Source organism: Streptomyces sp. NPDC045778 (genome assembly GCF_056431945.1).
In genome coordinates this window covers 1-55,996 of sequence record NZ_JBWKJZ010000041.1, presented here as the reverse complement: position 1 = coordinate 55,996, position 55,996 = coordinate 1, and the positions used below count along the sequence as shown (strand labels likewise).

General features: G+C 73.5%; 52 protein-coding genes and 1 rRNA gene (1 of these 53 cut by a window edge). 17 read left to right on the top strand and 36 right to left on the bottom strand.

Features of this window, described 5'->3' with window-relative positions; genetic code table 11:
- A protein-coding gene (locus AC07GB_RS35015; RefSeq protein WP_478852712.1) for a phosphatase PAP2 family protein crosses the window boundary here: on the top strand, positions 1 to 824 show its 3' portion. It extends 211 nt beyond the left edge of the window; 824 of the gene's 1,035 nt are visible here — the last part of the coding sequence; its start codon lies off the left edge, out of view; its stop codon occupies positions 822 to 824.
- Between the two features lie 129 nt (positions 825 to 953).
- Here the strand turns inward: AC07GB_RS35015 and AC07GB_RS35010 are convergent, their stop codons facing one another.
- Complete coding sequence (locus AC07GB_RS35010; protein ID WP_478852710.1) at positions 954 to 1,169, bottom strand: I78 family peptidase inhibitor; 216 nt, start codon at positions 1,167 to 1,169, stop codon at positions 954 to 956.
- A 526-nt stretch (positions 1,170 to 1,695) separates the two neighbouring features.
- On the opposite strand from AC07GB_RS35010, the gene ctaD reads away from it, so the two are divergent.
- Positions 1,696 to 3,387 carry an aa3-type cytochrome oxidase subunit I gene (gene ctaD, locus AC07GB_RS35005; protein ID WP_478852708.1) on the top strand — a complete coding sequence of 564 codons (1,692 nt, stop codon included), beginning with the start codon at positions 1,696 to 1,698 and terminating at the stop codon, positions 3,385 to 3,387.
- Here the strand turns inward: ctaD and AC07GB_RS35000 are convergent.
- The 5 genes from AC07GB_RS35000 to AC07GB_RS34980 form a co-directional block, all read right to left on the bottom strand.
- Positions 3,272 to 4,327: a helix-turn-helix transcriptional regulator gene (locus AC07GB_RS35000; protein ID WP_478852706.1), complete on the bottom strand. Its 1,056-nt coding sequence runs from the start codon at positions 4,325 to 4,327 to the stop codon at positions 3,272 to 3,274. The genes ctaD and AC07GB_RS35000 overlap by 116 nt on opposite strands.
- Before the next feature lie 53 nt (positions 4,328 to 4,380).
- Complete coding sequence (locus AC07GB_RS34995) at positions 4,381 to 5,250, bottom strand: hypothetical protein (protein ID WP_478852704.1); 870 nt, start codon at positions 5,248 to 5,250, stop codon at positions 4,381 to 4,383.
- Positions 5,247 to 6,512, bottom strand: a complete 1,266-nt coding sequence (locus tag AC07GB_RS34990) for a glycosyltransferase family 4 protein (protein ID WP_478852702.1) — start codon at positions 6,510 to 6,512, stop codon at positions 5,247 to 5,249. Before AC07GB_RS34990 ends, AC07GB_RS34995 begins: the two co-directional genes overlap by 4 nt.
- Before the next feature lie 163 nt (positions 6,513 to 6,675).
- Positions 6,676 to 7,974 (bottom strand): ABC transporter substrate-binding protein, encoded by a 1,299-nt coding sequence (locus tag AC07GB_RS34985; RefSeq protein WP_478852700.1) that lies wholly within the window; start codon positions 7,972 to 7,974, stop codon positions 6,676 to 6,678.
- Between the two features lie 3 nt (positions 7,975 to 7,977).
- The gene (locus AC07GB_RS34980; protein ID WP_478852698.1) at positions 7,978 to 8,538 is read right to left on the bottom strand and encodes an MTB12 C-terminal domain-containing protein; all 561 of its coding nucleotides are present in this window, start codon (positions 8,536 to 8,538) and stop codon (positions 7,978 to 7,980) included.
- Positions 8,539 to 8,697: 159 nt separating this feature from the next.
- On the opposite strand from AC07GB_RS34980, the gene AC07GB_RS34975 reads away from it, so the two are divergent.
- The 3 genes from AC07GB_RS34975 to AC07GB_RS34965 are packed head-to-tail and all read left to right on the top strand — an operon-like array spanning position 8,698 to position 12,558.
- The gene (locus AC07GB_RS34975) at positions 8,698 to 9,213 is read left to right on the top strand and encodes a hypothetical protein (RefSeq protein ID WP_478852696.1); all 516 of its coding nucleotides are present in this window, start codon (positions 8,698 to 8,700) and stop codon (positions 9,211 to 9,213) included.
- A 4-nt stretch (positions 9,214 to 9,217) separates the two neighbouring features.
- Complete coding sequence (locus AC07GB_RS34970; protein WP_478852694.1) at positions 9,218 to 11,848, top strand: ABC transporter permease subunit; 2,631 nt, start codon at positions 9,218 to 9,220, stop codon at positions 11,846 to 11,848.
- Complete coding sequence (locus AC07GB_RS34965) at positions 11,845 to 12,558, top strand: ABC transporter ATP-binding protein (RefSeq protein ID WP_478852692.1); 714 nt, start codon at positions 11,845 to 11,847, stop codon at positions 12,556 to 12,558. The genes AC07GB_RS34970 and AC07GB_RS34965 overlap by 4 nt, the downstream gene beginning before the upstream one ends.
- Here AC07GB_RS34965 and AC07GB_RS34960 read toward each other — a convergent pair.
- Positions 12,533 to 13,162 (bottom strand): transglycosylase family protein, encoded by a 630-nt coding sequence (locus tag AC07GB_RS34960; RefSeq protein ID WP_478852690.1) that lies wholly within the window; start codon positions 13,160 to 13,162, stop codon positions 12,533 to 12,535. The two genes, AC07GB_RS34965 and AC07GB_RS34960, sit on opposite strands and share 26 nt — an antisense overlap.
- Before the next feature lie 131 nt (positions 13,163 to 13,293).
- Complete coding sequence (locus AC07GB_RS34955) at positions 13,294 to 13,959, bottom strand: LysM peptidoglycan-binding domain-containing protein (RefSeq protein ID WP_478852688.1); 666 nt, start codon at positions 13,957 to 13,959, stop codon at positions 13,294 to 13,296.
- Between the two features lie 537 nt (positions 13,960 to 14,496).
- On the opposite strand from AC07GB_RS34955, the gene AC07GB_RS34950 reads away from it, so the two are divergent.
- Complete coding sequence (locus AC07GB_RS34950; RefSeq protein ID WP_478852686.1) at positions 14,497 to 15,288, top strand: hypothetical protein; 792 nt, start codon at positions 14,497 to 14,499, stop codon at positions 15,286 to 15,288.
- Positions 15,289 to 15,400: 112 nt separating this feature from the next.
- Positions 15,401 to 15,751 (top strand): hypothetical protein, encoded by a 351-nt coding sequence (locus AC07GB_RS34945; protein WP_478852684.1) that lies wholly within the window; start codon positions 15,401 to 15,403, stop codon positions 15,749 to 15,751.
- A gap of 82 nt (positions 15,752 to 15,833) precedes the next feature.
- On the opposite strand, the gene der is transcribed toward AC07GB_RS34945, so the two are convergent.
- From der to AC07GB_RS34920, 5 genes are all read right to left on the bottom strand, one after another.
- Positions 15,834 to 17,330, bottom strand: a complete 1,497-nt coding sequence (gene der, locus AC07GB_RS34940) for a ribosome biogenesis GTPase Der (RefSeq protein ID WP_478852682.1) — start codon at positions 17,328 to 17,330, stop codon at positions 15,834 to 15,836.
- Positions 17,331 to 17,404: 74 nt separating this feature from the next.
- Positions 17,405 to 18,037: a lysophospholipid acyltransferase family protein gene (locus AC07GB_RS34935; protein ID WP_478852748.1), complete on the bottom strand. Its 633-nt coding sequence runs from the start codon at positions 18,035 to 18,037 to the stop codon at positions 17,405 to 17,407.
- Positions 18,038 to 18,093: 56 nt separating this feature from the next.
- The gene (gene cmk, locus AC07GB_RS34930) at positions 18,094 to 18,783 is read right to left on the bottom strand and encodes a (d)CMP kinase (RefSeq protein WP_478852746.1); all 690 of its coding nucleotides are present in this window, start codon (positions 18,781 to 18,783) and stop codon (positions 18,094 to 18,096) included.
- Positions 18,784 to 18,917: 134 nt separating this feature from the next.
- Entirely contained in the window at positions 18,918 to 20,003 is a 1,086-nt protein-coding gene (locus tag AC07GB_RS34925; RefSeq protein ID WP_478852680.1) for a prephenate dehydrogenase, read from the bottom strand.
- Between the two features lie 162 nt (positions 20,004 to 20,165).
- The gene (locus tag AC07GB_RS34920; RefSeq protein WP_478852744.1) at positions 20,166 to 20,648 is read right to left on the bottom strand and encodes a YidB family protein; all 483 of its coding nucleotides are present in this window, start codon (positions 20,646 to 20,648) and stop codon (positions 20,166 to 20,168) included.
- A gap of 147 nt (positions 20,649 to 20,795) precedes the next feature.
- Between AC07GB_RS34920 and AC07GB_RS34915 the strand changes: the two genes are divergently transcribed.
- From AC07GB_RS34915 to AC07GB_RS34900, 4 genes are read left to right on the top strand one after another with little or no spacing between them, the layout of a single operon-like run.
- Positions 20,796 to 21,464, top strand: a complete 669-nt coding sequence (locus AC07GB_RS34915) for a hypothetical protein (RefSeq protein ID WP_478852678.1) — start codon at positions 20,796 to 20,798, stop codon at positions 21,462 to 21,464.
- A 50-nt stretch (positions 21,465 to 21,514) separates the two neighbouring features.
- Positions 21,515 to 22,096, top strand: a complete 582-nt coding sequence (locus AC07GB_RS34910) for a DUF6529 family protein (protein ID WP_478852676.1) — start codon at positions 21,515 to 21,517, stop codon at positions 22,094 to 22,096.
- Positions 22,093 to 22,575, top strand: coding sequence for a Rieske (2Fe-2S) protein (locus AC07GB_RS34905; protein WP_478852674.1), 483 nt, complete (start codon positions 22,093 to 22,095; stop codon positions 22,573 to 22,575). Before AC07GB_RS34910 ends, AC07GB_RS34905 begins: the two co-directional genes overlap by 4 nt.
- A 21-nt stretch (positions 22,576 to 22,596) precedes the next feature.
- Complete coding sequence (locus AC07GB_RS34900; RefSeq protein ID WP_478852672.1) at positions 22,597 to 23,343, top strand: nucleotidyltransferase domain-containing protein; 747 nt, start codon at positions 22,597 to 22,599, stop codon at positions 23,341 to 23,343.
- Here AC07GB_RS34900 and AC07GB_RS34895 read toward each other — a convergent pair.
- From AC07GB_RS34895 to AC07GB_RS34850, 10 genes are all read right to left on the bottom strand, one after another.
- Positions 23,269 to 24,015 carry a nucleotidyltransferase domain-containing protein gene (locus tag AC07GB_RS34895; RefSeq protein ID WP_478852742.1) on the bottom strand — a complete coding sequence of 249 codons (747 nt, stop codon included), beginning with the start codon at positions 24,013 to 24,015 and terminating at the stop codon, positions 23,269 to 23,271. The genes AC07GB_RS34900 and AC07GB_RS34895 overlap by 75 nt on opposite strands.
- Before the next feature lie 14 nt (positions 24,016 to 24,029).
- On the bottom strand, positions 24,030 to 25,220 hold the full coding sequence (locus tag AC07GB_RS34890) for a pseudouridine synthase (RefSeq protein ID WP_478852670.1): 1,191 nt from the start codon (positions 25,218 to 25,220) through the stop codon (positions 24,030 to 24,032).
- A 12-nt stretch (positions 25,221 to 25,232) separates the two neighbouring features.
- Positions 25,233 to 25,874, bottom strand: a complete 642-nt coding sequence (gene scpB, locus AC07GB_RS34885; RefSeq protein WP_478852740.1) for an SMC-Scp complex subunit ScpB — start codon at positions 25,872 to 25,874, stop codon at positions 25,233 to 25,235.
- A gap of 2 nt (positions 25,875 to 25,876) precedes the next feature.
- A complete protein-coding gene (locus AC07GB_RS34880) occupies positions 25,877 to 26,848 on the bottom strand; it encodes a segregation and condensation protein A (protein WP_478852668.1) in 972 nt (323 codons plus the stop codon).
- Between the two features lie 17 nt (positions 26,849 to 26,865).
- The gene (locus tag AC07GB_RS34875; protein ID WP_478852666.1) at positions 26,866 to 27,456 is read right to left on the bottom strand and encodes a hypothetical protein; all 591 of its coding nucleotides are present in this window, start codon (positions 27,454 to 27,456) and stop codon (positions 26,866 to 26,868) included.
- The gene (locus tag AC07GB_RS34870) at positions 27,441 to 28,568 is read right to left on the bottom strand and encodes a ParA family protein (protein ID WP_478852664.1); all 1,128 of its coding nucleotides are present in this window, start codon (positions 28,566 to 28,568) and stop codon (positions 27,441 to 27,443) included. Before AC07GB_RS34870 ends, AC07GB_RS34875 begins: the two co-directional genes overlap by 16 nt.
- A gap of 363 nt (positions 28,569 to 28,931) precedes the next feature.
- Complete coding sequence (gene ald, locus AC07GB_RS34865; protein WP_478852662.1) at positions 28,932 to 30,056, bottom strand: alanine dehydrogenase; 1,125 nt, start codon at positions 30,054 to 30,056, stop codon at positions 28,932 to 28,934.
- 134 nt (positions 30,057 to 30,190) lie between these two features.
- Positions 30,191 to 32,377, bottom strand: coding sequence for a tetratricopeptide repeat protein (locus tag AC07GB_RS34860; protein WP_478852660.1), 2,187 nt, complete (start codon positions 32,375 to 32,377; stop codon positions 30,191 to 30,193).
- A 175-nt stretch (positions 32,378 to 32,552) separates the two neighbouring features.
- Entirely contained in the window at positions 32,553 to 33,179 is a 627-nt protein-coding gene (locus AC07GB_RS34855) for an NUDIX domain-containing protein (RefSeq protein ID WP_478852658.1), read from the bottom strand.
- Positions 33,180 to 33,266: 87 nt separating this feature from the next.
- Entirely contained in the window at positions 33,267 to 34,916 is a 1,650-nt protein-coding gene (locus AC07GB_RS34850; RefSeq protein ID WP_478852656.1) for a CTP synthase, read from the bottom strand.
- Positions 34,917 to 35,379: 463 nt separating this feature from the next.
- On the opposite strand from AC07GB_RS34850, the gene AC07GB_RS34845 reads away from it, so the two are divergent.
- Positions 35,380 to 37,191, top strand: coding sequence for a glycoside hydrolase family 15 protein (locus tag AC07GB_RS34845; protein WP_478852738.1), 1,812 nt, complete (start codon positions 35,380 to 35,382; stop codon positions 37,189 to 37,191).
- Between the two features lie 119 nt (positions 37,192 to 37,310).
- Positions 37,311 to 38,969: a PucR family transcriptional regulator gene (locus AC07GB_RS34840; RefSeq protein ID WP_478852654.1), complete on the top strand. Its 1,659-nt coding sequence runs from the start codon at positions 37,311 to 37,313 to the stop codon at positions 38,967 to 38,969.
- A gap of 31 nt (positions 38,970 to 39,000) precedes the next feature.
- On the opposite strand, the gene AC07GB_RS34835 is transcribed toward AC07GB_RS34840, so the two are convergent.
- The 3 genes from AC07GB_RS34835 to recN all read right to left on the bottom strand — a co-directional run bounded on the left by AC07GB_RS34835 (position 39,001) and on the right by recN (position 43,106).
- Positions 39,001 to 40,140 (bottom strand): glycosyltransferase family 4 protein, encoded by a 1,140-nt coding sequence (locus tag AC07GB_RS34835; RefSeq protein ID WP_478852652.1) that lies wholly within the window; start codon positions 40,138 to 40,140, stop codon positions 39,001 to 39,003.
- A gap of 394 nt (positions 40,141 to 40,534) precedes the next feature.
- Positions 40,535 to 41,314, bottom strand: coding sequence for a hypothetical protein (locus tag AC07GB_RS34830; protein ID WP_478852650.1), 780 nt, complete (start codon positions 41,312 to 41,314; stop codon positions 40,535 to 40,537).
- Between the two features lie 49 nt (positions 41,315 to 41,363).
- Positions 41,364 to 43,106 carry a DNA repair protein RecN gene (recN, locus tag AC07GB_RS34825; protein WP_478852648.1) on the bottom strand — a complete coding sequence of 581 codons (1,743 nt, stop codon included), beginning with the start codon at positions 43,104 to 43,106 and terminating at the stop codon, positions 41,364 to 41,366.
- Positions 43,107 to 43,299: 193 nt separating this feature from the next.
- On the opposite strand from recN, the gene AC07GB_RS34820 reads away from it, so the two are divergent.
- Positions 43,300 to 44,652 (top strand): FtsX-like permease family protein, encoded by a 1,353-nt coding sequence (locus AC07GB_RS34820; protein WP_478852646.1) that lies wholly within the window; start codon positions 43,300 to 43,302, stop codon positions 44,650 to 44,652.
- A gap of 128 nt (positions 44,653 to 44,780) precedes the next feature.
- Here AC07GB_RS34820 and AC07GB_RS34815 read toward each other — a convergent pair whose 3' ends face one another.
- The 3 genes from AC07GB_RS34815 to AC07GB_RS34805 are packed head-to-tail and all read right to left on the bottom strand — an operon-like array spanning position 44,781 to position 46,841.
- Positions 44,781 to 45,686, bottom strand: a complete 906-nt coding sequence (locus AC07GB_RS34815; RefSeq protein WP_478852644.1) for an NAD kinase — start codon at positions 45,684 to 45,686, stop codon at positions 44,781 to 44,783.
- Positions 45,683 to 46,498 carry a TlyA family RNA methyltransferase gene (locus tag AC07GB_RS34810; RefSeq protein WP_478852642.1) on the bottom strand — a complete coding sequence of 272 codons (816 nt, stop codon included), beginning with the start codon at positions 46,496 to 46,498 and terminating at the stop codon, positions 45,683 to 45,685. Before AC07GB_RS34810 ends, AC07GB_RS34815 begins: the two co-directional genes overlap by 4 nt.
- Before the next feature lie 7 nt (positions 46,499 to 46,505).
- Positions 46,506 to 46,841, bottom strand: coding sequence for a hypothetical protein (locus AC07GB_RS34805; protein ID WP_478852640.1), 336 nt, complete (start codon positions 46,839 to 46,841; stop codon positions 46,506 to 46,508).
- Positions 46,842 to 46,883: 42 nt separating this feature from the next.
- Between AC07GB_RS34805 and AC07GB_RS34800 the strand changes: the two genes are divergently transcribed.
- Positions 46,884 to 47,231 (top strand): SCP2 sterol-binding domain-containing protein, encoded by a 348-nt coding sequence (locus AC07GB_RS34800; RefSeq protein ID WP_478852638.1) that lies wholly within the window; start codon positions 46,884 to 46,886, stop codon positions 47,229 to 47,231.
- Here AC07GB_RS34800 and AC07GB_RS34795 read toward each other — a convergent pair.
- From AC07GB_RS34795 to AC07GB_RS34780, 4 genes are read right to left on the bottom strand one after another with little or no spacing between them, the layout of a single operon-like run.
- Positions 47,215 to 48,030 (bottom strand): ABC transporter ATP-binding protein, encoded by an 816-nt coding sequence (locus AC07GB_RS34795; RefSeq protein ID WP_478852636.1) that lies wholly within the window; start codon positions 48,028 to 48,030, stop codon positions 47,215 to 47,217. The two genes, AC07GB_RS34800 and AC07GB_RS34795, sit on opposite strands and share 17 nt — an antisense overlap.
- On the bottom strand, positions 48,027 to 48,155 hold the full coding sequence (locus AC07GB_RS34790; RefSeq protein ID WP_478852634.1) for a hypothetical protein: 129 nt from the start codon (positions 48,153 to 48,155) through the stop codon (positions 48,027 to 48,029). Before AC07GB_RS34790 ends, AC07GB_RS34795 begins: the two co-directional genes overlap by 4 nt.
- Positions 48,152 to 49,180: a FecCD family ABC transporter permease gene (locus AC07GB_RS34785; protein ID WP_478852632.1), complete on the bottom strand. Its 1,029-nt coding sequence runs from the start codon at positions 49,178 to 49,180 to the stop codon at positions 48,152 to 48,154. The genes AC07GB_RS34790 and AC07GB_RS34785 overlap by 4 nt, the downstream gene beginning before the upstream one ends.
- A complete protein-coding gene (locus AC07GB_RS34780) occupies positions 49,177 to 50,220 on the bottom strand; it encodes a FecCD family ABC transporter permease (RefSeq protein WP_478852630.1) in 1,044 nt (347 codons plus the stop codon). Before AC07GB_RS34780 ends, AC07GB_RS34785 begins: the two co-directional genes overlap by 4 nt.
- A gap of 78 nt (positions 50,221 to 50,298) precedes the next feature.
- Here AC07GB_RS34780 and AC07GB_RS34775 point away from each other — a divergent pair, with 78 nt between their 5' ends.
- A complete protein-coding gene (locus AC07GB_RS34775; RefSeq protein ID WP_478852628.1) occupies positions 50,299 to 51,336 on the top strand; it encodes an ABC transporter substrate-binding protein in 1,038 nt (345 codons plus the stop codon).
- Positions 51,337 to 51,451: 115 nt separating this feature from the next.
- On the opposite strand, the gene AC07GB_RS34770 is transcribed toward AC07GB_RS34775, so the two are convergent.
- On the bottom strand, positions 51,452 to 52,492 hold the full coding sequence (locus AC07GB_RS34770) for an HAD hydrolase-like protein (RefSeq protein ID WP_478852626.1): 1,041 nt from the start codon (positions 52,490 to 52,492) through the stop codon (positions 51,452 to 51,454).
- A 71-nt stretch (positions 52,493 to 52,563) separates the two neighbouring features.
- Between AC07GB_RS34770 and AC07GB_RS34765 the strand changes: the two genes are divergently transcribed.
- Positions 52,564 to 53,841, top strand: coding sequence for a DUF1015 family protein (locus tag AC07GB_RS34765; protein WP_478852624.1), 1,278 nt, complete (start codon positions 52,564 to 52,566; stop codon positions 53,839 to 53,841).
- A 77-nt stretch (positions 53,842 to 53,918) separates the two neighbouring features.
- Here AC07GB_RS34765 and AC07GB_RS34760 read toward each other — a convergent pair whose 3' ends face one another.
- Both AC07GB_RS34760 and rrf read right to left on the bottom strand, forming a co-directional pair.
- A complete protein-coding gene (locus AC07GB_RS34760) occupies positions 53,919 to 54,683 on the bottom strand; it encodes a tetratricopeptide repeat protein (protein ID WP_478852736.1) in 765 nt (254 codons plus the stop codon).
- A 1,226-nt stretch (positions 54,684 to 55,909) separates the two neighbouring features.
- Positions 55,910 to 55,996: ribosomal RNA gene (gene rrf, locus AC07GB_RS34755) — 5S ribosomal RNA — on the bottom strand; the annotation flags it as partial.

The following is a 55,996-nucleotide window of genomic DNA, read 5'->3' as shown; positions in this document are numbered from 1 at the left end:
GGCCGTACCAGCAGTGGCCCGAGATCCACGGCTTCCTCGACTACTGGGTCGTGCTCGGCCAGCGCGGCCCCACCGCCGTGATGGTCGCCGCCTGGCTGGGCTGGCGCTCCTGGCGGCAGCACACGCTCCGCCCGCTCCTGATGTTCGGCACGGCACTGCTGCTCCTGAACGCCACGGTGGGCGCGGCCAAGATCGGCATGGGCCGCCTCGGCCCGCACTACGCCACCGTGATCGGCTCGAACGAGATGGGTCAGGGCGGCGATATATTCCCTTCGGGCCACACCGCCAACGCCGTCGTGACCTGGGGAATCCTCGCCTATCTGGCCTCGACCCCGGTGACCCGCCGCTATCTGTCGGCGCTGTCCGCCGTGGTCTCCCTGAGCGTCGGCCTCACCACCGTCTACCTGGGTACGCACTGGCTGAGCGACGTCTTCCTCGGCTGGGCCGCGGGCCTGCTCATCCTGCTCGCGCTGCCCTGGTTCGAGCCGCTCATCGCCCGGGTCGAGCCGTTCGCGCTCGGCCTCTGGCACCGGTTCCGGGCCCGGACCCCGGTCGCCGTCGTCCCCGCGCCCGCGCTCGTGCCGCAGCGGACGTCTGCCGGCGCCGTCTCCGGCTCGGGCTCCCCCTCGGGCTCCGGCTCCGGCGAGCAGCCGCCGGTGCGTGAGCCCGTCGCGGCGGGCCGCGGCCGCACCCCGGCCTACCTCGCACCCGGCCCGCACACGGCCCGCTGCGAGCGCGCCCCGGTCACCCCTGCGGGCCCCCGCCGCCCGCCGCACCCGGAGCGGGTGCGGGGCGCGTCGGCCCGGCCCGTCCCAGGCGCCTGACCCACCCCACAGACCGCGGGAACGGTACGCACAGCTGACTCCCGCGCCACGAAGGCCCCGGCTCCGCGAAGGAGCCGGGGCCTTCGTACGCGACGACGTACGGGACGGCCCGCGTGCGGGACGCCGGGCTCAGCCCTTCCAGCAGCGCTTCACCCGGCCGTCCTCGACCTCGAAGTTCAGCCGCCCCGCGAGGTACTCCATGGTGATGAACGTGCCCGGCGGCAGCGACCTGACGGTGGACCACCCGCGGGCGCGCGCCCGGCTCTCGGCTTCGGCGGCGTCGAGGCCGACGTAGGAGTCCGGGGCGTCCTGGGGCTCGGCGGGCGGGGTCGGGTTGGGTGCCATGTCCGCCACGTTAGGCGGCCGATTCCCGCGGGGGAAGGCCGGAGCGCCGCACCATGCGTCACGGGTCCCCCTCCGGTCACGCTTTTGTCACAGGATCACCACGCGCGTTTCGCCCTGAGCGCGTCACACGTACGAGCGGTTCCGCCCTCGCGACGGCGGAATTCCGGCCGAACTCCGAAGCTCTCGCAGCCCTCTTGAGACCCCGTCGGAAAACCCCCGCGGGCCCCGGCCGAGTAGCGTCCGAAACCTTCGGCGAATACCTCCGGAAACCCTCTACGGATCCTCCGCATTCCGGATTCCCGGGCGCCGCGCGGAAGGTGTAGGAGCGCGGGGAATTCATGGTTCCTCTCCCGCTCGCGACCGTCCGCCCCCCTTTCCCGCGTCCGCCGCCGCGCCCGCGCGCCGGAGCGCGCCCCGGCGTCGGAGTGCCGTACGCCCCCTGTCGCCCCCTGTTGAAGTTCGGGACACGCGAGCATCATGGCCTGTGCTTCGGGCAGCCCAGGACGCGACGGCGAAGGGGCAGGCGATGGGGACGGAGACGGTGCGGGCGGCGGCGGAGCGCCCTGCGCGACGGCGGGCACGGGGCGGGATCGTCGTCGACTGGCTGACCACCACCGACCACAAGAAGATCGGCCACCTCTATCTGATCACGTCGTTCGTCTTCTTCCTGATCGCCGGCGTGATGGCGCTCATGATGCGGGCCGAGCTGGCCCGTCCCGGGCTCCAGATGATGACCAACGAGGAGTTCAACCAGCTCTTCACGATGCACGGCACGATCATGCTGCTGCTGTTCGCGACGCCGACGTTCGCGGGCTTCGCCAACGAGATCATGCCGCTCCAGATCGGCTCGCCCGACGTGGCGTTCCCGCGCCTGAACATGCTCTCGTACTGGCTGTTCCTCTTCGGCGGTCTGATGGTGCTCGGCTCGCTGCTCGTGCCGAGCGGCCCCGCGGCCTTCGGCTGGTTCGCCTACGCGCCCCTGAACAGCCTGGAGCGGTCGCCCGGCATCGGCGCCGACCTGTGGATCATGGGGCTCGCGCTCTCCGGCTTCGGCACGATCCTCGGCTCGGTGAACTTCCTGACCACCATCATCGGGATGCGGGCCCCGGGGATGACGATGTTCCGGCTGCCCATCTTCACCTGGAACGTGCTGTTCACGTCCGTCCTGGTGCTGATCGCGTTCCCGGTCCTCGCGGCCGCCCTGCTCGTCCTGGAGGCGGACCGGCGCTTCCACTCCGTGGTCTTCGACGCCCAGTTCGGAGGTGCGCTGCTGTGGCAGCACCTCTTCTGGTTCTTCGGGCATCCGGAGGTCTACATCATCGCGCTGCCGTTCTTCGGCATCATCACGGAGATCATCCCGGTGTTCAGCCGGAAGCCGATCTTCGGCTATCTGCCGCTCGTCGGCGCGACGATGGCGATCACCGGTCTGTCGGTGGTCGTGTGGGCGCACCACATGTTCGCCACGGGCGCGGTGCTCCTGCCCTTCTTCTCGTTCGTGTCGTTCCTGATCGCGGTGCCCACCGGGGTGAAGTTCTTCAACTGGACCGGCACGATGCTCAAGGGCTCGCTGTCCTTCGAGACGCCCATGCTGTGGTCGGTGGGCTTCCTGGTGTCGTTCCTGTTCGGCGGCCTGACGGGGGTCCTGCTCGCCTCGCCGCCGCTGGACTTCCACGTCACCGACTCGTACTTCGTCGTGGCGCACTTCCACTACGTGGTGTTCGGCACGGTCGTCTTCGCGACCTTCGGCGGCTTCTACTTCTGGTGGCCGAAGCTCACCGGCAAGATGCTCGACGAACGCCTGGGCAAGATGCACTTCTGGACGCTCTTCGTGGGCTTCCACACCACCTTCCTCGTGCAGCACTGGCTGGGCGCGGAGGGCATGCCCCGGCGGTACGCGGACTACCTGGACGCGGACGGCTTCACGGTGCTCAACACCATCTCGTCCATCGGCGCCTTCCTGCTCGGCATCTCCACGCTGCCGTTCCTCTACAACCTCTGGAAGACGGCCAAGTACGGCGAGAAGGTGGAGGTCGACGACCCCTGGGGCTTCGGCCGCTCCCTGGAGTGGGCGACCTCCTGCCCGCCGCCCCGGCACAACTTCGTCACGCTGCCCCGGATCCGCTCGGAGTCCCCTGCGTTCGATCTGCACCATCCGGAGTACGCGGCGTTCCGGGCTCCGGACGACCAGACGCGGCACCCCGGTCCAGGGCCCGGCTGAGCACGTCCCTCAGGGAGCGGATCCGGTCGAGTACCTCCACGGGCTCGACCACCTCGAACTCGAAGCCCAGGAACATCACGTGGAAGACCAGGAACTCCAGGCTCGCCGCGCCCGTGCGCAGCAGACAGGTGCGCTCGGTCTCCGCCTCCAGGGTGCCGTCCAGCGGCTTCACCCGCTGTGAGGCCTCCTCGAGGGACACCAGGAGGCGGATCGTGGACTGTTCGGCGTAGACCCGCGTCGACACGCCTCGGGAGACGTACGCGGCGAGGTCGTCGGCGGGCGGGGTGCGGGGCGCGCAGCGCGGGCCGTGCGGCGGCCGGGGCACGACGCGGTCCACGCGGAAGGTGCGCCAGTCCTGGCGGTCGAGGTCCCAGGCGACGAGGTACCAGCGGCGCTCGGTGCACACCAGGCGGTGCGGCTCGACGGTGCGGCGGCTCGAACTGCCGCCGTGGTCCAGGTAGTCGAAGCGCAGGCGTTCGGAGTCCCGGCAGACGGCGGCCAGTTCGGTGAGCACGGAGGCGTCCACGGCCTGCTGCCGGGGGGTGTGCAGCATCGGCACCGTGAACGCGTTCAGGGCGCCGACCCGCTGCCGCAGCCTGCCCGGCAGGACCTGTTCGAGCTTGCCGAGGGCCCGCACCGAACTCTCGCCGATGCCCTCGATGCCCTGCCCCGCGGCGGTGCGCAGGCCCACGGCGACGGCGACCGCCTCGTCGTCGTCGAGCAGCAGCGGGGGCAGCTGGGCCCCCGCGCCCAGCTGGTAGCCGCCGCCGGTGCCGGGGCTCGCGTTCACGGGGTAGCCGAGTTCGCGCAGCCGGTCCACGTCCCTGCGGATCGTGCGCGGGGTCACGCCGAGGCGCTCGGCGAGGTCCGCGCCCGACCATTCCCGGTGGGCCTGGAGCAGCGAGAGCAGGCGGAGCAGTCGTGCGGAAGTCTCCAACATGCGGCCGATTCTGCCGCCTCTCGCGGACAACTACGGTCCGCGATGGCGCGTCCTCAGGCCCCGGCTGCCCGTACGCGTACGGCCAGGTCGTTGTCGTTGGTGTAGTACGGGCCGGCCTCGACGGGCCCCTCGGGACCTTCGAGGGCCGTCAGCGGGTAGGTGAAGATCGGCTTCTTGTCCGCGACGTCGTCGAGCAGCCGGGCCAGGCGCACGCGCGGCCCCTCGTCGCCCCGCGGCAGCAGCCACAGGTCCCACGGCCCGTGCCCGTCGGCGAGGTCGGCGTAGCGCAGCGTGACGTCGAACTCCGGCCCCTCCGCCGTGACGCCGGCGCGCACGACCCGCTCGGGGTCCTTGCGGAACACCGCCTCGACGCGGGCGTGCGGGGCGAGGTCCGTGCCGTACACGCGGCCGTGCGCCGTGAGCGCGGCGTCGGCGATGCGCAGCTCGCCGGCCTCCGCGTGCGGCGCCCGCACCCAGGCGCGCACCGAGAGGTTGCCCTGCTTGGTGGCGTACGGGATGCGCACGGATACGTGGCCGCGGCTGCCGCTCGGCGCGCGGTCGACGAGCGAGCGCAGGTCGTTCACGCCGGGCATGAGCCGGCGCGGCTCCCCGCCGTCCACGAGGGCGTACGCGTTCCAGCGGCCCTCGGCGAGTTCGACGCTGCTGGGCAGCGCGGCGCGCAGCCGCCCGTCGCCCGCGGGGGTGAGCGGAAGCCGCACCTCGGCGACGGGGTCGGAGTCCCTGAGGCGCAGCAGCAGATGCGCGGCGCCCGTCTCTCCGGGGTCGGTGACGTCGAAGGTGAGACCGCCCGCGGAGTCGGCGATGCAGTCCGCCCGGGGCGGGGGTGCCTGTTCGGGCCCCTGCCCGGCCTCTCTCGCGTCGCCACTGGATCCGATGGTGTCCCGGGTGGACACGGCCGTCATGCCAAGCGCCCCTTCGTCGGTGCGGTTCTTCCGGCGTCCCGAACGGCGTACGCGCCGCCGAGCAGCGCTCCCCTGGCGCGGTGCATCGTGCCGCGCACCCGGCCGCCCAGCGAGCCGCCGCGCTGGAGCATGCCGTGGAACATCACCTCGTAGCGCTCGGCGATGCGGGCCGGGTCGAAGCGTTCGGAGTCCTCGAGCGCGGCGTCCGCCATGCGGTGGCGCAGCGCGTCGTCGTTGATGAGTTCGAGCAGGCCGCCCGCCATGGCGTCGGCGTTGCCGACCTCGACGAGCCGGCCGTCGACGCCGTTCTCGATGATCTCGCCGGGGCCGTGCGGGCAGTCGGTGGAGACGACCGGGAGGCCGCAGCGCATGGCCTCGACGATGGTCATGCCGAAGGACTCCAGGCTGGAGCTGACGGCCGCGATGGAGCCCTTGGCCCACTCGGGCTCGATGGGGTGGGCGGGGCCCATGAGGAAGACGTGGTTGTACAGGCCGAGGTCGTCGATCAGGTGGCGCAGCTTCTCCTTCTGCCGGCCGCCGCCGTAGATCCTGAGGCGCCAGTCGGGGCGCTCCCTGCGCACCTTGTCGAAGGCGCGTATCAGCAGGTCGTACCGCTTGACGGGGGCGAGCCTGCCGGCGGCGACGACCCACTTGTGGGAGCCGTCGGCGGGCTCGATGCCGGGCGCGGGCACCGGGTTCGGCACGGCCTGGACGTGGACGCCGGGCAGCCGCATCCGCTTGCGGTAGGCGCGTGCGTCGGCCTCGGTCGTGGTGGTGAGCACGTCGAGGCGGGGGTAGACGCTGCGCAGCTGGAGCCGCAGCTCGGCGGAGTGGCTGTCGAGCGTGAGGTGCTCCTGGCCGACGCGCAGCACGCCGCGCCGGGTCTGCCGGGCGACGTGCACGTTCAGGCCCGGCCGGGTGCCGATGACGACGTCGGACCGCAGGGCCTTGAGGTGGGCCGCGATGCGCTCGTCGGTGAGGGCGCTGTACTGCGCGTAGCGGCCCTCGGCGCTGGGGAAGACCTTGGCCGGGGTGGAGTGGGCCGCGCTGTCCCCCTCGTATCCGGGGCTGCCCTTCCTGATGTCGACGAGGTGGCTGAGCCTGATCCGCGGGTCCGGCGCGAAGACCGGCTCGTCACGGTGGCGCAGCACCGAGACGATCTCCACGTCGTGCTGCTCCGCGAGCGTGTTCGCCAGGTTGTACGTGGTCCGGATCGTCCCTCCGATCCCGTACGCGTTGTGAATCAGGAAAGAGATATGCATGCGTACCCGTATTCCGCGTTTACCCATGGACAGTACGTCTCGTCCGCCTACCGAAGGGTTAGACGGGAATCTCAGGCCAAGGGTTGGGTCGATATCCCGCCTTGTTCCCCAACGGATGCGCGATAGCAATCCGGAACGGGGAACTCCGTGAGTGGTACACCAGTCATGGCTGGTAGGAGAGCTGCGGTACGTCGAAGCAGTCGGTGTTCATGTCGCCCTGTGTGACCCAGCCCTCATCGTCCTTCCAGCGGGCCACGGACAGGCACGTCCGGCGCGTCCGCGGCGGCTCGGCCCGCCGCTCGTACGTCACCGGAAGGAGCAGGCCGCCGGCGTCGTACGGCTCGCCCCGGCTCATGAAGCGGTCCACGCAGGCACGGGTCACGTCCTCGCCGGAGGCCGCGCAGGAGCGGGCCGCGTCCGTGAACCACATGGCCGCCGCCCAGCCCTCCAGCTGCCACTGGGAGAGGGCCCCGGGCCCCTTGCCCGCCCTCTTCATGCCCTCGCGGAACTCCCGTACGGCCGGGTGCCCGGTGTCCTCGTAATTGCGGCTGGAACCGGTGGCCCACAGGGCGTTGCGGCAGCGCGGCGCGTCCTTGTAGTCCTCGGCGACGGAGGCTGACCAGTTCTGTACGTTCGTGACCTTCGCGGTGACCTTCGCGCCCACGTCGTCCATCGCCTCGCACAGGCGCGCGTTGCCGTGCGTGTCCATCGCGTCGAAGACCAGATCGGCGCCCTGGTCCTTGAGGTCGGCCGCGGCGGCACGGAAGTTCGGCAGCGCGAAGTCGACCTGCTCGGTGACGACCTTGTAGCCCTCCCGCTCCAGGCCGCGCTTCACCAGGCGCGCGTACGCCGCCGACGCGGCCTGGTTGTAGGAGACCACCGCGGCCGTGCGGGCGCCCTGCTCGCGCTTGAAGTAGCGGTACACCTCGGTGCCGCCGTACAGCTCGCCGCCCCAGCCCACCTCGCCCTCGCGCGGCGCGAGGCTGCCGTAGACGCCGTACAGGTGCGCGTAGGTGTCGTACGCGGAACCGATCGGCTGGCCGCCGATGTCGGGCACGCCCGCCTTGGACACGCGGGGCGCGCCCGCGTAGTCCAGGACGGTGGTGGCCACCAGGGCGACGACCTTCTGCTCGTCGAGCAGCTTGTGCACGCACTCGTTGTTGCCGACCCCGCTGCCGCCGTCGTCGCAGGTGTGCACCTCGACCTCGCGCCCCGCGACCCCGCCGCGGTCGTTGAGCCGCTCGAAGTAGGCCTTGGCGCCGTCCCGTGGCCCGGTGAAGGCGGAGCCGCCCACCGGGCTGGTGGCGCTGGTGACGACGCCGACCCGCAGGGGCTGGGTGGTGGCGGCGCCCGACGTCGGGCGCCGCTCGAAGTCGCTCTTTGGCAGCCGGCTGCCGCAGGCGGCGCTCCCCAGGAGCACCGCCGCGGCGAGCACGGCCACGAGGGCCCGTCGGCGGCCCAAGTCTCAGCAGCCCGGTCCGGGCGACTTGTTGCCGCTCAGCTTCACGAGCGCGCACAGCGTCTTGACGGACACCTTCCAGGTGTCGTCCTGGTTGACGGCGGTGCCGCTCGCGCTCGGCAGCGCGGTCGCGCCCTTCAGGGTCAGCGCGTACGTCACGTCGGCGTCCTTCGCCGACGTGAACTCCACCTTCGCGACGCGCGCCCGCACCTGCTTGCCGCGCTCGTCCCCGCTGAAGCTCCGCAGGACCTGACGCATCTCGGCGCCGTTCTCCAGGACGGCCTCCTTGTCCCTGAGGGACACCGCCGGGTCGAAGAACTTCTCCCAGTTCGCGCGGACCTCCTTCTCGGCTGCCTTCGCGTCGGCGGGCCCGGCGGCGTCACCGGCCTTGCTCGTCTTCTCCACGGAGGGCTGCGGCGGGGGGCTGCCGCCCTCGTCACCGCTGTCGTCCCCGCAGGCCGCGGCAGCCGGGACGAACAGCAAGGCAGCGGCGGCCGCGAGGACCGGGCTCCGCACCCGCCCCCGCCGAAGGCCGCTCCCCCGCCTGGGGCTTGTCCAGAGAACCATCTGGCTCACCACCGGATGTCGGTCCGGGCGAAGAGCGCCCGGTGCTTTCAGGGTCAGCTTCCAGAAGGCATAGTGCAAGCCATCGGCTTCCATGAACAGACCCACCAGGCACCTGTTGAGCACCTGTCAGACCCTTCGCTGTCTCCCAGGGGGGCCTCGATGACATCTCCCGCCGCCTCGCGCGCGGCCCGCCTGCGAGCGGTGCACCCCATGCTGTGGGCGGCCTTCGCCGCGCTCGCGACCGGCGCGGTCCTGTGCGTCATCGGCTGGTACGGGATCTCCGGCGAGCGCTTCGCCGAGCGACAGCTGCCCTACCTCGCGTCCTGCACGGTGCCGGGCGCCGCGCTGATCGTCGCGGGGGCGGTGCTCCTCGCGCACGGCAGGGGCGCGCTCGCGGCGGCCCGCGTCGAGGAGCTGTACGGCCTGCTCGTGTCCGTCGAGAGCCAGGACCCGGCGGTCGCGGGGGCCGAACGGGCGACGGCGCCGCTGGCCACGAGCGACGAGCTGCGCGCCGTGCCCGACGGCACGCTGTGGCACCGCGCGGACTGCCCGCTGGTCGCGGGCAAGCCGGAGGCGGCCGCCGTGGACGCGGCGGACCCGGCAGCCGGCGGGTTGACCCCCTGCCCGATCTGCGCACCGCCGGGCCCCCGGCCCCAAGAGTCCCCCAGGGACTGACCCGGTGGCCTCCCTGAGCTACGACCTCACCCTGGCCGGGCTCTCCATCGGCAGCGCGGCAGCCCTCACCGGCATCGGCCTCGTCGTGACCCACCGCGCGACCGGCGTGCTGAACTTCGCGCACGGCGCGATCGCGATGGTCTGCGCCTATCTGCTGCGCCAGCTCACCGTCGAGTGGGGCGTGCCCCTCCCGCTCGCCGCCGCGGTGACGCTCCTGGTGGTGGCCCCCGCCATCGGCCTGGTCCTCGAACGCGCCGTCTTCCGTCCGCTCGCCGTCCTCGGCGGCGAACCGGCGCAGACCCTGGTGGCCTCGATCGGCGTCTTCATCCTGCTGATCGGCGGGGCGGCGCTGGTCTGGGGCCAGGGCGCGCGGGCGGACGCGCCGACCCTCGTCTCCGCCGACCCCTGGGGCCAGCTCGCGGTGGCCGTGGCGCTGGCGCTCGCCGTGTGGGCCCTCACCCGCTTCACCCGCTTCGGCGCGGAGCTGCGCGCGGTGGTCGACGACCGCCGCCTCGCGGTGCTCGCCGGGATCGACGCGGACCGGGTCGCCGCGGCGGGCTGGGCCTTCGGCGCCTTCACGGCGGGCCTGACCGGCGTGCTCCTCGCCCCCTACGTCCGCCTCGACCCGTACGGGATGCCCCTGCTCGTCATGGAGGTGATGGCCGTCGCCGTGGCGGCCCGGATGCGGAACCTTCCGGTGGCGGTCGTGGTGGCGCTCGGCATCGGCGTCGCGCAGAGCCAGCTGACGCGCCTGCACCCGTCCGGCTGGGGCGAACCCCTGCTCCAGGCGGTCGGCGCGAACCTCTTCGTGGTGGCCCTGCTGATCGCCGCGCTCGTCCTGCCCGGCCTCGGCACCGGGGACGCGCTGCCGCGCACGGCCACCGCCCGCGTCCCCACCCCGCCCGGCGCCTGGATAGTGGCCGTGGTCCTCTTCCTGCTCCCGCTCGGCTTCGCGGGCTCGGACCTCACCACGTCCGTGCAGGTCCCCGCCCTCGGCGTCATCCTGCTCTCCCTCGTCGTCGTCACCGGCAGGGGCGGCCAGATCTCCCTGGGCCAGGCGGCGTACGCGGGCCTGGGCGCGCTGTTCACCGCGCTGCTCACCAGCGGCCGCTTCCCCGGGTTTCCCGAGCTGCCCGCGCTGCCCGCCCTCGCGGTCGCCGTGCTGCTCGTCGCGCCGCTCGGCCTGCTCACGGGCTGGCCCGCCATCAGCCGGCACGGCCTGGCCCTCGCCCTCGCGACCCTCGCGGTCGGCGTCGGCGTCAGCCGCTTCGTGTTCGCGCAGCCGTACGCGACGTCGGGCCTCACCCTGGGGCGGCCCGCGGGCCTCAGCGGTGACCGCGCGTACTACCTGTTCGAACTGGCGCTGCTCGGCGGCGCGCTCGTCCTCGTCGCGGCGCTGCGGCGGGGCCGCACGGGCCGGGCGCTCGCGGCGATGCGGGACCACGAGGCGGGGGCGGCGGCGGCCGGGGTCGCGGTGCGCACGCTGAAGCTCGCGGCGTTCGTGACCGGCGCGGCGCTCGCCGCCCTGGGGGGCGGAATGCTCGGGATGGGCCTTCGGGCGTTCGACCCCGGGGCCTTCGACCCGGTGCGGGGTCTGCTGTGGTTCGCGGCGGTGGTGGTCCTCGGCGCGGACAGCCTGCTCGGCGCGCTGCTCGCGGCGGCGCTCCTTGTGGGGCTCGACGCGGGGGCCCGGGGCGGGGTGGCGGCGGCGGTCGTCGGGGTGCTCGCGATACTGATCGGCCGCTTTCCCGGGGGGCCGTACGAGGCACTGCGTGCGGTTACGCGGCGGCTTCGGCGGCGGCCCCGGCTCACACCGCTGGGCGCTCGGGTGCGGGCCACCCTCGTCCCCGGCGCCCCGGGGCCTGCCCTCGCCGCGGCCCCGGTGATAAGTGCTGGGCACAGCGAGGACGTCGTGCCGACACTCCCTCGCCGCGCCACAGCCGAACCAGCGGTCCGCGAAGCTCTCGTCGCCGACGGGCTCTTCCTCTCGTACGGCGGCTTCGCCGTGCTGCGTGGGGTGTCCCTCAGCGTCGTCCCCGGCCAGGTGACCGCTGTCGTAGGGCCCAACGGGGCGGGCAAGAGCAGCCTCTTCCACTGTCTTGCCGGGACGGTGCGGCCCGACCGCGGGCGGGTGACCCTCGGGGGGCGGGACCTCACCCGGCTCCCCGCGCACGCCCGCACCCGCGCGGGCGTGGCGCGCACCTTCCAGCAGCTGGCCGTCTTCCCGACGCTGACGGTGGCCGAGAACGTACGGGTGGGCGCCGAGCAGGGGCGGGTCCGGGACCCGGCGGCGCTCGACCGGGCGCTGCGCCTGTTCGGCCTGACGGACGTGCGCGACCACCCGGCCGCCGGCCTGCCGACGGGCACCCTGCGCCGCGTCGAGCTGGCCCGCGCGCTCGCGGGCGACCCGTACGTGCTGCTCCTGGACGAGCCCGCCGCGGGCCTCGACACCGGCGAGGTGGCCGCGCTCGCCCGCGTCCTGCGCGCCCTCGCGGCCGACGGCACCGCGCTGCTCGTGGTCGAGCACGACCTGGACCTGGTCGCGGGCCTCGCCGACACCGTGCACGTGCTGACCGCGGGCCGGATCGTCGCGTCGGGCCCGGCGGACGAGGTGCTCCACGGCGGGGCGCGATGAGCCCGGCCGCGCGCCCCGGCACCCTCGAACTGCGGGACGCACGCGTGCGCTACGGCCCCCTGGAGGCCCTGCACGGCGTGAGCCTCGCCGCGCCCGCGCCCGGTCTGACCGTCCTGCTCGGCCGCAACGGCTCGGGCCGCACCACCGTGCTGCGGGCGCTCGCCGGGGCCGTGCCGCTGTCCGGGGGCGCCGTCGTCTGGGACGGCACGGACGTCACCCGGCTCCCGGCGCACGCGCGCGCCCGCCGGGGCCTGTGCTTCGTACCGGACCGGCAGGCCGTCTTCGGCGGCCTCACCGTCCGCGAGAACCTGGACCTGGCCCACGCCGGAGGTGACATCGCGCCCGCCCTTACGGCCTACCCGGAGCTGCGCCCGCTCCTGGACCGCCGCGCGGGCACCCTGTCGGGCGGCGAGCAGCGCATGCTGGCCCTGTCCCGCGCGCTGCTCTCCCGCGCGCGCGTGATCCTCGCCGACGAGCCGACCCAGGGCATGTCCCCGGCCGTCGCGTCCCGTACGTACGAGCTGCTGGGGGACCTGGAGGCGTGCGTGGTCGTCGCCGAGCAACGGCCGCCGCCCGGTCTGCGCGGGCGCGCGGGCCGGGCGGCGGTGGCGTACGAGCTGCGCCGCGGCGAGGTGGTGTTCGGCGGCGAGCCGGCGGAGCTGGAGCGACGACCGGGCGCCGGTGTCAGCCCCGCGCCCCCTCCGGGATGACGAGGACCGTGCCGATCGCGAGGCGGTCGGGCCGCGGCCCGACGATGTGCCGGTTGGCCTGGTAGAGGGCCTGCCAGCCGCCCTCGACCTGGTACCGCCGGGCGAGGGAGCTGAGGGTCTCGCCGCGCCTGACCACGTGCGTGCGGTCCGCGGGCAGCAGCGCCAGATGGTCGAGGTCGGCCTCCTTGACCTTCTTGGAGCAGACGGGCCAGGCCTGCCAGCCCTGGTTGAGGAGCACCTTTCGGGCGACCGCGATCTGCTCCTCCCGGGTGGCGAGGTCCGCGCGCGGCGCGTAGGCGAGCCCGCCGTGCTCCTCCCACGTGGACTGCTTGAACTGCAAGCCCCCGTAGTAGTTGTTGCCGGTGTTGATGTGCCATCGGCCGCTGCTCTCGCAGTCGGCGAGGCAGTCCCACGGCCCGTCGGTGCGGGAGCAGTCGTACAGGTACGTGGTGGCGGCCGGGCCCGGCAGGGGCGGCGGGGGCGGCGAGGGCGCGGCCGCCGCTGCGGCCGCGGCGGAGACGGGGGCCGCGAGCGCCAGGGCCGCGGCGGCGAGCGACGTCACGAACCGTGGACGTCTGTTCGACATCGGGTGCGTCGAGTGCATCGGGCCACGTTACGCAGGCCCCGCGCGGGGGCCCGCCATGCCGCGCCGCCGCGCGCGCGGCCCCACCCGGTCGGCGGACGGGGCGGGGCCGCACGTGGGTTCCGGCTCGGCCGGAGGGGACGGTCGGGCTATCAGATCGCCAGGCGCTGCCCGGGCACGATCACGTTCGGATCGCCGCCGATGACGCCCTGGTTGGCCGCGTAAAGGCGCTGCCAGCCGACGCCGTGCGCGGCGGCGATCCGGCTGAGCGTGTCGCCCTGGCGCACGACGTAGCCGCCCGAGCCGCGCGTGGTGCCCCGGTCGGCGTGACCGGGCGCGCCGTAGGCGGGCTGCTGCCCCGCGGCCTTCGGAGCGGGCTGTGGCACCGCCTTGGGCGCCGCGGGCTTGGGAGCGGGCTTGGGCGCGGCCTGAGGCGCCGCCTGTGGCGCCGCCGCTCCGGGAGCGGGCCCGGAGGCACCCGCCCGTGCCGAGCACGACGGCCAGGCGCCCCACCCCTGAGCGCGCTGGACCTTCGCCGCGACGGCGATCTGCTGGGCCTTGGAGGCCTTGTCGGCGGTCGGCGCGTAAGCCGTGCCGCCATAGGCGCGCCAGGTACCGGCGGAGAACTGGAGTCCGCCGTAGTAGCCGTTGCCGGTGTTGATCTGCCAGTTGCCGCCGCTCTCGCAGCGGGCGATCCGGTCCCACACTCCGCCGTCCGCCGCGGCCTGCCCGGTCGCGGCGAGCAGTCCCAGCGGAGCCAGGAGCGCGGCTCCGCCGAGCACTGCCGTCTTGCGAATGTTCCTGGGCCGATCGGCCATGAATTTCCCTCTCGAAGGACCCGGGCTCCCCAGGCTCCGCGGGCCCCGTACGCGTCCGGCGCCGGGGTCCCGCCGAGCCCTGTCCGCCGGGGCGGTACTGCTGCGTGGTGCTCTGCCGCGCCTTGGTGATCAAGCCGGCCGGCGCGGTCGGCGGACGTGCCCGAGCGGTGCTCGCTGCACACGGCGGTGGAATCTAGGAGCCCTCTCACCCCGCCATCAACCGACTCCCCGTCATTCCAGGCCAGTTGCCTGTTACCTGGAGTATCAACGACTTTCGGACACCCCTTTCATCAGTGCATATGTGCATTTAGCCGCCCTCCGTCCTGACGATCTGTGACTCACCTCACCGGGTCAACTTCCGTGCATGCGACAGGTGTTGGCGCGGAGTGACAAATTCCGCCCATCAACTCACCCTCTGCTTACGCCAGTTCAATTCCGCGCCCCTCGTGCGTGACTTGGGCCACTGATCGCCCGTTGTCTCCTTCATGAGCCGGGCACCACCCGGACGCCCCACGCATCGATTCCGAGGAGTCACCCGTGCCGCGCATGCTCGACCTCAGTGACGAGGTACGCGCCGAGATCGGCGACGAAGAAGCCGACCGCCTGCTCGCCGGAGAGAACGCCCCGGGTGCCTACGACTGCACGTCCTGCCGCACCCCGGGCGACTCCGAGCGCGAGCGCACCAGCACGGTCCTGTTCGTCGGCGACGAGACCGCCGTGCTCGCCTTCGCCCACGCCACCTGCCTGCCGTCCCAGATCGTCGAGGTCTCCGAGGAGCAGCTCCAGGGCGCCGTACGGTCCATCACCGGCGAGGACGCCGTGCCGTCGCAGCGCCCCGCCGACACCGGGCCCGAACAGGCCGTGCTCGGCGTGACCAGCGGTCTCGTCCTCATCGACGGCGAGCTGCACCCCGCGCTCGTCGTCGAGCCGACCGGCCCCATCGCCCGCCCCGGCGCGGCGCCCGGCGGCGGCGACGACTTCCTGCCGCTCCTGATCGAGCACGGCTTCATGCCCGTGACCTCGCTCGCGGGCGTGCCCCCCACGCTGCACGGCTGGTCGGTGCTGCTCGCCGTGGGCCAGCTGCACGCCATCCTCCAGCCCGGCACGGGCTCCGGCTCCCCCGTCGCCTGGTGGCAGGCCCACCAGCCCCTCCAGGTCACGGACGGCTGGCGTGCGGCGGCCAACAAGCTCCAGTCGGTCCTCCTGTACGCGACCCCTTCGGGCACCGTCGGCCGCCAGCCCCGCGAGGACCTGCTGCGTGACGCGCTCGACCGCGCGGCGGCGCGGGGCCAGCTGGTCGCCTGCGCGATGCCGCTCGCGGGCACCTGAGCGACATTGGCGGCCCGGGCCCCGCATCCCGGGAACCCCCCAGGTCGTTGGCTCAGACGTGCACGTATACGACGCCACACCCCACCGGCCGTACGCCGGCCCCATCCCGTCCATGCGCACCGCACAGGACACCACGGGCGCCTTCTCGGCCACGCCGATCTACGACGCCCTGTACTCCGAGTACCTCAGGGCGTTCCGGGCCCTGCCGGGCGACCGGACCGGCGAGGAGGAGCTGAGGTTCACCGGCTTCGGCCCCGGGCCGTACGGCCAAGCCGCGCACCACGGCGCCATGCGGCACGACCCGCGCCACACCCCCCGGCACGATCCGCGCCACGACCCGCGTCACGACCCCCGGCACCACGCCTTCAACGTCGCCCGCTACGGCCAGCCCACCCAGGTCGACCACCACGGCTACGGCCACCTCTTCCCGGCCGCCCTCCCCCCGGGCCCGCGCCGGGGCTGACCACCCGCCCCTCCCCCACGACGATGCCCGGCCCTCCCCGTGGAAGGCCGGGCATCGGCACGCGGACCGCGGTGGGCGGCGGCTACTTCTTCTTCTGGGCCTTCTGCCCGCGCTTCTCGCGCACCCGCACCGAGATATGGATCGGCGTGCCCTCGAAACCGAACTCCTCGCGCAGCCTGCGCTCCACGAAGCGGCGGTAGCCGTGCTCGATGAAGCCCGATGCGAACAGGACGAACCGCGGCGGCTTGGTGCCCGCCTGGGTGCCGAAGAGGATGCGCGGCTGCTTGCCGCCCCGCACCGGGTGCGGGTGGGCGGCGACCAGCTCACCGAGGAACGCGTTCAGACGGCCCGTCGGCACGCGCGTCTCCCAGCCCGCGATGGCCGTCTCGATCGCCGGGACGAGCTTCTCCATGTGCCGGCCCGTGCGCGCCGACACGTTCACCCGCGGCGCCCACGCGACCTGCGCCAGCTCCGTCTCGATCTCCCGCTCCAGGTAGTAGCGGCGCTCCTCGTCGAGGGTGTCCCACTTGTTGTACGCGAGGACGATCGCGCGGCCCGCCTCCACCGCCATCGTGACGATGCGCTGGTCCTGGATGCTGATCGATTCACTGGCGTCGATAAGGATGACCGCGACCTCCGCCTTCTCCACGGCGGCCGCCGTGCGCAGCGAGGCGTAGTAGTCGGCGCCCTGCTGGAGGTGGACGCGCTTGCGGATGCCCGCCGTGTCGACGAACTTCCAGGTGACGCCGCCCAGCTCGATCAGCTCGTCGACCGGGTCGCGGGTGGTGCCCGCCAGCTCGTTGACGACGACGCGCTCCTCGTTCGCCACCTTGTTCAGGAGCGAGGACTTGCCCACGTTCGGGCGGCCGATGAGCGCGATGCGGCGCGGGCCGCCGACCGCCGTGCCGAAGGTCTGCGAGGGCGCCTCGGGAAGGGCCTCCAGGACCGCGTCGAGCATGTCGCCGGTGCCGCGGCCGTGCAGCGAGGAGACCGGGTGCGGCTCGCCGATGCCGAGGGACCACAGGGCGGTGGCGTCGGCCTCGCCGCTCTGGCCGTCGACCTTGTTGGCGCAGAGCACCACGGGCTTCTTGGCCTTGCGGAGCAGCCGGACGACGGCCTCGTCGGTGTCGGTGACGCCGACCGTGGAGTCGACGACGAACACCACGGCGTCGGCGGTCTCGATCGCGTACTCGGCCTGCGCGGCCACCGACGCGTCGATGCCGAGGACGTCCTGCTCCCAGCCGCCGGTGTCGACGACCTTGAAGCGGCGGCCCGCCCACTCGGCCTCGTAGGTGACGCGGTCACGGGTCACGCCCGGCTTGTCCTCGACGACGGCCTCACGGCGGCCGATGATGCGGTTCACGAGCGTCGACTTGCCGACGTTCGGCCGGCCGACGACGGCGAGGACCGGGAGCGGGCCGTGGCCCGCCGCCTCGATGGCGCCCTCGACGTCCTCGACGTCGAAGCCCTCGACGGCGGCGAGCTCCATGAACTCCGCATACTCGGCGTCGCCAAGCGCCCCATGGTCGTGCTCGACGTGCTCCGCCGGCTCGCCCTCGGGCTGGATCTGGTCGTTCATGAAGTCCGTACCTCGTCGTTCATCGTGGTGATCGGTGACCCCTCCGTACGACGGGTCACTACTGAAAGTCTGACTCAGCGCCCGGTCAGGCGCCTGGCGTTTTCCAGGTGGGCGGTCAGGCGCCCCTGGATGCGCACGGTGGCCTCGTCGAGCGCCTTGCGCGTGCGCCGCCCGCTGCCGCCCGCCCGTCTCCCGCCACCGCCCTCAACCGAGCTACGCGCCCCTTCTTGCGCCTCGAAGGGGTCGCCGAAGACGACGTCCACGCGGCTGCGCAGCGGCGGCAGCTGCCGTATCAGACGGCCACGCCGCTCCGTGCTGCCCAGGACGGCGACCGGCACGATCGGCGCCCCGGAGCGCACCGCGAAGTACGCGAGGCCCGCGCGCAGCGAGGCGAAGTCGCCGTCGCCCCGGGTGCCCTCGGGGAAGATCCCGAGGACGCCGCCCCGCGCCAGGACGCCGAGCGCGTCGGTGATCGCCGTGCGGTCGGCCGTCGAGCGGTCGACCTTGACCTGGCCGATGGCGTCCAGGAACGGCCCGAGCGGGCCGACGAACGCCTCCTTCTTGATCAGGAAGTGCGCCGGCCGGGGCGCCACGCCCATGACCATCGGGCCGTCGACGTTGTGCGAGTGGTTGACGGCCAGGATGACCGGGCCGCTCGCCGGCACCCGCCAGGAGCCGAGCACGCGGGGCTTCCACAGGCCGTACATCAGGCCGACGCCGATGCGCCGCCCGACCTCGGCCCCGCGCTCGGATGCCGCGGAGGTCACTTCCCGGCCCGCTTCTCCTCAACGAGGGTGACGACGCACTCGATGACCTGCTGGAGCGACAGCTCGGTGGTGTCGACCTCGACGGCGTCGCCGGCCTTGGCGAGCGGCGACGTCTTGCGGCTGGAGTCGGCGGCGTCGCGCTGGATCAGGGCCTCGCGCGTGGCGTTCACGTCGGCGCCCTTCAGCTCGCCGGAGCGGCGGGCGGCACGGGCCTCCGGGGACGCCGTGAGGAAGATCTTCAGGTCGGCGTCGGGCAGGACGGTGGTGCCGATGTCCCGGCCCTCGACGACGATGCCCTTCTCCGCGGCGAGCGCGATGGAGCGCTGCAACTCGGTGATCCGGGTGCGCACGTCGGGGACGGCGCTGACGGCGCTGACCTTGGAGGTGACCTCCTGCGTGCGGATCGGGCCCGCCACGTCCGTGCCGTCGACCGTGATCGTCGGGGCGGCCGGGTCCGTGCCGGAGACGATCTCGGGCTTGCCGGCCGCGGCGGCGATCGCGCCGGGGTCGGTGAGGTCGATGCCGTTGGTCACCATCCACCACGTGATCGCCCGGTACTGGGCGCCGGTGTCCAGGTAGCTCAGGCCGAGCTGGGCGGCGACGGCCTTGGACGTGCTGGACTTGCCCGTGCCGGACGGCCCGTCGATGGCGACGATCACGGTGCCTGCGGCAGCGCTGTTTTCCAGGGATTCCACGGGCTGCGGGTGCCTTTCTCGGGGCGCGGGTCGGAGCGGGACGCACGCGACGCCCCGCACAAGGTTACTGGCTCCCGCCCCGGCCCCCGCGTGGCCACCTGCCCACCGTCCCGCGGGCGCCCCCGCTACGGCCGCAGCGACCAGCCCCGCTCCCGCAGCGCCGCGGCCAGCGGGGCCGCCGCCGCGGGCTCCACCATGAGCTGGACCAGGCCGGCCTGCTGTCCCGTGGCGTGCTCGATGCGGACGTCCTCGACGTTGACCCCGGCGCGCTCCGCGTCGGCGAAGATGCGGGCCAGCTGCCCCGGCTGGTCGTTGATGAGCACCGCCACGACCTCGTACGCGGACGGGGCGGAGCCGTGCTTGCCGGGCACCCGGGCCCGGCCCGCGTTGCCCCGCCGCAGCACGTCCTCCACGCCCGTGGCGCCGTCGAGCCGCTTGGTCGCGTCGGCCGACTCCAGGCCCCGCAGCGCGGTGACGGTCTCCTGGAGGTCGGCGGCGACGTCCGCGAGCAGGTCGGCGACCGGGCCCGGGTTGGCGGAGAGGATGTCGATCCACATCCGCGGGTCGGACGCGGCGATGCGGGTGACGTCGCGGATGCCCTGGCCGCACAGCCGGACCGCCGACTCCTCGGCCTTCTCCAGGCGGGCCGCGACCATGCTGGAGACCAGGTGCGGCATGTGCGAGACGAGGGCGACGGCCCGGTCGTGGGCGTCGGCGTCCATGACGACCGGCACGGCCCGGCACTGGGCGACCAGCTCCAGGGCGAGGTTCAGCACCTCGGTGTCGGTGTCCCGGGTGGGCGTGAGCACCCAGGGGCGGCCCTCGAAGAGGTCGGCGGACGCGGCGAGGGGCCCGCTGCGCTCGCGCCCCGACATGGGGTGCGTGCCGATGTACGGCGTCAGGTCGAGGCCGAGCGACTCCAGCTCGCGGCGGGGCCCGCCCTTGACGCTCGCGACGTCCAGATAGCCGCGGGCGAGGCCGCGGCGCATGGCGTCGGCGAGGGTGCCCGCGACGTGCGCGGGCGGCACCGCGACCACGCACAGGTCGACGGGGCCCTCGGGCTCCGCGGCGGTCCCCGCGCCGAGCGCGGCGGCCGTACGCGCCTGCTCGGTGTCGTGGTCGGCGAGGTGGACGGCGACGCCGCGGCGGGCCAGGGCCAGGGCGGCCGAGGTGCCGATGAGGCCGGTGCCGATGACGAGGGCTGTTCTCACTGGGCGATGTCCCCGTAGTTTCCGTGCTGCTGCGGTGCTGCTGTACATCGCGTCCCGATGTACGTCGCGTCCCGATGTACGGACAGCCTAGTCACCGCCCGTGACACGGGTGCGCGGCGCCCGTCTGCCGAGACGGACGCCGCGCACCGGCCGCGGGCGGCCTCAGAGCTGCTGCTTGATGAGGTCCTCCAGGGAGCCGCTCGGCACCTGTCCGCTCGGGGTCAGCTTGTCGACGACCTGCGGCAGTTGCTGGGCGATCTCGTCGGCGGCCTGCTCGGGCGAGACCCCGGCGTCCTTGGCGACCTGCTGGAGCGTGTCGTCGGGCAAGGCCTCCTTGACCTGCGCGCCGGACACCGGCTGGTTCTCGCCGGAGCCGACCCACGACTGGGCCTGATCGGCGAGCCCGGCCTTGGTCAGCCCGTCGAGGAGGCCGCCCAGTGGGTTGTTCCCGCCGCCCTTGCTCATCAGCGCGCCGAGCAGGGCACCGAGGACGTCGGCGCCGCCACCGGACTGGCCTGTGCCCTGCCGGCCGCCTCCGAGGAGACCACCCAGGAGGCCGCCCAGATCGTTACCCGCCATGGTCGTGCCTTTCGCTTCGACGGCCGGGCCCCGCCCCGTGGGCCAGGGGCCCCGGACCCTGCCAATGTCACCCGGACCGCCGCGCCCCGCCACTCGGAGCGACCGGCGCGGGGCCCACCCGCACCATGCGTGCACAGCCCCCGTGCGCCCCTGGACGGCCGGGTGCGGGTCGGCTTGCATGGAGGGGGCAGGCCGCGCGCCTCGGGGGGACGTATGAAGCGCTCAGGACCCTTGTTCACGCTGCTCGGGGGGCTGCTGCTCGCCCTGTTCATGCTGTCGCTCAACGCGGCCACAGGGTCGGGCAGTTCCTCGTACGGCGACTCCTCGTCCGGCGCGGTGAGGCCCGCGCCGCCGCCCACCGCGAGCACCGGGACTCCGGCGAAGCCGTCCCCTCCGAAGAAGCCACGGCCGCCCGCCGACGGCAGGTACACGGGCCGCACGGACGACGACACCGCCTCCGTCGCCCTCACCCTGCGCGACGGCAGGGCCACGGCGTACTTCTGCGACGGCAGAGCCACGGAGTCCTGGCTGAAGGGCGACGTCGAGGACGACGGCTCGCTGCGCCTCACCGGCAAGGGCGGCGCGAAGCTGGAGGGCCGCGTCAAGGGCGACACGGTCCGCGGCACGGTCGACGTCCGCGACGGGCCCCGGGCCTTCACCGCGCCCCGGGCGGAGAAGCAGTCGGCGGGGCCGTACCGCGCGCGGGCCGAGGTGCGCGGCGAGCGCCTCGACGGCGGCTGGATCGTCCAGCCCGACGGCAGCCAGGTGGGCATCCTCAGCCGCGACGGGAGGCCCGCCGCAGCCCCCCGCCTGGACCCCGGCACCGGCGCCGTCCGGCTGCCCGGCGGCGGCCGTCTCACCGCCCGCCCCGCCGTGCCCTGAGCGCCCTGAACACCCCGCCGCACCCATCCGCGCCCGCCCCGGGAGGCCCCGTGAGCGTCGACCCCAATGCCCCCACCCAAGGCGCCGGCTTCCCCGCGGGCCCGCGCCGTGAGCACCCGGCCCGCTATCTGCTGCCCGCCGTGGTCGCGGCGGTCGTCGCGGTGGGCCTGGGGGCGTACGGAAAGGCCCACGACCCCGAGGGCACCGCCTTCAACCTCGCGGGCTTCAGCTCCACCAGCGCCGTGAAGTCCTGGCTCGCCACCACCGCGTTCGGCTTCGCGCTGATCCAGGCCTGCTCCGCCCTCATGGTCTACGGCAGGCTGCCCGGACCCTCCTGGTCGGCGACGCTGCACCGCTGGTCGGGCCGGATCGCGTTCCTGGTGGCCGTGCCGGTCGCGGTGCACTGCCTCTACGCGCTCGGCTACCAGACGTACTCGACGCGCGTGCTGTGGCATTCCTTCCTCGGCTGCTTCTTCTTCGGCGCGTTCAGCGCCAAGATGCTGCTGCTCCGCTCGGCACGGCTGCCCGGCTGGCTGCTCCCGCTGGTGGGCGGGGCCGTCTTCGCGGTGCTCACCGTGGTGTGGGTGACGTCGGCCCTGTGGTTCTTCCGTACGGTCGGAGTGACGACGTGAGCGGCGGCGGCCCCGCCCAGGGCCCCACAGGCCCCGTCCCGGGCCCCACACGGCGTACGGCCCTCCTCGCGGCCGCGGCCGTGGCCGTGGCCGCCTGCGACAAGTACGGCGACGAGGGCGCCGAGCCGGACCCGCCGGAGTCCAGGCCCCCGTCCTCCGGGGGCAGCGCGCCCGGCGGGACGGCGTCCGAGGCGCCGCCCCTGGCCAGGACGACGGAGATCCCGGTCGGCGGCGGCAAGGTCTTCGAGGCCGAGAAGGTCGTGGTGACCCAGCCCGACGAGGGGGACTTCAAGGCGTTCTCCGCGGTCTGCACGCACCAGGGCTGCACGGTCCGTGACGTGTCCGGCGGCACGATCAACTGCCCGTGCCACGGCAGCAAGTTCCGCGTCGCGGACGCCGCGGTGGCGGACGGCCCCGCGCCGCGCCCGCTGTCCCCGCGGAACATCTCCGTCACCGGAACCGCGATCCGGCTCACCTGACCCACCGCGTACGCTCCGCGGATGGACAACCCCCAGGACCTGGTCCGCGACCACACGATCTACGCCTGCGTGATGGGCTCGCGCGCCTTCGGCCTGGCCACGGACGACAGCGACACCGACCGCAGAGGCGTCTTCCTCGCGCCGACCCCGCTGTACTGGCGCTTCGAGAAGCCGCCCACGCACGTGGAGGGGCCGGCCGAGGAACAGTTCGCCTGGGAGCTTGAGCGGTTCTGCGAGCTGGCCCTGCGCGCCAATCCGAACATCCTGGAGTGCCTGCACTCCCCGCTCGTCGAGCACGTCACGGACACCGGCCGCGAACTGCTCGCGCTGCGCGCCGCCTTCCTGTCCCAACAGGCCCACGAGACCTTCGCCCGCTACGCCCTCGGCCAGCGCAAGAAGCTGGAGGCGGACGTCCGCACGCACGGCGCCCCGCGCTGGAAGCACGCCATGCACCTGCTGCGGCTCCTGATGAGCTGCCGCGACCTGCTCAGGACCGGCGAGCTGACCATCGGCGTCGGCGACCAGCGCGAACCGCTGCTCGCCGTCAAGCGCGGCGAGGTGCCCTGGCCCGAGGTGGAGGCCCGGATGGCCCGGCTCGCCGCGCAGTGCGAGGCGGCGGCGCCCCGCACCCCGCTGCCGCCGGAGCCGGACCGCCGCCGCGTCGAGGACTTCCTGTACCGCACCCGCCTGGCGTCAGCCCGCGAGGCGTACGCGGACGACCAGGTCGTGCAGGGCGTCGTACGCGGTGTGCGCCCCCGGCAGGGCTGACCCCGCCCGCGCCTCGTCAAGGACGGCGCGCAGCCGCTCCACGTCGGCGCTCACCCGCCGCCGGTCCACGTCGGCGCCGCCGTGCTCGGCCTCCCGCTTGGCCTCGACGAGGTCGGACAGATAGCCGGGCGCCTCGGCGACCTCGTCCACCAGCGTGGGCAGATGCGCGACGACGCCGCCGCCGCGCATCAGCCGGATCCCGGTGAGCAGCACCCGGAAGGTGTAGAGCAGCGGCTTCAGCTCGCCGTTCTTCTCGAAGAGGCGCCACTGCGTCGCGGCGAACCCCCGGTAGTGGTGGGCGTGGTGGCTGGTCAGGACGGAGGGCGCGAGGGCGACCAGCTCAGCGTGGGTGTCGGTGGTGTGCGCCACCAGCGGGGACAGGAGCTGCTCCAGGACGTAGCCGTTGTGCCGGAGCATGAGGCGTACGAACTTGCGCAGGTCGTGCGTCACGAGGTCCATCTCGACCCCGTCCCGGTCCCACATGAGGGACCGGGTCTCCTGGGGCTCCCGGAGGCCCACCAGGTCGGCCGCCGGCAGCAGGTGGACGCCCCGCAGGTCCACGTCCGAGTCCCGCGAGGGGAACCCGTACAGATGGGCCCCGGACACCGTCGCGAACAGCAGCGGGTCGGCCTGCTCCGCCGCGACGGCGCCCAGGTCGAGCGCGTCCACCACCGACTCCGTGAGCACTACAGGTCGACTTCCTTCATCAGCATGCCGACCTCCGTGTTGGACAGGCGGCGCAGCCAGCCCGACTTCTGGTCACCGAGCGTGATCGGACCGAAGGCGACCCGCACCAGCTTGTCGACGGGGAACCCGGCCTCGGCGAGCATGCGGCGCACGATGTGCTTGCGGCCCTCGTGCAGGGTGACCTCGACCAGGTAGTTCTTGCCGGTCTGCTCGACGACGCGGAAGTGGTCCGCGCGCGCGTAGCCGTCCTCCAGCTGGATGCCGTCCTTGAGCTGCTTGCCCAGGTCGCGCGGGATGGGGCCGACGATGTGCGCGAGGTAGACCTTCTTCACGCCGTACTTGGGGTGGGTCAGGCGGTGGGCCAGCTCACCGTGGTTGGTGAGCAGGATGACGCCCTCGGTCTCGGTGTCGAGCCGTCCCACGTGGAAAAGCCGCGTCTCGCGGTTGTTCGTGTAATCGCCCAGGCACTGGCGCCCCTCGTTGTCCTCCATGGTGGAGACGACGCCCGCGGGCTTGTTCAGCGCGAAGAACTGGTACGACTGCGTGGCCACGGTCAGGCCGTCGACCTTGATCTCGTCCTTCTCGGGCTCCACGCGCAGGCCCTGCTCCAGGACGATCTCGCCGTTGACCTCGACGCGGGCCTGCTCGATCAGCTCCTCGCAGGCGCGCCGCGAGCCGTAGCCCGCGCGGGCCAGGACCTTCTGGAGGCGCTCGCCCTCCTGCTCGGCGCCCGGGAAGGTCTTGGGGAGCTTGACCTCCTTCTTGCCCGCGTACCTGTCGCGGTTGCGCTCCTCGGTCCGCGCCTCGTACTCGCGCGAGCGCGCGGGGGCCGTGCGGCCGCGCCCCGCGCCGGGGCCGCGCTGGTCCTGGGAGCGCTTGGGGCCGCCCTTGGCTCCGCCGCGCGCCGAGGCGCCGCGGCCCGACTTCGGGCCGTCCTGCGAGGCGCCCGGGCCCACGTCGTAGCGGCGCTCCTCGGGGCGGGGCTTGCTGGGGCGGCTCTGCCTGTCGTCGCGGTCGTTGCCGGCGCCCCGGTAGTTGCCGCGGCCGCCGCCGCTGCCGCTGCCTCGCCCGGCGCCGCCACCGCGGCCGGCGCTGCCGCCGCGCCCGCCGCTGCTGCCGCGGCCGCCGCTGTTGCCACCACGGCTCCCGCCGTTGTTTCCGCTGCTGTTCCTGCCGCTGCTGCTTCGCATCAAAGTTCCGTCTTAGGTCGTCTGCGTCTTCTCGTCCGGGGCGTCGGGCGCGTCCGGATCGAACGACGGAAGTCCTTCCTGCGTCTCGGCCTCGATCGCCTCCGCCTCGGGGAGGAAGGGCGCGAGTTCCGGAAGCTCGTCCAGGCCGCGCAGGCCCATCCGCTCCAGGAAGTAGTTCGTCGTCCTGTACAGGATCGCACCTGTTTCGGGTTCCGCGCCCGCCTCCTCCACCAGACCGCGCTGGAGCAGGGTGCGCATGACCCCGTCGCAGTTCACTCCGCGCACCGCGGAGACCCGCGAGCGGCTGACCGGCTGGCGGTAGGCGACGACGGCGAGCGTCTCCAGGGCCGCCTGGGTGAGCCGGGCGTGCTGGCCGTCCAGGACGAAGCCCTCGACGGCGGACGCGTACGCGGGGCGCGTGTAGTACCGCCAGCCGCCCGCCACCAGGCGCAGCTCGAAGCCGCGGCCCTGGGCGGTGTACTCGTCCGCCAGCTCGCGCAGCGCGTCCGCGACGGCCCGCCGGGGCCGCTGGAGGACCTTCGCCAGGTGCTCCTCGGTCGCGGGCTCGTCCACGACCATGAGGACGGCCTCAAGGGCGGGCTTGAGGGCGAGGCCGGCGACCTCCGCCCGCAGCTCTCCCGCGGGGCTCTCGATGCTCACGGTGTCTCCTGATCCGGCTCGGGGGCCCGGTCGAACTCGTCGGTCACGGTCGGCTCGCCGTCGCCGTCCCCGCCCGTCCAGCGCACCGTCAGCTCGTCGAGGGCGTGCTCCTGCTCCAGGGCGACGGCCTTCTCCCGGTACAGCTCCAGGAGCGCGAGGAAGCGCGCGACGACGGTCAGGGTGTCGTCGGGCCCCAGCTCCTCGATCAGGACGCGGAAGCTGGCCTCGCCGCGCTCCCGCAGCCGCGCCACGACCACGGCCGCCTGCTCCCGCACGGAGACCAGCGGCGCGTGGATGTGGTCGACGTACACCTGCGGCTTCGCCCGGGGCTGCATCGCCTTCACGGCGAGCTTGGCGAACCCCTCGGCGCCGATGCTGATGACGACCTCGGGCAGCAGCTCGGCGTGGTGCGGTTCGAGCCCGACGGTCCGCGGGTAGCGGCGCGCCTCGTCGTCGAGGCGACCGCTGAAGATGTCGGCGATCTGTTTGTACGCGCGGTACTGGAGCAGTCGCGCGAACAGCAGGTCACGCGCTTCCAGCAGGGCCAGGTCGGCCTCGTCCTCGACCTCGGCCGCGGGAAGGAGACGGGCCGCCTTCAGGTCGAGCAGGGTCGCGGCGACCACCAGGAACTCGGTCGTCTGGTCCAGGTCCCAGTCGGGCCCCATGGCCCGGATGTGCGCCATGAACTCGTCGGTGACCTTGGACAGGGCGACCTCGGTGACGTCCAGCTTGTGCTTGGCGATGAGCTGGAGCAGCAGGTCGAAGGGGCCCTCGAAGTTGGCGAGCCGGACCTTGAACCGCCCGTCGTCGGGCGCGGGGTCCCGGGGCGCCTCGGGGGGCCGCGGGGGCTCGCCCCCGGCCTCGGCGGGAGGCGGGCTCGGGGCGGCGTCCGCCCCCGGTCCCCGCCCCAGCGCGCGTCGGCGGGCGGGCGGCGGTGCGGATGCGGTGCTGGTCGAGGTGGTGGGCATTACGCGGAAAGGTACCGCTACCGCCCGCGCAGACGGCGTACGAGGATGCTCGCGTCCCCGCGCGATTCCAGGTCGGCCAGGACGACGGCGACGGCCTCGCGCACGATGCGCCCGCGGTCCACGGCGAGCCCGTGCTCCCCGCGCAGGACGAGCCGCGCGTGCTCCAGGTCCATCAGTTCCTCGGCGGAGACGTACACGGTGATCTTCTCGTCGTGCCGCTCGCGCCCGCTGGGGCGCCGGTTGGCGGCCCGGCCGCGCTTGCGCGTCTGGGTGGCCGTCGAGCCCGCGTTCTTGCCCGTGCCGGAGCTGCCAGAACCTTCCTGCGCCGGGCGGCGCCCCTGCCCGGCGTCGTCGTCCGCCGCGGCACGCCCGCGCGCGCCGCTGCCCGGCTCCGCCTCGCCCGCGGGGTGCTCGGCGGACTCGCCGTCACCCGGGGCGGCGGCGGAGGCGTGCGACTCCTCCGCCGCGGTCTCGTCGCTCTCGCCCGCGGGCGCGGGCACCCTCGCCTCGCCATTCGTCTGCCGCCGCGGCGTCGAGGCCTGCAGCGCCATGCCCCCGGTCGTACGGAACAGTTCGTCGGCCCCGGGCAGACTCACTCGGCGTGACACCGGGCGAGCACCTCCCTGGCGAGCTGGCGATAGGCGGCCGCGCCGACCGAGTTCGACGCGTACGTCGTGATCGGTTCACCGGCGACCGTGGTCTCCGGGAAGCGCACGGTCCGGCCGATCACCGTGTGGTAGACGTGGTCGTCGAACGCCTCGACCACGCGCGCGAGGACCTCGCGGCTGTGCACCGTGCGCGAGTCGTACATCGTCGCGAGGATGCCGTCCAGCTCCAGGTCGGGGTTGAGCCGCTCCTGGACCTTCTCGATGGTCTCGGTGAGCAGGGCCACACCGCGCAGCGCGAAGAACTCGCACTCCAGCGGGACGATGACCTTGTGGGCCGCGGTGAGCGCGTTGACCGTGAGCAGGCCGAGCGAGGGCTGGCAGTCGATCACGATGTAGTCGTAGTCGGCCATCAGCGGCTTCAGGGCGCGCTGCAGCGTGGACTCGCGCGCGACCTCGCTGACGAGCTGCACCTCGGCGGCGGACAGGTCGATGTTGCTCGGCAGCAGGTCCATGTTGGGGACCGCGGTCTTCAGGAGCACCTCGTCGGCGGACATGCCCCGCTCCATGAGCAGGTTGTAGACCGTGAGGTCCAGCTCCATCGGGTTCACGCCGAGGCCGACCGAGAGCGCGCCCTGCGGGTCGAAGTCGACGAGCAGGACCCGGCGGCCGTACTCCGCGAGCGCTGCGCCCAGGTTGATGGTCGACGTGGTCTTGCCGACGCCGCCCTTCTGGTTGCACATCGCGATGATCTTCGCGGGGCCGTGGTCGGTCAGGGGTCCCGGGATCGGGAAGTACGGCAGCGGACGCCCGGTCGGGCCGATGCGCTCGCGGCGCTGACGCGCGGCGTCGGGGGCGAGCGTGGCCGCGTACTCGGGGTCGGGCTCGTACTCCGCGTCGGGGTCGTAGAAATGACCCTGGGGCAGTTCCTCGTAGTCGGCGAGGGGGGTAGGGGTGGTGTTGTCGCCACTCCGGTCGCCGGCCATGGCGTTCACGTGTTGGCCATCCATGCTCTGGGGTGCTGACGGTGTCGGACTCTGGCGGGCTTCGAAGGTGTGGACAGCGACGGAGCCGACAGCCTGAAGCCCGACGGGGCCCTGGCCTCGTCCAGTCATTCCTGGTTGACCACCCCCGGGAGCAAATGTCGACTCATTCACAAGTCGTCTTACCTCCTTGGTGACCAGGAAATTTCTAGATAGGTCAGCGTGGCACCATGCCGACGGTTGGCGACTCTATGGCGTGTCACCGCTCCGCAGCAACACAATCCGCCGGACCCGGCCCGATGTGTCGGCAACGGAACACCCCGGTGTCAAGGGCGTATGCCGCTTCGTCAGCTCGATTCCGGGGTGCGCGAAACGGTTAAAAGGTAAGTTTCACGGCGAGTTGACCGCGTTCGCGCCGAACCACCGGCGGCCGGACCCCTCACAAGGTCCGGCCGCGGGCGTGAGATTGACGACTTTTGTTGACGTTCGCCGAGATCAGCCGAGCAGGGAGTCCAGCTCCACGTGCTCGTAGCCGTGCGCCTCGGCGACCTCCTTGTAAACGACCTTGCCGTCATGCGTGTTGAGTCCGAGCGCGAGCGCCGGGTCACGGCGCAGGGCCTCGGCCCAGCCGTTGTTGGCGAGGGACACGATGTACGGCATCGTCGCGTTGGTCAGCGCGTACGTGGAGGTGTTGGGCACCGCGCCGGGCATGTTGGCCACGCAGTAGAAGACCGAGTCGTGCACCGGGAAGGTCGGCTCGGCGTGCGTGGTCGCGCGCGAGTCCTCGAAGCAGCCGCCCTGGTCGATCGCGATGTCGACAAGAACACTTCCCGGCTTCATGCGCGAGACCAGCTCGTTGGTGACGAGCTTGGGGGCCTTGGCGCCCGGGATGAGGACGGCGCCGATGACGAGGTCGGCCTCCAGGCAGGCCTTCTCCAGCTCGAAGGCGTTGGAGACGACGGTCTGGATCTTGGTGCCGAAGATCTTGTCGGCTTCCTTGAGCTTGTTGATGTCACGGTCGAGCAGGGTGACGTGGAAGCCCATGCCGATGGCGATCTGCGCCGCGTTCCAGCCGGAGACGCCGCCGCCGATGACGACGGCCTTGCCGGCCGCCACGCCCGGGACGCCGCCGGGCAGCACGCCGCGGCCGCCGACCGCGCGCATCAGGTGGTACGCGCCGACCTGCGGGGCGAGGCGGCCCGCGACCTCGGACATCGGGGCGAGCAGCGGCAGGGCGCGGCTGGGCAGCTCCACCGTCTCGTAGGCGATGGCCGTGGTGCCCGACTCCAGGAGGGCGTCCGTGCACTCCTTGGAGGCGGCCAGGTGCAGGTAGGTGAAGAGCGTCTGGTCCTTGCGGAGGCGGTGGTACTCCTCCGCGATCGGCTCCTTGACCTTCAGGAGCAGGTCGGCCGATGCCCAGACCTCGTCGGCGGTCTCGAGGATCTCGGCGCCCGCGGCGACGTACTCGTCGTCCGTGATCGACGAGCCGACACCGGCGTTGCGCTCGATGACGACCTGGTGGCCGTGGCGCACCAGCTCGTGCACGCCGGCGGGGGTGATGGCCACCCGGAACTCGTTGTTCTTGACCTCGCGGGGGATGCCGACCTTCACGTCGATCACGGTCCTTGGCTCAGGGGGATTCAGGGCAATGCGGGACATACCGGCACGCACGAGGGCGCATCGGAAGACACCACGTAGACACGCGGCGGAGCCATTCTAATGAAGGAGTTCTCGCTGTCTAGCCTTTCAAAGCATCAATCTCTTCCGGATGCACTACGGATTTCGTAGGCGGAGGCCGGGGCTCCATCCATCGAGGCAGGCCCCGCGACCTCGGCGGACCCGCCCGTCAGCTCACTTCCCAGCATGCGCTCGGCGGCCGCGCGGTGCAGCCGGGCGGCCGCCGGGTCGCCCAGCCGGTCCAGGGTGTCCGCGAGCCGCAGCTGGAGCGCCGCAAGGAGCCGGGCGTCCTCCGCCTGCCGGGCCAGGTCGATCGCCTCCTGGCAGGTGCGCAGGCAGTCCTCGGGCCGCCCCGCGTACTCCTGGACCCGCGCCAGCTCGCCGAGCGCCCGGGCCCGGGCCGGGAGGTCCCCGGTCCTGCGGTGGCCCGCGACGGCCGAGCGCCAGTTGCGCAGGGCCTCGCCGTAGCGGCCGGCGTAGGTGTGGGCGGTGGCGATGCGGCCGTGCAGGCGGGCGGCGTCGGCCCACTCGCCGCGGGCCTGGCGCTCGGTGAGGGCCCTGCCGTACCAGTCGGCGGCCCGGGGGTAGTCCCCCAGCTCCTGGTAGGCGCCGCCCACGGATTCCATCGCGCGCCCGGTCGCGTACGGGTCGCCCGCCTCCCGGGCGCAGTCGAGCGCGACCCGGTAGCGGGCGAGCGCCTCGTGCGTGCGCCCGGTGCGCGCGTCCAGGTCAGCGAGGTTGAGCAGCGCGGCGGCCTGCTCCCGCGGCAGGTCGCGGCGCTCGGCCACGTCCAGGACGAGCTGGTGGATGCCGTACAGGTCGGGGGCGGCGGCCTCGGTGCCCCAGTGCGCGGCGAGCGCCCGGGTCAGGGCCGACATCAGCCGCCGGGCGAGCGTGTCGAGTTCGCCGTCCGCGACCGCGAGCCGGGCCGCGGCGAGCAGCGCGGGCCTGCGGATGCGCAGCCACTCGGCGGCGGCGCGCGGGTTCGGGAAGCGCAGGGCGCGGGGCAGCCCGGCGAGCTTCTTGCGCGCGGCCGAGTCGCCGGGTTCGGTGATCGCGCGGCAGGACTGGAGCAGCCGCACGGTCCGCTCCAGCATCCGGGCGCGCGCCAACTGCACCTCCCCTGGCCGGTCCTGGCTCTCCATCAACTCCCTGAGCAGCGGCACCAGACAGCCCGGCACGTCGTACTGCGGCAGCGGCGAGTCCACGGCGCGCAGCAGGCCGAGCGCGACGAAGTCGTCGAGCGTGGCGCGCGCCGCGTTCACCGAACAGCCCGCGAGCGCGGACGCGGTGTGCGGGTCGACGTACCCGGCGGGGGCGAGGCACAGCAGGCGCAGTATCCGCGCGGCGGGCGCGGGGAGTCCGGCGTAGGCCTGCCGGAAGACGCGGGCGAGCCCCGAATCGGCCGCGCCGTCCTCGGGCAGCTCGCGGACCTGCTTGGCGAGGTCGGCGACGGCCGCCTTGGGCCGGGCGGCGAGCCAGCCCCCGGCGATCACGAGGGCCGCCGGGTGGCCGCCGCAGGCCTCGACCAGGCTCTCGGCGGAACGCGGGTCGACGGTGATGCGCACCGAGCCCGCGCTGCGGGTGAGCAGGTCGAGCGCGGCCTTGGTGTCCAGGCCGCCGAGCGTGCAGGGCCGTACGTCGGGGATGCCGGTGAGGGGGCCGCCGGACACGGCGACGACCAGGCAGTCGGGAGTGTCCGGGAGCAGCGGGTCGACCTGTGCGGCCCCCGCGGCGTCCAGGGCCTCTGCGCCGTCGGCGTCGGTGGCGGCCTCGTCCGAGCCCCTGGCCGGGGCGGCGGTGTCCGCGACGTCGTCCAGGAGCAGCAGCGCCCTGCGGTCGGCGAGGGCCGCGCGCAGGGTCGCGGTCAGGTCGTCCTCGCCCGCGCCCGCGGGGGCGGGCACGGCGAGCGCGTCGAGGAGTTCGCGGGCGGTGCGCTCGGTGGGGACGGGGGTGCCGTCGGGGTCGCAGAGGCGGGCGCGCAGGATCCCGTCGGGGTAGGCGTCGGCGAGCTGCCGGGCCAGTTCCTCGGCGAGGGCGGTGCGGCCGGAGCCGGGGCGGCCCGCGATGAGCAGGACGCGGGCGCGCGGGGCCTTGCGGCCCGAGAGGGTGTCGAGCCCGGCGCGGCCGATGTCGGCGCGGAGTTCCTTCAACTCCCGGTGGCGGCCCACGAACCGGCCCCCGTCGGCGCCTGCCGCCGCGCTCGTGGGCGGCGGTGCGGCACCCCGCGCCGCACCGTCCGTGTCGAGGGCCTGATCCGTCACGGGTAACGCTCCCGTCGCCTGCGCACGAGCCCGCCGGGACTCCGGGCGGGACGCTTGCAGAGCCTAGTTCAGGCCCTGCCACCACCCCGGTGCCACGGCGCGCCGAAGTCGCCCGATCGGATCAGGAGATGGTCACACCGCAGGGGGTGTGTGCCCCGGCGCCCCGAGGGGCCCGCTACGCCTCGAAGGGGCGCGCGGGCCACGGCGCTTCCGCCGGGCGCAGCGCGTCCAGGCCCTCGCCGCGCAGGGCTGCCGTGAGCGACAGGACGCCGACGACCAGGCAGTTGTTGTGCAGCTCACCGGCGAGGACACCGCGGACGAGGTCGTCGAGGGGGACCCGCGCGATCTCCATGTCGGCTTCCTCCTCCTCGACCTCGAAGCGCTCGCCCTCGGCCTCGGAGAGCTGGCGCGCGAGGAAGACCCGCACGGCCTCGTCGCAGCCGCCGGGGGTGGTGTAGACGTCGGTCAGGACGCGCCAGTCCTCGGCCTTGATGTGCGCTTCCTCGTACAGCTCGCGCTGGGCGGCGTGCAGCGGGTTCTCGCCGGGCACGTCGAGGAGGCCCGCGGGGATCTCCCAGAGCTTCTGGCGCACCGGGTGGCGGTACTGGCGCACCAGGACGACGCGGCCGCTCTCGTCGAGGGCCAGGACGGCGACGGAGCCGGGATGGACCTGGTAGTCGCGGCGGGAGACCGAGCCGTCCGGCATGACGACGTCGTCGGTGCGCACGGAGGTCTTGTTCCCGACGAACGGCGTGGCCGTCGCCGTGATCCGCCACTCCTCCGCGGTGTCCTTGATCGTCATGTCGTCCTGCCCTTCCACACGTCCATACGAAAGCCGGGGTACGCGCCCCCCGAAGGGCCGTACCCCGGCAACCGTATCGCTCTTGTGTTACTTGCCCGTCTTGCGCTTCACCGCGGCCTTGACCAGGCCCGCGAAGAGCGGGTGCGGACGCGTCGGGCGCGAGCGCAGCTCGGGGTGCGCCTGGGTGGCGACCAGGTACGGGTGGACCTCGCGCGGGTACTCGACGTACTCGACGAGCTTGCCGTCCGGCGAGGTGCCGGAGAACTGGATGCCGGCCTTCTTCTCCAGGTCCGCGCGGTAGGCGTTGTTGACCTCGTAGCGGTGGCGGTGGCGCTCCTCGACGTACTCCTTGCCGTCGTACACCTCGCGCACGATGGAGCCCTCGGCGAGCTTGGCGGGGTACATGCCAAGGCGCATCGTGCCGCCCATGTCGCCCTCGCCCGCGACGATGTCGAGCTGCTCGGCCATGGTGGAGATCACCGGGTGGGCGGTGGCGGCGTCGAACTCGGTGGAGTTGGCGTCCGGGATGTCCGCGAGGTTGCGGGCCGCCTCGATCACGATGCACTGGAGGCCGAGGCAGATGCCGAGCAGCGGGATCTTGTTCTCGCGGGCGTACTGGATCGCGCCGACCTTGCCGGAGACGCCGCGGTCGCCGAAGCCGCCGGGGATCAGGACCGCGTCGACGTCGCCGAGCTGCTTCTTGGCGCCCGCCGGGGTCTTGCAGTCGTCCGAGGTGACCCACTTGACCTTGACGCGGGCCTTGTTGGCGAAGCCGCCGGCGCGCATGGCCTCGGTGATGGAGAGGTAGGCGTCGGGCAGGTCGATGTACTTGCCGACGAGCGCGACGGTGACCTCGTGCTTCGGGTTGTGCACGCGGTCGAGCAGGTCGTCCCACTGCGTCCAGTCGACGTCGCGGAACGGCAGGTCGAGCTTGCGCACGACGTAGGCGTCCAGGCCCTCGGTGTGCAGGACCTTCGGGATGTCGTAGATCGACTTGGCGTCGATGGCGGCCACGACGGCGGCCTCGTCGACGTCGCACATCAGCGAGATCTTGCGCTTGATGGCGGTCGGCACGTCGCGGTCGGCGCGCAGCACGATCGCGTCCGGCTGGATGCCGATGTTGCGCAGGGCGGCGACCGAGTGCTGGGTCGGCTTGGTCTTCAGCTCGCCGGAGGGGCCGATGTAGGGAAGCAGCGAGATGTGCACGACGAAGACGTTGTCGCGGCCGACCTCGTGGCGGACCTGGCGGACGGTCTCCAGGAACGGCAGGGACTCGATGTCGCCGACCGTGCCGCCGACCTCCGTGATGACGACGTCGACGTCGTCGGTGGCCATGCGGCGGATGCGGTGCTTGATCTCGTTGGTGATGTGCGGGATGACCTGCACGGTGTCACCGAGGTACTCGCCGCGCCGCTCCTTGGCGATGACCTGCGAGTAGACCTGGCCGGTGGTGACGTTGGCCGAGCCGTCGAGGTCGACGTCCAGGAAGCGCTCGTAGTGCCCGATGTCCAGGTCGGTCTCGGCGCCGTCGTTCGTGACGAACACCTCGCCGTGCTGGAAGGGGTTCATCGTGCCCGGGTCCACGTTCAGATACGGGTCGAGCTTCTGCATCGTGACCCGCAGGCCCCGCGCCTTGAGGAGCGCACCCAGGCTCGAGGCCGTCAGGCCCTTGCCGAGCGAGGAGGCGACGCCCCCGGTGACGAAGATGTGCTTGGTCGTCGTGGATGTGGGTGGCATGGCCAACAGGGGGCTCCCGTGCGTCGCGGTCTGGGGTGCGTACCGGCGTCCGCTCCGTGCTTGCTTCTGCGCTCGGAGGGAGGTGCCGTCGCTGCGGTTCGGGGGTTCTAGGACCACCGGCTCACGGGCTACCAGGGTATCAGCGTCAAGAGGGGGCTGCTTCCGGCCACCTCTTGACACGCGCATTCACGTGACGTACATGATCTTCACCGTGTACGCACGTGCGTGCCGCAACTCGTTCGGCCTAGCCACGTTGGCTGGACGAGGGGGCAGATTCCGGCGGCGCCGATGTATGTTGCTCGGACACTTGCTGCCGACCCATGCGCGCGGGCGGAACCATCCCCCGTCGGCTTTTCTGGAGACCACCGGAAACACTGAGGGCCGGCAGTTCGTTCTTTGCAGCGAACCCTTGACCGTAGAACGAGCGCCCCGAGAGCGGGCGAACGTGGCCGTTTGAATGGGGATGCACGTGGCCGGGCGCATCGAGGATTACGCACTGATCGGAGACATGCAGACCGCGGCGCTGGTCTGCCGGGACGGCACGGTCGACTGGCTGTGTCTGCCCCGCTTCGACTCCCACGCCGTCTTCGCGGGCCTCCTCGGCACGGAGGAGCACGGCTTCTGGCGCATCGGCCCCGCGCACAGTCCGAGCGCGCCGCCCCCCGCCGCGAGCCGGCGGACCTATCGCGGGGACTCACTGGTCCTGGAGTCCGAGTGGGACACCCCGCGGGGCACGGTCCGGGTGATCGACTTCATGCCCCCGCGGGACAGCGACGCCCCCCAGCTGGTGCGGATCGTGGAGGGCGTCAGCGGCCGTGTGCCGGTGCGCTCGGCCCTGCGGATGCGTTTCAGCTACGGCCGCGTCGTGCCCTGGGTGCACAAGGTCGACGACCGCACGGTGGCCGTGGCGGGCCCTGACTCGGTGTGGCTCGACACCTCCGCCGAGACCTTCGGCGAGGACCTGACGACGTACTCGGACTTCACCGTCGGGCCCGGCGACCGCGTCGCCTTCACCCTCTCCTGGCAGCCCTCCCACAAGCAGCCGCCCGCGTACCCCGAGCCGGAGGCCGCGCTCACGGCGACCGAGGAGTTCTGGCGCGAGTGGGTCGAGCACTGCACGTACCACGGGCCCTACCGCGAGGCGGTGGTGCGCTCCCTGATCACCCTCAAGGCCCTGACGTACGCGCCCACGGGCGGCATCGTCGCGGCCCCCACCACCTCCCTGCCCGAGGACATCGGCGGCTCCCGCAACTGGGACTACCGCTTCACCTGGCTGCGCGACGCGGCCATCACGCTCTCCTCGCTCCTGCGCACCGGCTACCGCGAGGAGGCCCGCGCCTGGCGCGAGTGGCTCCTGCGGGCCGTCGCGGGCGACCCGGAGAACCTCCAGATCATGTACGGCATCGCGGGCGAGCGCGAGCTGGGCGAGGCCGAGCTGGACTGGCTCCCGGGATACGAGAACTCCGGCCCGGTCCGCGTGGGCAACGGCGCGGCGCACCAGCTCCAGCTCGACGTCTACGGCGAGGTCACCGAGGCCCTCCACCTGGCCCACATGACGGGCCTCGCCCGCAACGACTACGCCTCCCTGCTCCAGCTCAAGCTGATCCGCTACCTGGAGACGCACTGGACCGAGCCGGACGAGGGCATCTGGGAGGTCCGCGGCCCGCGCCGCCACTTCGTGCACTCCAAGGTCATGGCCTGGGTCGCCGTCGACCGCACCATCAAGCTCATCGAGTCCGGCGACGCGGACGGCCCCCTGGAGCGCTGGCGCGAGCTGCGCGACGACATCCACCGGGACGTCTGCGAGAGGGGCTACGACAAGGAGCGCAACACCTTCACCCAGTCGTACGGCTCCAAGGAGCTGGACGCCTCCCTGCTGCTCATCCCGCAGGTGGGCTTCCTGCCGCCGGACGACAAGCGGGTCATCGGCACGATCGAGGCGATCCAGCGCGAGCTGTCCACCCCGGACGGCTTCATCCTGCGCTATCCGACCTCCGGCGACGACGCGGGCGTGGACGGCCTGGAGGGCGACGAGGGCGCGTTCCTCGCCTGCTCGTTCTGGATGGCCGACGACCTGGCGATGATCGGCCGTGTGGACGAGGCCCGCAAGCTCTTCGAGCGCCTCCTCGCCCTGCGCAACGACCTGGGACTGCTCGCCGAGGAGTGGGACCCGCGCCTGAAGCGCCAAGTGGGCAACTTCCCACAGGCGTTCAGCCACGTGCCGCTGATCGACACGGCCCTGCGGCTCACGGCCTCGGGCGCGTACGGCGGGTGACCGGCCACGGGCGGGTGGCGGCCGGGTGAAGTCCCGGCCGCCAGGACACCTCGCGGCGGCGACCGCGCGGCCCCGGACGGCGGCGGATGCCCCGACGCAGGTCAGGTAGCGTCCGCCCCATGGAAAGTCAGGACACCCAGGGCGGCATCACCGTACAGCGGGCACTGGAGCTTCCGGGCCTGCGCGGCGGCCTCCCCGAGGTCGTCGCGGGCGCCGACCGGCTGCACCGGACGGTGCGCTGGGTGCACGCCGGCGAGGTGCCGAACATCGCCTCGCTCCTCAAGGGCGGCGAGCTGCTCCTGACCACCGGGCTCGGCCTCGGCACGCGCCCCGCCGACCAGCGCGCCTTCGTGCGCGACCTGGCCGAGCGCGGCATCGCCGCCCTGGTCGTCGAGCTGGGCCCGCGCTTCTCCCGGCTGCCCGCCGCGCTCGTGGACACGGCCCGCGCGGCCGGGCTCCCCCTCGTCCAGCTGCACCGCGAGGTGCCCTTCGTGGCGGTCACCGAAGAGGTGCACACGGAGATCGTCAACGGCCACTACGCGCTCCTGCGCCGCGCCGACGAGGTGCACCGGCGCTGCACCGACGCGCTCCTCGGCGGCGGGGGCGTGCCCCAGGTCCTGTCCGTCCTCGCGGAGTTCAGCGGCAACCCGGTCTTCCTGGAGACGGCCGAAGGACAGCTCCTGTACGCGGCCGGGGCGGGCGGCGCGTGCGCGGACCCGCTCCAGGTGTGGGAGGGCCTGCGCGAACGCCAGGCCGACCGGGACGAGCCGCCCGCGGGCACGGTCCTCGTGGACGTGCCGGGCGGCGGCCCCGGGACCGGCTCGGTGCGGGCCCGCCTCGTGCTGCTCGCCGTCGAGTCCCCGCTCCAGCCCGTGCACCGGATCGCGGCCGAGCGGGCCGCGAGCAGCCTCGCGGTGGTCCTGATGCAGGCGCGCCAGGAGGAGGAGCTGGCCGCCCGCGGCCGCGGCGACTTCCTCACCGACCTCGCCGAGGGCCGCGTCAGCGCCGACGACGCGCCCGCGCAGGCCCGCGTGCTCGGCTTCAAGCCGGGCCGCAGCCCCCTCCTGCCGGTCGTGATGCGCCTGGCGGGAGCCGCCGCGGGGACACCGTCCGGCAGCGGCTGGGCGGTGCTCGCCCGCGCGGTCGCGGAGGAGCTGTCGGCGGTGGGCGTGCCGGTGCTGCTCGGCGTACGGCCCGTGGAGGGAAGGGTTCCGCTCCTGCTCGGGCTCCGCTCCGACGCCGAGCGCGCCACGGTCGCCGACCGGGTCGCGGCCGCCCTGCGGGCCGGGGTGGAGCGGGCGGGCATGCACCGGGCGGACGCGCCGCCTCCGGTCGTGGTGGTGGGCGTGGCGGGCGGCTGGGCGGCGGCGTCCGCCGGGCTGCGGCACGCGGCCGAGACCGCGACGGCGGCACAGGGCCTGCCGGAGAGGCCCTGGTACGACGCCCGGCGCCTGGACATCGACCTGCTCCTGTGGCGGCTGCGGGCCCACCCCGACCTGGCGGCGTTCGTCGACCGCGCGATCGGCCCGCTGCGCGCCCACGACCAGCGCTCCAAGCCGCCGCTGCTGCCCACCCTGGAGACGTACCTGGCCCACGCGGGCCGCAAGGCGGAGACCGCGCGCGAGCTGCATCTGAACCGCCAGACCCTCTACAACCGCCTGGCCCGCATCAGCGAACTCCTGGGCACCGACCTCGACGACCCGCAGACCGTCCTGGCCCTGAGCCTGGCCCTGCGGGCCCGCAGGCATGTACCGGGGGCGCAGGCCGGCTCGGCCTGACGCGGGCCCGGAGACAGGGGCCCGGAAGGCCTCAGTACGCGGCAAGGGGCTGCGTCAACTCGTCGTAGACGCTGAGGACCTGTGTGACCGTCTCGTCCTCGGTGGGCCAGGAGGCCGCCTGGGCCGCGCCCCGGTCCCTCAGCTCCTGACGGCGCATGTCGTCGGTGAGCAGCCGTACGACGGCGTCGGCGAGGGCCTGGGCGTCGCCGTAGGGCACGAGTTCGGCGGCGTCGCCCACCAGCTCGGGGATGCCGCCCACGGCGGTCGCCACGAGCGGCACGCGCGCGTGGAGGGCCTCCTGGGCGAGCAGTGAGCGCGACTCCCAGCTGCTCGGCAGCAGCGCGAGGTCGGCCGCCGCGAGGAGTTCGGGTACGTCGTCGCGCCGCCCGAGGAGGCGCGCGGGCAGCTCCTCGGCGTCGATGCGGGCCTGGAGCGCGGAGCGCCGCGCGCCCTCCCCCGCGACCACGAGGAGCGGCACCGGGTCGAGCCCGCTCCAGGCCCGCGCGGCGTCCAGGAGCACGTCGTGGCCGCGGTGCGCTTCGAGGGCGCCGACGGCGAGCAGCAACGGCCGGTCCACGGCTCCGAGATCGGCGCGGATCTTGTGCCGGGGCAGCTCGGGCTCGTGGTCCGGGCCCTGTGGGTCGCGGGGCGCGGGCAGCGCGACCGGGGCCAGCCGGGCGTCGCGCGCGCCCCTGCTGCGGGCGCGGTCGACCAGGTCGGATGAGGTGCCGAGGACCACGGCCGCGGCCCGGGCGACCCGCCGCTCAAGGAGGCGCAGCATGTGGGCGCGGGCGCCGGCCGCGTGGGCGCGGGTGTGCCAGGTGACCACGAGCGGCACGCGGCGGCCGGTCAGGGCGACGGCGGCGCGGAGCCCCGCGTGCAGCCCGTGCGCGTGCACGAGGTCGGCGTCCGCGCAGGCCGCCCTGAGCGCGGCCACGGACGAGGGGTCGCTGCGGCGCGGCACCGCGACGTGCTGGGCGCCGGTGCCCGAGAAGTCGTATACCTCGTCGGCCTCGGCGGGGGCGCATACCGTCACGCGCACGCCCCGCGCGGCGAGGCCGGTGGCGAGCGACCGGACGTGCGCGCTGCTTCCCGCGCTGCCGCCGCCCAGGACTTGCACGGTGTGCAGCGGCGTCTGGCCCTGCGGTACGGGGGTGCTCACGTGGCTCACGTGGCCGGGACTCCTGGGTCGGGTCGGCGGGCGGCGCGCCGACGGGAACGGGTGGGCGCCGGCGGTCCGGGCGGTCGGTCCCCGCCCGTCACCGCGCCAAGGATGCCAGTCCGTACGGCCGTTCCGGCACAGCCGAACGGCCCCCTTCCGGGTCGGGCCGGACAACGCCGCGTAAGGGATCACTCTCACGGATGAGCACGCGCTCAGCCAGGACCCGGCTCCCACCCACCACGCGCCCCCTCCCCGTCGGCCCCCGCATCTTCGCAACACCGGCCCCTCGACAGGAAGCCTCTGACGGGTTCGGCGTGCTGGAACGGCGTGTTGAGAGGGCGGTCCGGCGCGCCTGGCGCCCGGTCCCCGGCGCGCCCCACGGTGCGGTTCCGCCCGGCGCGCCCTACGGTGCCGTTCCGCCCGGTACGGACGCGGCGACCCGGCTCACCGCGCCGCCGCACGCCGCCGCGGCCACGAGTCCCGCCGCGTGCGCGGCGAGGCCCGCCCGTCCGTTGCCCGCGGCGATCGCGGCGCCCAGGGCCGCGCCGAGGGCGTGCGCGCCGGTGTCGCCGAGCATCGTGCGCTGCCCCGCGTCGTCGGGCAGGACCGCCGCGGCGGCGCCCATCGACGCGGCGGCGAGCGTGGCGCCGGGGCCCGTGCGCGGCAGCCCGGGCGCGCCGAGGACGAGCACCGTCGCGGCGGCACGGCCGGGGCGTACGTCCACGAGGTTCACGAAGTGCGCGGTGCCCGCGATCACGACGCCCGCGAGCACCTTGTCCCACGGCCGCTCCTTGAGCAGCGCGCCCGCGCCGACGGCCGCCGCGGACACCCCGAACAACTTCACCGCGCCGGTGGTCACTTCGCCCCGGCGCAGCGCCCCCAGATGCGCCCGGAAGCCCCGGCGCGGGTCGCCCGCGCCGCGCGTGTCGTCGTACGCGCCACAGGCCGCCGCGGCGAGCACCGCGAGGCCCGCCGCGGCCCGGGGCCGCCCGGCGAGGGCCGTCGCCCCGGCCATGACTCCGGCGGCCGTCGCCGGGCCGCCGAACCACTCCAGCTCGCGCCCCGCGAAGTTCACCCGCCGCCAGCGGGCCGGGTCTCCCGGGGGGCGGCTGCGGAGGGCGGCGAGCGCGACGCGGGTCGTCGCGGCGGCGCCGGCGAAGGCGGTGAGGCGGCGGGCGATCATGACCGCCACTGTAGGCGTCCCCGCGCGGGGCGGGGCCGGCCGCCCGGGGCTAGCCGTCCGCCCGGGCCGCCGCGAGCAGTTCCTCCGCGTGGGCCCGCGCGGTCTCGGAGTCCTCCTGCCCCGCCAGCATCCGCGACAGCTCCCGCACCCGGTCCTCGCCCTCCAGGACCTGCACCCCGGAGCGCGTCACGGACCCGTCGTGCGTCTTCTCCACCAGCAGCTGCCGATCGGCGAACGCCGCCACCTGCGGAAGGTGGGTGACGACCACCACCTGCGCGGACTTCGCGAGCTTCGCGAGGCGCCGCCCGATCTCGACGGCCGCCTTGCCGCCGACGCCCGCGTCGACCTCGTCGAAGAGGTACGTCGGCACGGGGTCCGTCCCGGCGAAGACGACCTCCACGGCGAGCATGACGCGCGACAGCTCACCGCCGGACGCGCCCTTGGCGATGGGCCGGGGCGGCGCCCCGGGGTGGGGTGCGAGCAGCAGCTCGACCTCGTCGACCCCGGAGGGCCCGTACGCGACGGTCCGCCCGTCGATCTCCACGCCATCGGGGTCGTCGGTCTGCCGTACGTCGATGGTCACGCGCGCGTGCGGCATCGCGAGGGAGGCCAGCTCCTCGGTGACGGCGGCCGCGAACCGCTCGGCGGTCCCGACGCGGGCCTCGGTCAGCTCCCGCGCGAGCCCGGCGAGTTCGGTGCGCAGCGCGTCCCGCTCGGCGGTGAGGTCGCCGAGCCGGTCGTCGTCGCCCTCCAGTTCCGCGAGCCGCGCCGCCCCGGCCTCGGCCCAGGCGAGCACGGCACCGACGTCCTCGCCGTACTTGCGCGTCAGCTGGGTGAGCGCCGCGCGCCGCTCCTCGACGGCGGCGAGCCGCAGCGGATCGGCGTCGAGGTCGTCGGCGTACCCGGCGAGTTCACCCGCCACGTCGGCCAGCAGGATGCCGATCTCGCCGACGCGCTCGGTGAGGGAGGCGAGGGCGGGGTCGTGGGACCGCACGGTCTCCAGGGCCCGCTGCGCGCCCGCGACGAGCGTGGAGGCGTCGACGCCCTCCGGGTCCTCGGGGTTGCCCGCGAGCGCCGCGTGGGCGGCCGTGGCGGCGGAGGCGAGCGCCTCGGCGTGGCCGAGCCGCTCGGCCTCGGCGGCGAGTTCGACGTCCTCCCCGGTACGCGGTTCCACGGCGGCGATCTCGTCGAGGCCGAAGCGGAGAAGGTCGGCTTCCTGGGCGCGTTCCCGCGCGCGCGTGGTGATCTCGTCCAGCTCCGCGCTGACGGCCCGCAGCCGCCGGTACGCCGCCGTGTACTTGTCCAGCGGCCCGGAGACGGCGTCGCCCGCGTACCGGTCGAGGGCGCCGCGCTGCCGGGCGGGCTTGAGCAGGCCCTGCTGGTCGCTCTGGCCGTGGACGGCGACGAGGTCGTCCGCCAGCTCGGCCAGGACGCCGACGGGCACGGACCGGCCGCCTAGGTGGGCCCGGGAGCGGCCCTCGGCGGAGACGGTACGGCTGATCAGGAGGGCCCCGTCGTCCAGTTCGGCCCCGGCCTCCTCGGCGCGCAGGGCCGCCGCGGCGCCCGCGGGCACGGCGACGCGCCCCTCCACGACCGCCGACTTGGCGCCGATCCGCACGAGCGCGGGGTCGGCGCGCCCGCCGAGCAGCAGTCCGAGGCTCGTGACGACCATCGTCTTGCCCGCTCCGGTCTCGCCGGTCACGGCGGTGAAGCCGGGCGACAGCTCGACGACGGCGTCGTCGATGACTCCGAGCGACCGTATCCGCATCTCCTCCAACACGGACAAGACCATACGAGGTCAGGGCGGCGGTGTGCGACGTGCCCTGGTGTCATCGCGTAGCCGTTGTGTGAAGGCGCAGGTAAGACGCGGGCGAAGCGCCCTGTCCCGGAACCGCCTGTCACCCACGGGAGTGGGGTTATCCCCCAGGAAATCCTAGGGCGATCTTCATGGTGGCCGGTGGCCCTGGCGCCCCACGATGGTGCGTATGAGTACGGGACTGGCACGGGCGGCACTGCGGGCACACCGCCCCGCCTTCATCGGCACGGCCGTGGCGGCACTGTTCGCCGCGACGGTGGTGAGCGCTTCGACGATGGTGCTGCGCGGCACGAGCACGGACGGGCTCCCCGCCCGGGCCCGCCACCACCTCACGGAGAGCGGCGTGGGCGAGATCGCCGTGGTGCTCCTGATCGGCTCCATCTATATGTCGATATTCGTGGTGGCCTCGACCATGGGCACGGCCGTGGTCCAGCAGCACCGCGAGCTGGCCCTGGTGCGCTCCATCGGCGCCAGGCCCCGGCAGGTGCGCCGCGCGGTGGCCACGCAGGCCCTGGCCGCCTCGATTCCGGCGGCCCTGGCAGGCTTCGCCCTCGGCGGGGTGCTGGCCCGCCTGTGGTTCGCGGGGATGGTGGAGCACGGGCTCGTCCCGGCCGGGGTGTCCTTCCGGTTCAGCTGGCTGGCACTGCCCGTGTGCCTGGGCGTCGCGGCGGTCACCTCCGGCCTGGCCGCCGTGCTGTCGGCGCTGCGGTTCTCGCTGCTCCGCCCCGCCCGCGCGCTGGCCGAGGCGGCGGCCGGGAGACGCGGCCTGGGCCGGCTGCGGGCCCCGCTGGGGCTGGTCGCGGTGGCGGGCGCCGTGGCCCTGTCGGTGCTGCTCTCGCGGCAGGAGGCGGCCGAGGCGAGCGAGGGCGCGTTCCTGGTCCTGATCCTGTTCTGCGTGGGCGCGGGGCTGCTCGGGCCGCGGCTCATCGGGCCCGCGGCCTGGCTGGTGTCGGCGGCGGTCGGCCGCTTCGGCGGCCCATCGGCCCGGCTTGCGATGGTCAACGTCCGCTCCCAGCCCCGGCGCTTCTCGGCCGCGGTCGTGCCCCTGCTGCTCGTCGTCGGCTTCGGCGTCACCAAGATCGCGATGCATACGACCGCGGAGCACCACACAGGCTCGGCAGGCAGCACGGGCGAGGTCTGGCTGGACTACATGGGCACGGGGCTGTACGCGGGCTTCGCCGCCATAGCCTCGGCGAACACGCTGGCGATGATCTCCTTCGAGCGCCGCCGCGACCTGGCGCTGCTGCGGGTGGTCGGCTCCCAGCGCCGCCAGGTGCGGGCCATGGCGGCGTGGGAGGCCGTGGTCGTGGCCGGGACCGCGCTGCTCGTCGGCGGCGCGATAGCCCTCGCGACCCTCGCGCCGATCCTGAGTACGGCGTTCGGCTCGGCGGTGCCCCATCTGCCGGGACCGGTCGTGGCGGGCATCGCGGCGGGCACGCTGCTGCTGACCCTTGGCGCCACTGGCCTGCCAGTGGCGGCGATGCTGCGGCGCAAGGCGATATCGGTGGTCAACGCGACGTAGCGCCACCGGACCAGGAGCGCGCCCCGAGGGGCTCGGGGCTGCGTCGATCTACGGCTCCGCCGCGTGGGCGCGCCCAGCCACAACGCACCCCAGACCCAACACCGGCCAACCACTGCGGCCCGGCGGAGCTAATGCGGCGCCCCCCGCCACCCCGACACGGGCAAGGCGAATTTGGCGACGAGCCGGTCTGTGAACGACGCGTGGTGCAGCCGCGCGAGCCGCACCGGCACGGCCCCCCGGCGGACCTCCACCCGCGCCCCGGCGGGCAGTTCGACGGTCCGCCGCCCGTCGCACCACAGCACTCCGTGCGGCGTGTGCTGCTGCACCTCGACCGCGAGGACCGAGTCCGGCGAGGTCACCAGCGGCTTGGCGAACAGGGCGTGGGCGCTGATCGGCACCATGAGCAGCGCCTCCACCTCGGGCCAGACCACGGGCCCGCCCGCCGAGAAGGCGTAGGCCGTCGAGCCGGTCGGGGTCGCGCACACGATGCCGTCGCAGCCGAAGCCGGTGACCGGACGCCCGTCGATCTCCAGGACGACCTCGAGCATCCGCTCGGCCGACATCTTCTGCACGGCGGCCTCGTTCAGCGCCCAGTCGCGGTGCACGACATCGCCGTTGCTGTGCACGACGACATCGACGGTCATGCGCTCCTCGACCTCGTACGCCTTGGTGACGACGCGGTCGACGACCTTGTCCAGGTCGTCGCGCTCGGCCTCCGCGAGGAAGCCGACGCGGCCGAGGTTCACCCCGAGCATCGGCACGCCGGAGGCACGGGCGAACTCGGCGCCGCGCAGCAGCGTCCCGTCACCGCCCAGGACGATGAGCAGCTCGCACCCGTCGAGGCAGGCGGGTGTCGCCTCCTTGACGAGCTGCACCGAGTCGGGCAGCGGCAGATCGACGGCCTCCGACTCCAGGACACGCACGCCGAGGCCGCTGCGCAGCAGCCCCTGCACGACGAGTTCGGCGCTGCGAATGGCCGCGGGGCGGCCGGTGTGCGCAAGGAGAAAAACAGTACGAGCTCGGCTCTGACTCAACGGGGCCCCTCCGCCACGGCACGGTCGACGTCCGCCGGGTCGAGTTCCGGCGCCCCGGCGCGCAGCCACAGAAAGTACTCGACGTTGCCTGAAGGCCCGGGCAGCGGGCTCGCGGTGACGCCGCGCACACCGAGGCCCAGCTCCTGGGCCTGCCGTGCCACGGTGCGCACCATCTCGGCCCGCAGCTCCGGCGAGCGGACCACGCCGCCGCTGCCGAGCCTCTCCTTGCCGACCTCGAACTGCGGCTTGACCATCAGGACGAGGTCCGCGTCCGGGGCCGCGCAGCGCACCAGGGCAGGCAGCACGAGCCCCAGCGGAATGAAGGACAGATCGCCGACCACCAGGTCGACGGGGACGCCGTCGATGAGGTCGAGCGTCAACTCGCGTACGTTCGTACGGTCCTTGACGGTGACCCGGTCGTCACTCTGCAAGGACCAGGCGAGCTGGCCGTAGCCGACGTCGACGGCGACGACGTGCCCGGCGCCGGCGCGCAGCAGCACATCGGTGAAGCCGCCGGTGGAGGCGCCCGCGTCGAGCGCGCGCCGGCCCTCCACGACGAGGCCTTCCGGGACGAAGGCCTTCAGGGCGCCCGCGAGCTTGTGGCCGCCGCGCGAGACGTAGTCGGGGTCACCGTCGTCCTGGGCGACGACGATCGCGGCGGCCGTCTCCACCTGGGTCGCGGGCTTGGTCGCGACGGTCTTGCCGACGGTCACGCGACCGGCGGCGATCAGCTGGCTCGCGTGCTCGCGCGAGCGCGCGAGCTTCCGGCGCACCAGCTCGGCGTCGAGGCGGCGGCGTGCCACTCCTGCCACGTTCGGTTCAGCTCCTGTTGTCGTACACGGGTGTCGGTGCCCCCGAGGGGGCCGGGGGCCCGGGGCGTGCGTCCAGCGCGGTCAGCGCGTCACGCAGGCCCCGGTGCACATCCTCGTACACCTCGATGTGGCCGTCCGTGGCGAGGTGGTCGGCGTCGCCGAGCCGGTCGAGCCCGGCGTCCACGCCGGGCTCGCCGGTGGCGGTGCGGGGCACGCCGAGGGGCGCGGGCGCGGCCGGGTCGAGGGGCGCGGCGACGGCCTCCCCCGTCGCGTCGGACAGCTGCGGACCGGGCACGTCCGCCTCCGTGACCTCGGGCTCGGGGCCCGGCGTCGAGTCGCTCATGGCACGACGCTACATCGAAGCCCTGCGGTACCGTCGATCACGATGGCGACCATGGCGGAGTGCCGCAGCGCACTGGAGGAGCTGTCGGCGAGCCTGGCGGCCGCCGACGGCGACGTTCGCGGTGCCGCGGCGCTCGACCGCACGCTGAGCTGCCACATCAAGGACCTGGACGTCACCTTCACCGGCCGTCTTGAGAACGGCCGGATCGAGGTGTCAGGACACCACCCGGGTCCGCCGCACGAGCGGTCCCAGGTGCGGCTCGCCCTGACGGGCGACGACCTCCTCGCGCTGGTCTCCGGCCGCCTCGACTTCGCCAAGGCCTGGGCCTTGGGCCGGGTCCGCCTCGAGGCGGGCTTCCGCGACCTGCTGCGCCTCAGGAAGCTGCTGTAGCCACCGCGGTCCTCCGCGGGCGCCGGGCCACGGGCACCACCAGGGGCGTCCCGGTCTCCGGGTCGTCGATGACCTGGCAGGGCAGTCCGAAGGTCTCCTCCACAAGATCCGCCGTGACGATGTCACAGGGCGCGCCCTGTGCGACGACCTTGCCGTCGCGCAGGGCGATGAGGTGCGTGGCGTAGCGGGCGGCGTGGTTGAGGTCGTGCAGCACGGCGACGAGCGTGCGGCCCCGCTCCTCGTGCAGTTCGGCGCACAGGTCGAGCACGTCGATCTGGTGCTGGATGTCGAGGAAGGTGGTCGGCTCGTCGAGCAGCAGCAGCGGCGTCTGCTGGGCGAGCGCCATCGCGATCCACACGCGCTGGCGCTGGCCGCCCGACAGCTCGTCGACGTACCGCTCGGCGAGTTCGGCGACGCCGGTGGACTCCATGGACTCGCGGACGATCCGCTCGTCGTCGGCGGACCACTGCCGCAGGAGCCCCTGGTGCGGGTAGCGGCCGCGCGCCACCAGGTCGCCGACGGTGATCCCGTCGGGCGCGATGGACGACTGCGGGAGCAGCCCAAGGGTGCGCGCGACCTTCTTGGCGGGCATCGAGTGGATGACGTCGCCGTCCAGGAGCACCCGCCCGGCCGACGGCTTGAGCATCCGCGACAGGGCGCGCAGGAGCGTGGACTTGCCGCAGGCGTTCGGGCCGACGATGACCGTGAAGGAGTTGTCGGGGATCTCGACGGAGAGCTTCTCCGCGATGACCCGCTGGTCGTAGCCGAGGGTCACGTCGTCGGCGATGAGCCGGTTCACAGGGCACGCTCCTGGTCGTGTGCTTCTTCGTACGAGGGGGTGGTGCGCGGGCCGGCGTGCGCGGTGCGGCGCATCGAGGCCCCGCGCGCGTCCGGGGCCCGGCCAGGCGCCGTGCGGCGGCTCATATCCGTCCCGCCTTGCGCTCGGTGGCGAGGAGCCACAGCAGATAGACGCCGCCGAGGACGCCCGTGACGACGCCGACGGGCAGCTGATCGGCGCCGAAGGCCCGCTGCGAGGCCCAGTCGGCGACGATCAGCAGGGTGGCGCCCATGCACATCGACGGCAGCAGGTTCGGCCCCGGCGAGCGGGTGAGGCGGCGGGCGAGCTGCGGCGCGGTCAGGGCGACGAAGCTGACGGGCCCGGCGGCGGCGGTCGCGGCGGCGGTGAGCAGCACGGCGGAGCCCATCAGGGCCAGGCGAGTGCGCTCGACCGGCACGCCGAGCGCGTACGCGACGTCGTCGCCCATCTCCAGCATCCGCAGCGGACGTGCGTGCGCGACGACGACCGGCAGCAGCACGACGCACAGCCAGAACAGGGGCCACACCTGCTCCCAGTCACGGCCGTTGAGCGAGCCGGTCATCCACACGACGGCACGCGCGGCGTCGACGAAGTCGGCCTTGGTGAGCAGATAGCCGCTCACGGCCACGCCGAAGGCGTTCATGCCGATGCCGACGAGGACGAACCGGTAGCCGTGCACGCCCCGCTTCCACGCCAGCAGGTACATCGCGGCGCCGGTGACCAGGCCGCCGGCGAGCGCTCCGGCCGCGACCTGAGCCGCGCCACCGGAGAAGACGACGATCACCAGGAGCGCGCCCGCGGTCGCGCCCTGCCCGAGACCGAGCACGTCCGGGCTGCCCAGCGGGTTGCGGGAGATGGACTGGAAGAGGGCGCCGCCGAGCCCGAGGGACGCGCCCACGAGCAGGCCGACGAGAACCCGCGGCAGCCGCAGGTCGTTGATGATGAACTCCTGCCCGGCGTCACCGCCGCCGAGCAGCGTGCGCAGGACGTCGGCGGTCGGGATGGGGTAGTCGCCGGTGCCGATCAGTACGACGCTCGCGGCGAGCCCGGCGACCACGAGCGCCGCCACGACCACGGCCGTGCGGACGTCGAGGCGGACGGAGAGCCCGCCCTTGGTGCGTATCGCCTTCACAGCTGGGCCATCCTCTGCCGTCGTACCAGGAAGATGAAGACCGGGGCGCCGACGGCCGCGGTGACGATGCCGACCTGGAGTTCCGCCGGGCGGGACACCACGCGCCCGAGCACGTCCGCGCCGAGCAGCAGCACGGGCGAGAGGAGCGCCGCGTACGGCATGATCCAGCGCATGTCGGGGCCGGTGAAGGAGCGCACGACGTGCGGCACCATGAGGCCGACGAACATGATGGGCCCGCAGGCGGCGGTCGCGGCCCCGCACAGCAGCGTCGCGGCGGCCATGGAGAGCGCGCGGGTCCGGGTCAGGTGGGCGCCCAGGGCGCGGGCGGTGTCGTCGCCCATGCCGAGCGCGTTCAGCGGCCGGGCCAGGCCGAGGGCGATGAGGATGCCGAGGGCGAGGAACGGCAGGACCTGCTGGATGGTCTCCATCTTGGCCGAGGCGAGCGAGCCCACGGTCCAGAAGCGCATCTTGTCGAGCGCGGCGTTGTCGGTGATCATCACGGCCTGGAGGTAGCCGGTGAGCGCCGCGGTCAGGGCGGTGCCGGCGAGCGCGAGCCGCACCGGCGTGGCGTTGCGGGTGCCGCCGAGCATGTACACGAGTACACCGACGATCGCCGCCCCCGCGAACGCGAACCACACGTAGCCGCTCAGCGAGGTGACGCCGAAGAAGCTGATGGCGGTGACGACGGCCGCCGACGCCCCCATGTTGATCCCGAGCAGTCCGGGGTCGGCCAGCGGATTGCGGGTCAAAGCCTGGAGAACGGCACCGGAGAGCCCGAGCGCGCCCCCCGCGAGCACCCCGAGCAGGGTCCGCGAGACCCGCTCCCCGACGACCACGTCGGCGTACGTCCCCGAGTCCTGGAAGAGGCCGTGCCAGACCTGGTCCATGGAGAGCTGTTTGGCGCCGACGGCGATGCTGGCGAACACGACGGCCAGCAGCAGGACGGCGGAGAGGAGCAGCCCGATGCCGCGCAGCGCGCGGCGGTTGGGCGGCGCGGCCGGGGATTCCGCGCGGGGTTCGGGGGGACTGTCGACCAACACGAGGTTAGGTTAGCCTACCCTCCCATTGGCCTCTTCTGGCTCCGGCTCCCCGTCGGCTCGATGAGAGAAGAACCACGCATGCCCTGGTCACCTCGCGCCCTCCGGCCCACCCCCTCGCGGCGCGCCCTGCTGTCCGCGGGCGCCGCCCTGAGCCTCGGCGGCCTGCTCGGCGCCTGCGGCAGCGACGACGGCGAGCCGTCGAGGAGCACCGGGAAGGGCGGCGGGGGCTGGAGCTTCAAGGACGACCGCGGCAAGGTCGTGAAGACCGACGCCGTCCCCGAGAACATCGTCGCGTTCATCAGCACCGCCGCCGCCCTGCACGACTACGGCGTCCGGTGCACGGGCGTCTTCGGCCCGTCCGGGCCCGTCGACGGCAAGCCCAACCCGCAGGCGGGCGACCTCGACGTCAGCGAGCTGACCAGCCTCGGCGAGACCTGGGGCCAGTTCAACGTGGAGAAGTACGCGGCCCTCCGCCCGGACGTGCTGATCAGCAACATGTTCCCGCCGCCCGCCCTGTGGTTCGTCCCCGAGGAGAGCAGCAAGAAGATCGCCGCCCTCGCGCCCACCATCGGCATCAACGGCGCCCGCGCCTCCCTGCTCGAACCGCTCCGGCGCTACGCCGAGCTGGCCGAAGCACTCGGCGGCGACCTGGAGTCGGCGAAGGCGCGGGCCGCCAAGTCCCGCTTCCAGAAGGCCGAACGGACCCTGCGCGAGGCCGCGCGGGCCAACCGCGGCCTGAAGGTCCTCGCCATGACCGGCGACGCCGACCAGATGTACGTCGCCGTCCCCGACTCCTACTGCGACCTGAACTATTTCAAGGACCTCGGCGTGGAGTTCGTCGAGGGCAAGAAGAGCGACGAGTGGGGCTTCTGGGAGTTCCTCAGCTGGGAGAACGCCGACAAGCACCACGCCGACCTCATCATGGTCGACAACCGCTCCTCCGCCCTCTCCTCCGAGGAACTCGCCAAGAAGCCCACCTGGAGGAAGCTGCCCGCGGTCAAGGCGGGCCAGACCGTCCCGTGGTCCATGGAGGAGCGCTACAGCTACGCGGGCTACGCCCCGGTCCTGGAACGCCTGGCCGAGGCCGTCACCACGTCCAAGAAGCTCAAGCGCTGACACCGGGGTGGCGAGCAGCCCCCGCACCACCCCGGCCGGGCCGACGCTTCCTCACCATCGAGCCCGCAGGCCCCCGCCGGGCCGGCGCCCACTCACCCCGAGCCCACAGGCCCCCTCACAACCCCAGCCGGGCCAGCGCCTTCTCGCCGTCGAGCCCGCAGGTCCCCTCCCCCGCCTCGCTCCAGGCCACCGCGCACAGCGCCCGCAGTCCGTCGAGCGCCGGCCCCTCGCCCTCCACCGCCAGCGCGTCGTCCCGCACGGAAGCACTCCATCCGCCGCATGCGAACCCGCCCTCGACGGCCTCCACTTCAGGCTGCCCGCCCAGCAGCCCCCGCAGATCGGCGTCGACGTACGTCGGCCGGTGCTCGGGCCGCGCGGCAAGCAGCGCCGCCCCGTCCGTGACGCCCGTGAGGACGAGCAGCGAGTCCACGCCGCCGTTGAACGCCCCCTCGATGTCCGTGTCGAGCCGGTCACCCACCACCAGCGGCCGCTGCGCCCCGGTCCGCAGGATCGTCTCCCGGTGCATGGGGGGCAGCGGCTTGCCCGCCACCCGCGGCTCCGCTCCCGTGGCGATCCGCACCACCTCCACGGCCGCGCCGTTCCCCGGCGCGATGCCGCGGGCGCTGGGGATCGTCAGGTCCGTGTTGGACGCGAACCACGGCACCCCGCGCGCGATCGCGTAACAGGCCTCCGCGAACCGCCCCCACGGCAACTCGGGCCCGCCGTACCCCTGCACCACCGCCACCGGCGAGTCCTCCGCCGACTCCACCGGCTCCAGGCCGCGCTCACGCAGAGCAACCCTCAGGCCTTCCCCGCCGACCACCAACACCCTCGCGCCCGCGGGCAGTTGCTCACTCATCAGACGCGCCACGGCCTGCGCGGAGGTGATCACGTCCGACGCCTCCGCCGGAATGCCAAGCTCCGTCAGGTGCTCCGCCACCGCGTCCGGAGTGCGCAGCGCGTTGTTCGTCACGTACGCGAGACGCATGCCGCCTGAGCGGGCCGTTTCGAGCGACTCCACGGCGTGGGCGATCGCGTGTCCGCCCGCGTACACCACCCCGTCCAGGTCGAGAAGTGCCGTGTCGTACGCCTCGCTCAGCGCACGCGCGCTGCCCGCGGGCCGGGTCGGGACGCTCTGACCGCCGGTCTGGCTCATTACGTATCGCTCCTCGTGAGATCCACTACACCGATCATCGCGCATGCCACTGACACACTTACGATGCACTAATGAACACAGTGGGTCACACGGACGTCCAAGGCCTCGACCTGATCCCGTTCCGGGGCGTGCGCTACGACCCGCAGCGGGTCGGCAGTCTCGCCGCGGTGACCTCACCTCCGTACGACGTGGTGGTGCGGCCCGACGGGCTCCTGGAGTTGGAGTCCTCCGACCCGCACAACATCGTCCGTCTCATCCTGCCGCAGGCCACCACCCAGGCCGCACGTGACCAGCAGGCGGCGGACACCCTGCACGACTGGCTCAGCGAGGGCGTCCTCGCCCCGGACCCGCTGCCCAGCCTGTACGTGTACGAGCAGCACGACGGCGACATCCTCCAGCGCGGCATCATCGGCGCCCTGCGCCTGTCCGAGCCGTCACAGGGTGTCGTCCTGCCGCACGAGGACGTCATGCCGCACGTCATCGACGACCGCGCCGCCCTGATGCGCGCGACGGCGGCCAATCTGGAACCGCTGCTCCTGACCTACCGCGGCGACGCCGAGCCGGGCGGCACGGCCACCGCGATAGAGCGCGCCATACTCCACAAGCCGTTGCTCTCGACGACCACGGAGGACGGCTTCAGCCACCGCCTGTGGGCGGTGACCGATCCGGCGGAGGTCGCCGCGATCCAGTCAGATCTGGCCCGTCACCAGGCCCTGATCGCCGACGGCCACCACCGCTGGGCCACCTACCTGCGCCTGCGCGGCGAACACGGCTCACCGGGCCCGTGGGACTTCGGCCTCGTCCTGCTGGTGGACACCCTCCGCTATCCGCTGCGGGTCCGCGCCATCCACCGCTACCTCCACCGCCTCCCGGTCGCCGACGCCCTGGCGGCCCTGGAAGGCTCCTTCCGCGTCCGCTCCCTGGAGTGCCCGCTCGCCCAGGCCCTGGACTGCCTCGCGGAGGCCGCGACGGAGGGCAACGCGTTCCTCCTGGCGGGCGACGGCGCCTACCACCTGGTGGACCGCCCGTCCCCCGACCTGATCGCCCGTACGGTCCCCGCCGGCCGCCCGGACGCCTGGCGCACCCTTGACGCCACGGTCCTGCACGCCACGCTCCTGGATCACATCTGGCGCATCCCGGACGCGCCCGAGCACATCGCGTACATCCATCACACGGAGGCCACGGTCGAGAAGGCCGAGCGCGAGGGCGGCACGGCCGTCCTCATGCATCCGGTCCGTGAGGAGGTCGTCCGCGACCTGGCCCGTCAGGGCGTCACGATGCCCCGCAAGTCGACGTCCTTCGGCCCGAAGCCCGCCACCGGCGTGGTCCTGCGCGACCTGGCGTTCTAGTACGCGCCGCGCCGTGTACGCCACAGGGGCGGCCCTCCGTCGGAGGGCCGCCCCTGTTCACTCACCGCGCCGGGACGTCAGTCCTCGTCCCGCTCCGGCGTCTCTGCGGCGGCGGGAGCCTGCGTCTCGTCGTCCGCCGGCTGCTCGGGGGTCTCGCCGTCCGCCTGGAGGGCGTCGACGAACTCGACGCCGTCCAGCTCGGCGAGCCGGTCGGAGGCGTCCGTGCTGCCGTCCTTGTCGGACTCGACGGCCTTCGCGAACCACTCGCGCGCCTCGGCCTCGCGTCCGGCGGCCAGGAGCGCGTCGGCGTACGCGTACCGCAGCCGCGCGGTCCAGGGCTGCACCGAGTTGGACGCCAGCTCGGGGCTCTGGAGCGTCACGATCGCCGCGTCGAGCTGGTCCATGTCACGGCGGGCCCCGGCGGCCACGAGGCGCATCTCGACCTGCCCGGCCTTGTCGAGCTTGTGCACCTCGGGCGCCCCGGCCATTTCGAGGGCCTTCTCCGGCCGGCCGAGCCCGCGCTCGCAGTCGGCCATGACCGGCCACAGCTCGACGCTGCCGGTCATCCGCCGGGCGGTCCTGAACTCCGCGAGGGCCTCGCTGTACTTCTGGTTGGCGTACGCGGCGAAGCCCGCGGCCTCGCGTACGGCCGCGACGCGCGAGGCGAGCCGTAGGGCGACCTTCGCGTAGCCGTAGGCCTGCTCGGGGTCCTCGTCGATGAGCCTGGCGACCATCACCAGGTTCTTGGCGACGTCGTCGGCGAGCCCCTTCGGCATGCTCTGGAGTTCCTGCCGTACGTCCTTGTCGATCTCGTCCCCGGTGACGTCCTCCGGGATCGGCAGGCGCTTGACCGGCTCGCGGTCACCGCGGTCGTCGCGCCGGTCGTCACGGCGGAAGCCGCCTCGGTCGCGGTCGTCGCGGCCACGGAACCCGCCGCCGCCCGGACGTCCCCGGCCGTCGTCGCGCCGGTCGTCACGGCGGAAGCCGCCTCGGTCGCGGTCGTCGCGGCCGCGGAATCCACCGCGGTCCCCGCGGTCGCGGTCGTCGCGCCGGTCATCCCGGCGATCGTCGCGACGGTCGTCGCGGCGGAAGCCGGGACGGTCACCGTCACGGCGGAACCCGCCGCGGTCGCGGTCGCCGCCACGGTCACGGTCGTCGCGGCCGCGGAAGCCACCACGGTCGTCCTGGCGGAAACCCCCGCGGTCGCGGTCATCCCGACGGTCGTCGCGCCGGTCGTCACGACGGAATCCACCGCGGTCGCGGTCGTCACGACGGTCATCACGTCGGTCGTCGCGGCGGAAGCCGGGACGGTCCCCGTCACGACGGAATCCACGGTCCCGGTCGTCACCACGGTCATCGCGACGGAAGCCGCCGCGGTCGCCGCGGTCGCGGTCATCACGTCGGTCGTCGCGGCGGAAGCCGGGACGGTCCCCGTCACGGCGGAACCCGCCGCGGTCGCGGTCTCCGCCACGGTCACGGTCGTCACGGCGGAAGCCGGGACGGTCACCATCGCGACGGAACCCACCACGGTCGCCGCCGCGGTCACGGTCGTCACGGCCACGGAAACCACCACGGTTGTCGTCACGACGGAACCCGCCACGGTCGCGGTCGTCACGACGGTCGTCCCGACGGTCATCGCGTCGGTCGTCGCGGCGGAAGCCGGGACGGTCGCCATCGCGACGGAAGCCGGGGCGGTCGCCGCCACGGTCGCGGTCGTCACGGCCACGGAAACCACCACGGTCCCCACGGTCGCGATCGTCGCGTCGGTCATCCCGGCGATCGTCGCGCCGGTCGTCGCGGCGGAAGCCGGGACGGTCCCCGTCACGACGGAACCCGCCGCGGTCGTTGTCGCGACGCGGTCCGCCTCGGTAGCCGCCCCGGTCACCACCGTCCCGGCGGCGCTGCTCGCGCTCCGGACGCTCGTCGGGAGAGTTGGTGGACATCGGTGACTCCTAGTCTTCGGTACCGCAGTCATTCTGACGCAGTCGCGTAGTCTGCGCCCTTCGGCAAAACAAAAAGGACCCTTGGTCCCAGCGTGAACGCTGGGACCAAGGGTCCTCCAAAGATTGTTCGGCGGCGTCCTACTCTCCCACAGGGTCCCCCCTGCAGTACCATCGGCGCTGAAAGGCTTAGCTTCCGGGTTCGGAATGTAACC

Excerpts from the sequence above, each read along its gene's own strand:
- AC07GB_RS34790 (WP_478852634.1), bottom strand. The coding sequence starts at position 48,155 with ATGAGCCGCCGCACGGCGCCTGGCCGGGCCCCGGACGCGCGCGGGGCC.
- AC07GB_RS34965 (WP_478852692.1), top strand. The coding sequence starts at position 11,845 with ATGAGCCCGGCCGCGCGCCCCGGCACCCTCGAACTGCGGGACGCACGC.
- recN (WP_478852648.1), bottom strand. The coding sequence starts at position 43,106 with ATGGTCTTGTCCGTGTTGGAGGAGATGCGGATACGGTCGCTCGGAGTC.
- AC07GB_RS34960 (WP_478852690.1), bottom strand. The coding sequence starts at position 13,162 with ATGCACTCGACGCACCCGATGTCGAACAGACGTCCACGGTTCGTGACG.
- ctaD (WP_478852708.1), top strand. The coding sequence starts at position 1,696 with ATGGGGACGGAGACGGTGCGGGCGGCGGCGGAGCGCCCTGCGCGACGG.
- AC07GB_RS34880 (WP_478852668.1), bottom strand. The coding sequence starts at position 26,848 with ATGCCCACCACCTCGACCAGCACCGCATCCGCACCGCCGCCCGCCCGC.
- AC07GB_RS34805 (WP_478852640.1), bottom strand. The coding sequence starts at position 46,841 with ATGAGCGACTCGACGCCGGGCCCCGAGCCCGAGGTCACGGAGGCGGAC.
- AC07GB_RS34975 (WP_478852696.1), top strand. The coding sequence starts at position 8,698 with ATGACATCTCCCGCCGCCTCGCGCGCGGCCCGCCTGCGAGCGGTGCAC.
- AC07GB_RS34765 (WP_478852624.1), top strand. The coding sequence starts at position 52,564 with ATGAACACAGTGGGTCACACGGACGTCCAAGGCCTCGACCTGATCCCG.
- AC07GB_RS34890 (WP_478852670.1), bottom strand. The coding sequence starts at position 25,220 with ATGCGAAGCAGCAGCGGCAGGAACAGCAGCGGAAACAACGGCGGGAGC.
- AC07GB_RS34845 (WP_478852738.1), top strand. The coding sequence starts at position 35,380 with ATGCACGTGGCCGGGCGCATCGAGGATTACGCACTGATCGGAGACATG.
- AC07GB_RS34995 (WP_478852704.1), bottom strand. The coding sequence starts at position 5,250 with ATGACGGCCGTGTCCACCCGGGACACCATCGGATCCAGTGGCGACGCG.
- AC07GB_RS34980 (WP_478852698.1), bottom strand. The coding sequence starts at position 8,538 with ATGGTTCTCTGGACAAGCCCCAGGCGGGGGAGCGGCCTTCGGCGGGGG.
- AC07GB_RS34830 (WP_478852650.1), bottom strand. The coding sequence starts at position 41,314 with ATGATCGCCCGCCGCCTCACCGCCTTCGCCGGCGCCGCCGCGACGACC.
- AC07GB_RS34990 (WP_478852702.1), bottom strand. The coding sequence starts at position 6,512 with ATGCATATCTCTTTCCTGATTCACAACGCGTACGGGATCGGAGGGACG.
- AC07GB_RS34870 (WP_478852664.1), bottom strand. The coding sequence starts at position 28,568 with ATGACTGGACGAGGCCAGGGCCCCGTCGGGCTTCAGGCTGTCGGCTCC.
- AC07GB_RS34800 (WP_478852638.1), top strand. The coding sequence starts at position 46,884 with ATGGCGACCATGGCGGAGTGCCGCAGCGCACTGGAGGAGCTGTCGGCG.
- AC07GB_RS35000 (WP_478852706.1), bottom strand. The coding sequence starts at position 4,327 with ATGTTGGAGACTTCCGCACGACTGCTCCGCCTGCTCTCGCTGCTCCAG.
- AC07GB_RS34855 (WP_478852658.1), bottom strand. The coding sequence starts at position 33,179 with ATGACGATCAAGGACACCGCGGAGGAGTGGCGGATCACGGCGACGGCC.
- AC07GB_RS34900 (WP_478852672.1), top strand. The coding sequence starts at position 22,597 with ATGGACAACCCCCAGGACCTGGTCCGCGACCACACGATCTACGCCTGC.
- AC07GB_RS34945 (WP_478852684.1), top strand. The coding sequence starts at position 15,401 with ATGCGCACCGCACAGGACACCACGGGCGCCTTCTCGGCCACGCCGATC.
- AC07GB_RS34775 (WP_478852628.1), top strand. The coding sequence starts at position 50,299 with ATGCCCTGGTCACCTCGCGCCCTCCGGCCCACCCCCTCGCGGCGCGCC.
- AC07GB_RS34955 (WP_478852688.1), bottom strand. The coding sequence starts at position 13,959 with ATGGCCGATCGGCCCAGGAACATTCGCAAGACGGCAGTGCTCGGCGGA.
- AC07GB_RS34840 (WP_478852654.1), top strand. The coding sequence starts at position 37,311 with ATGGAAAGTCAGGACACCCAGGGCGGCATCACCGTACAGCGGGCACTG.
- AC07GB_RS34935 (WP_478852748.1), bottom strand. The coding sequence starts at position 18,037 with ATGTACGGCCTGTGGAAGCCCCGCGTGCTCGGCTCCTGGCGGGTGCCG.
- AC07GB_RS35010 (WP_478852710.1), bottom strand. The coding sequence starts at position 1,169 with ATGGCACCCAACCCGACCCCGCCCGCCGAGCCCCAGGACGCCCCGGAC.
- AC07GB_RS34850 (WP_478852656.1), bottom strand. The coding sequence starts at position 34,916 with ATGCCACCCACATCCACGACGACCAAGCACATCTTCGTCACCGGGGGC.
- AC07GB_RS34770 (WP_478852626.1), bottom strand. The coding sequence starts at position 52,492 with ATGAGCCAGACCGGCGGTCAGAGCGTCCCGACCCGGCCCGCGGGCAGC.
- der (WP_478852682.1), bottom strand. The coding sequence starts at position 17,330 with ATGAACGACCAGATCCAGCCCGAGGGCGAGCCGGCGGAGCACGTCGAG.
- AC07GB_RS34915 (WP_478852678.1), top strand. The coding sequence starts at position 20,796 with ATGAAGCGCTCAGGACCCTTGTTCACGCTGCTCGGGGGGCTGCTGCTC.
- AC07GB_RS34820 (WP_478852646.1), top strand. The coding sequence starts at position 43,300 with ATGAGTACGGGACTGGCACGGGCGGCACTGCGGGCACACCGCCCCGCC.